Genomic DNA, 41,587 nt, shown 5'->3' on the forward strand with positions numbered 1-41,587 from the left:
CTTTCTCGTGACATCGAAACAGGTGCGCCGCGGTGGGTTGCCGTCGATGATCGCTCTCCTCATGCTCGGGCAGATGCTCGGGCATGTCGTCCTGAGTCCGGGCCACGCCGGGCACACGGGCGGGGTGTTCCCCTCGCAGGCAATGCTCGTCGCCCACCTGGCGGCCGCGGTCGTCGCTTCGCTCCTGGTGCGCTCCGTGGAACAGCTGACTCTCGTCGCGCTCGGTGTGGTCGCGACGGTGATCCGGCAGGTGAGTCCGATACCGCCCGCCGCGGATCCATCGGTTGCCGGTGACCTCAGCCCGCGCGGCATACGCCCGGTCCGGGGCGCCTGGCAGTCATACGGCGGCACTCGCGCACCGCCATCTGTGGTCTGATCCGACATCGCCGGACTCGTATCCGGACTTCCTCATCGGGACATCGGCACACGACGTGCCCGGTGCGCGCACGCGTGCCGTCCCGATCCCAGACTTCAGACGAAAGACACATGATGATCACGCATGTCCAATCCTCGCCACGTTCATTCGGCCGGCTCGCCGGCCTCGCTCTCGCGGTCGCCCTGACCACCGGCCTGACCGCATGCACCTCCGAGGACACGTCCCCGGACACCGCGACTCAGGCATCGTCGGTGACGGTGAACCGGCCGTGGGTCAAGGCCGAATCATCCGGTATGACAGCGGCATTCGCCGAGATCGCCAACGATGGGTCATCCGACGTCCGGGTGGTCTCCGCGTCCAGTCCGGCCGGCGGCCGGATGGAGATCCATGAGATGGCCGACCAGGACGGCACGATGGTGATGCGCGAGAAGGCCGATGGGTTGCCCATCCGCGCGCATGAGTCGGTGTCCCTGTCTCCGGGGCATGACCATCTGATGCTGATGGACCTTCGGGGACCGGTCGCGTCCGGTGACACGGTGACGATCACGCTGACCTTCGCCGATGCATCGACACTGACGTTCGACGCCCAGGCGCGAGACTTCCTGGGGAACAAGGAGAACTACCAGCCCTCGGGCGACTCGGGCTCACCCATGCCGTCGATGCAGCATGGGTGATATCAGCCGTCGTCGACTGATCCGCGGCGCCGGGGTCGCCGGTGTGGGCATCGCAGGCCTGGGGGCCGGACTCGCTCTGGCCCCCACCCGTGACGCGGGAAGCCAGATGATGGGTTCGGCGACGGAAGAATTTCACGGGGTCCATCAGGCGGGCGTGACGACCACTCCGCAGGCGCACGCCCAGTTCGTCGGTCTCGATCTGTCCGCCGGAATACGCGAGGTCTCGGTGCTGGCCGGGTTGCTTCGTATCTGGTCGACGGACATCGCATCGTTGATGGCCGGTCGTGCCGCTCTGGCCGACGCGGAGGAGGAGATCGCGGCCAGTCCGGCACGCCTCACCGTGACGGTCGGCCTCGGGCCGACGGTCTTCGATCGGGTCGGGTTGCCCCGGCGACGACCGTCGTGGCTACATCCGTTGCCTCCCTTCGGAATCGACCGCCTCGACGACGCGTGGGGTCAGACCGACATCCTCCTGCAGGTGTGCGCCGACGACCCCATCACGGTCGCCCATGCCGTCCGTGCGTTGACCGCGAGTGTCCGGGGCCGCACGCGAATCCGGTGGTCGCAGCGCGGATTCCGCAACTCACCGACGACCAACGCCCCCGGCACGACGATGCGCAACCTGATGGGCAGTGTCGACGGCACCGTGAATCTGCGGACTGATGACGAATTCGACACCCTTGTCTGGTGTGACGACTCGGATCAACCGTGGATGGCCGGTGGAACATCACTGGTGCTGCGGCGTATCGCGATGAACCTCGATACGTGGGAGGAACTCGATCGCGATGGACGTGAGCTCTCGGTGGGCCGCCGTATCGACACCGGGGCACCGCTCACCGGCACCGGGGAGCACGACGTGCCGGACTTCGAGGCCGCTGACGCCGGTATCCCGGTGATCCCGCAGTCCTCCCATATCGCCCGAGCCCATCAGCGTCACCCCGACGAACAGTTCCTGCGACGCGCGTACAACTACGACGATCCGCCCGCGCCCGGTCAGATCTCCAACTCGGGGCTGCTGTTCGCGGCGTATCAGCGGGACATCGACAAACAGTTTCTCCCGGTCCAGCGCCGACTGGACGAGCACGATGCGCTCAATCAGTGGACGACACCGATCGGGTCGGCGGTGTATGCGGTTCTCCCCGGCGCGCCGTCGGGTAGCTATCTGGGGCAGCGGCTGGTCGAAATGTCGTGATCTGCTGCCGGATTTGCGCGCTTGACGTGAATTGAGCTGTGTTCGATCATGTTTCGGCCTTGGCTGGGCAGATGTACAGGCCTACGCTCGAGGCGGGTCGGATCCATGAAATCGGCAGAGGGAGATGATGTCATGGTGACGCGCAAGACTCGTGTGGCAGCGGTGGGATCGGCAGTGATCGCCTGTGTCGCGCTGGGAGTGCCCATCGCCGCTAACGCTGCGCCGAGCGCACCCGCGAAGCCGGATTCGGCCATGCTCAGGATCGACGGCGACATGGTCGGACCGGGCGGAATGCACCTGCTGGCCATTCGCACTCACGGAATGCGTGTGCAGGGCAGGACCACGGGGTGGTACGACGCGACGGTCATGGACGGGCGGAACCGACTGCCCGTCCAGGTTCATGGACCGGTGACCTGTATCCATACGTCGGGGGATACAGCGTCGCTGGTCTATCCGATCACGTCGACCACACCCCAGGTGGTGCCGCCGGGCGCCTCGGGCACGTTCGCGGTGCAGATCACGGTGCGCAAGGGGCGTACCGATCGGGTCGGTGTGAACGGCCCGATGCCGACCTCGTCGTTCCACGGATGCCACCCGAAGGCCACGCCCAATCGCTTCGAGGGGACGATCGATATTCGTTGATTCACAGTCGATCTCGACGACGACATCGAGGTGATGCGCGTGTGTCAGGCGCGGCCGCGGCGGAGTGCGTCGATCACCGAGGCGTACATCGTGGATTTGATCGCGGTGAGGGTATTCGGGTCCTTGCCCGTGCGCCCGTGCACGAGACCGATCGCGGTGTCCAGCAGATCACTGTGCGGCGCAGTGGATTCCACCAGTCCTGCTTCGACCGCTTCGGGGCCACCGTACCGTCGGCCGGTGGTCATCGACTCGTGTGCGGGAGCAGGGGTGAGCTTGCTCTGGATCAGGGCCGCCATTCCCGGGGTGAACGGAATGTTGATGTCCACCTCGGGAAAACAGACGTACCCACGATCAGCGCGCATGATGCGACGATCGTGCGCGAGCGCCAGCATCGCTCCGGCTCCGAAGGCGTGCCCGTTGACCGCGGCCACGGTGGGCAGCCCGAAGGTGAGCACTCTCTCGAAGAGTTGCTGTACCCGACCGACGTACCAGTCGAGACGATCGCCGTTGGCCACCAACCATTCCAGGTCGAGTCCGTTGGAGTAGAACTTCCCGGTGCCGGTGGTCACGAGGGCCGAGGCGGTGTCCCGCACGGTCGCGAGTGCGTCCTCCACCGCGTCGAACCAGTCGAGCGAGAAGCGGTTCTCATCGTCGCCGATGGTCAGGACGGCAACCTGTGCGGCGGCGTCGGTCTCGTCGAGCGTGCGGTAGTCCAGCGTGACGGACATGGTCGGTGGTCCCTTCGTGGTGATGAGTGGCTAACGGGGAGAAGGAGGTTGGAGTGCGACGACGGCGCGCACCGCGGCGGCCAGACGGCCACGGACCGCGTCATCGGGAGTCCGCTTGCCGCGCAGCAGAAGCGCAGTCGGCAGTTCTACGACGCACTCGCGAATGACCTCGACGGCCGCGGCATCGGCTCGGTCCCAGACCATTCGGGCCAGTTCGACGAAGAGTCCGGTCAGATCGTCGTCCAGGCGGGCGAGGTCGGCGGCGAGGCCGGCCTCGAGATCGCTGTCGTCGATCAGGTCATCTCGCTTCACCGTGAGAAGAAGGCGCGCGCTGCCCGGATGCGCGTACAGGAACGCCGCGGGCGCATCGGCGGCGGCGACCACCGCCTCGGACGCGCAGCCCGGATTCTGCGCCGTGGCGTTGTCGACAGCGGCGCGCTGGAGTGCGAGGAATCGGCGCGCGGAGCGGAGCCATGCGTGGGCGAGCAGTCCCGCTCGTGATCCGAAGGCGTGATAGATCGCGCCGTTCGACATCCCGGAGGCCGCTGCGAGGGCGCGAACCGTGAGTGCCGACGCACCCGATCCGCCGACCAGATCCTCGGTCACGTCGAGAACCCGATCGATGTCATGTTCTCGCGGCCGGGGCACAGGGAAACGGTAACAGAGCACCCGCTCTAGTTCGAGATCGAGTCGTCGTCGGGCAAGGTGGTATCGGATGTCGAAATGCGCGAGCCGGCTCCGTCCCGGTAGTGAGAGCAGCCACCGGGGCTGCCTCGTCGAAGGGAGATACCGATGAAGTACCTGATGCTCAAGCACTATCGCGGCGGCCCGACACCCACGGTCGACTTTCCTCCGCTGGATCAGTGGGAACCCGCAGCCGTCGAAGCTCACATCCGCTACATGGGGGACTTCGCCGAGCGGCTCCGGCAGAGCGGAGAGTTCGTCGACGAGCAGGCGCTCTCGCCCGAGGGCGCATTCGTGCGCTATGACGGCAAGGGCAGGCCGCCGGTCACCGACGGCCCGTTCGTGGAGACCAAGGATCTCATCGCCGGGTGGATGGTCATCGACGTCGACTCGTGGGAACGAGCACTCGAGTTGGCGGCGGAGCTGTCCGCCGCGCCGGGACCGGATGGTGAGCCCATTCACGAGTGGCTCGAAGTGCGACCGTTCTACGGTTCCGCCCCGGTCATCACCGAATGACCGACACGTCGCGGTCGAACGTATCGATGGATCCGGTTCTGCTGCGCGAACTGGTACCCACCGTCATCGGCATCCTCATCCGGCGCGGAGCGGACTTCGCGTCGGCTGAGGATGCCGTGCAGGAGGCTCTGATCCGAGCCCTGGACACCTGGGACCGCGACCCGCCGCGCGATCCGCAGGGCTGGCTGGTCGCGGCCGCGTGGCACAAGTTCGTCGACTCCGTCCGCGCCGAGTCATCCCGCCGCCGAAGGGAATCCGAGATGGGCGCCGAACCGCACCACTCGGAGATCCCGTCCACCGACGACTCGCTCGAGTTGTACTTCCGTTGTGCGCACCCGGCTTTGACGCCCGCGTCGGCCGCGGCGCTCACCCTGCGGGCGGTCGGCGGGCTGACCACACGCCAGATCGCGGCGGCGTTCCTGGTCCCGGAGGCGACGATGGCCCAGCGGATCAGCCGGGCCAAGAAGCGGCTCGAAGGCCGGCCGCTCGACCGGCCGGGCGACCTCGGCACCGTGCTGAGCGTGCTGTACCTGCTGTTCAACGAGGGCTACGGGGGTGAGGTGGACCTCGCAGGCGAGGCGATCCGGCTGACCCGTCAACTCCACGCGATGACCCACGACGTCGAGGTGGCCGGACTGCTGAGCCTGATGCTGCTCCATCACGCCCGTCGGGCGTCCCGGACAGGACCGTCGGGCGACCTGATACCGCTCGCCGAGCAGGATCGGTCGTCCTGGGACACCCGTCTCATCTCCGAGGGCGTATCAATCCTGCAGTCGGCGCTGTCCCGCGACCGCCTCGGCCCCTATCAGGCGCAGGCCGCCATCGCGGCCCTCCACGCCGACGCGACGAGCGCCGACGAGACCGACTGGCCGCAGATCGTCGAGTGGTACGACGAACTGCTTCGCCTCACCGACAGCCCGATCGTCCGTCTCAATCGGGCGGTGGCCGTGGGGGAGGCCGATGGCGCCCTCGCCGGTCTGGCCGCGCTGGCGGACGTGGATCCCGAACTGCCCCGCTATGACGCGGCCGCCGCGCATCTCCACGAATGCGCCGGCGACCGGGAACGCGCCGCCGACCTTTACGCGCGGGCCGCGACGCGGGCAGGCAGCGTGGCCGAGCGCGATCACCTCACCAGGCAGTCGGCCCGTCTGCGGCATGCCGGGTCGCGCTGATCCGTGCCTGTGTGCCGACCTCAGGTTGAGGGTGAGGCCGGTGCCAACACGCACGCCACCGGCACCGTCGAGCGGCGAGGAATCGGCGTGGCAGACTACTCGGGTCCTTTGATGTACTGAACGGCTCGCGTCAACGCTGAAGCCTGGGTCAGACGATGCGAACCGGGAGGCGACGTGTGATGGGTGCGGGACAATCGACGCTCGCCGCTTCGCTGGACGCCAACCGGTCGATCCAGCAGTCGGCGGCGGTACGGCTCTTCGCGGCCGGCAACTCGGCGCTCTACATCACGCTGATGGAACGGCACCTGGACTTCGGCGTCCGGATGTCGGAGACCGAACTCGTGGTGCGGCTCGAACGCGATCTGGCCGAGCTGGACGTCCGCGATCAGTCCGGCGGACTCGACCTGGTGAAGTCCTGGGCCAAGCAGGGTTGGCTGCACCGGGTCAGTGATCCGGCGGCCTCGGGGGGACACAACGTCTGCTACCTGTCCACCGAGGCACGGTCCGTCCTCGACTACACGCGCCGCCTCCGGCGTGAGGACAGTCTCGCCACCGGCGGCTCGCTCAACGGCATCGCGGCAGGTCTTCGCCGGGTCGCCGGTCAGGTCACCAGCGATCCCGCCCAGATCCGCGTCGGCATCGAGCATCAGATCGAAGAACTCGACGCCGAGCTCGCCGATCTGGATGCCGGGGTGCGTCCGGAGCCCGACCTCCGGGTCGCCGAGGACGAGGCACGCTCGATCGCCTACCAGATGGAACAGGTGATCTCCGACATCGGCCAATACGGCAGCATGCTCGACCGGATCACCACGCGGCTGCTCGACGATCCGCACGATTCCGACCTGGCCTACCGGGACCGGCAGCGGCAGATGTTCGACGACTACGAATCGTTGCTCGACTCTCCGCAGAGCGCGTCGTATCACGCGTTCACCCAGTTGATCCAGGATCCGCAGCAACGTGCGCGGCTGGTCAGCGATCTGGCGACGGTCAGCGACAATCTGCCCGGGATCGACGCCGGGCTGCGGTCGGTCATGGACAACTTCTTCGGCCTCGTCACCCAGCAGATGGGGGAGGTGGGCCGCACCCGTCAGCGATGCGCCCGCCGGATCCGGCGGTTCGTCGCCGCCGGGACGCTGGAGCAGAGTCGCGGCATCGCGCGTCAGCTCAACGACGCGCTCGCCACCGCGAATGACCTGCTCAAGAGCTCCCTCGCGGACCGGCGACTGGGCTACGAACTGCCTCTGGCGACACCGTCGGTGACCTCCGTCGGTCGGCTGGTCTTCGAGATCCGGGATCCGGCGCCTCCGGCGACGGCTCTGCCCGCCGGTGCCGAGGCCGACCTGTCGTCGTTCGCTTCCCTTGCCGGACAAGTCGATACGGTCGCACTGACCGAGGCCGTGAACGACGCCGTCGCCGACGGGCCCATCGCGCTGTCCGATGTGGTGGCACGCCTCGACCAGGCATATCTCGCACATGTGATCGTGCTGTGGTCCTGGGCTCTCAAACAGCCGGCGACCGCGGACGCGGGTTCCACTTCCGTCCGTTTCCACTCCCTGGAGGGACAGGACCGCGTCATCGAGATACCCGCACTGATCTTCTCCGAACCGATCCCGACTGTGGAGGTCGACGCCCTGTGACCAGCGAAACCGATACCGCCACCGACGATCTCGACACAGCCGCGACCGATGCCCCGGCCGGGCAGGGCGCCGGGACCCCGATTCCGGACGAATACAAGGGTTTCGACGATCTCCCCACGGCTCCGCGCGGTCGCACGCCGCAGGATCGTCCACAGGTCCCGCGCTTCGACGGAGACGTGAGCGAGATGCCGGACCGGGCCTGCTGGGCACTGCAGAACCTCGTCACGCGCCGCTATATCAGCGCCGATCGTCAGCCACAACTGTGGGCCTGGGTCGTGGAGTTCGAGGACCTCCTACGCATCCGGCTCTCCGAACTCGACATGCGCCTGCGCGTCGTGGACGAACTCGAAGTGGCCTTCGTCGAGCAGGCGGGCTACGACTCCCGGTGGGGCCGTAGGATTCTCAAGCGCGAGACGGTCAACACCTACGACGCGATCCTGGCGCTGCATCTCGCCAAATATCTGCGCTCGTCGCGGGAGGACAGGGTCCTCATCACCCGCGAGGAGATCCACGAACTGTTCGCCGGGGTCACCAACACCATCGACCGCGATCTCGCGTTGTTCGACAAGCGCATCGAGCGGTCCGTCGACAAGCTGGAAGAACTCGAGTTCCTGCGCAGGCACCGCGACGACCCGGACACCTTCACGGTCAGTCCCGTCATCTCCGCGGTCATGACGGCATCGGTCATCACCGACCTGCAACAGCAGTTCGAGCAGTTCATCGGCTCCGGCGATCCCGGCGACGGCGAACGAGAGGCCGGGGTCATCGCCGATGACGACTCCGACGACGAGAACGACGAGGGAGACGACTGGTGAGCGGATCGGTCGACCAGTACTACCTGTCCCGGCTGCAGTTGATCAACTGGGGCGTCTTCGACGGCTACCATTCGATCCCGTTCAGTGTCGGCGGTTCCCTGATCACCGGCTCGTCCGGCAGCGGCAAATCGTCACTCCTGGACGCGATCTCGCTTGCATTCCTGCCCGACCATCGTCGGAACTTCAATGCCTCCGGCGACGCCACCGCAGCCGGATCGTCGAGCGGCAAACGCACCGTCGGCAAGTATGTGCGAGGAGCGTGGGGCGAGCGGCGCGACGGGTCAAACGCCCGAGAGATCATGTATCTACGCGGGACCGGACCCGCGTGGGCGGCAATCGCGGTCACCTACACCTCGACATCGGGCACGGCGATCACGGGTCTGGTCCTCAAGTGGCTTGCCGCGGGCAAGATGACCGATGCCCACTCGTCGTACTTCATCGCCGACGGCGACCGCGACATCGTCGACGTCTGTAATGACTGGGCGCGCAACAACTACAACGCCGCGAAGTTCCGTGAGCAGGGCTGGCGCGGCGGACCGGGTGAGGGCAAGTACCTGGCCACGCTCTATTCGCTGATCGGGATCCGTGGCTCCGATGCCGCTCAGCAGCTCCTCGGAAAGGCCAAGTCACTCAAGAGCGTCGGTGGTCTCGCACAGTTCGTCCGGGAGTTCATGCTCGACGAACCGACCAGCATCGTCGGGATCAAGGACGCGCTCGACCAGATCGATCCGCTCGTGGAGGCGCGCGAGATCCTGGACGTCGCGCGGCGCAAGCGCACCATCCTGGACAACATCGAGAACGTGCAGGAACGGTACGCCACGGAGGCCGCCACCTTCACCGTCCTCGACACCATCGACACCGACACGGTCCGGTCGTACCTCAACAATCTGCGGCGCCGCAACGCCGAACCGGAGATCGCGGACCTCGACGACCAGATCTCCCGCCTGGACGGCGATCTCGCCGCACTGACCACCCAGCACGATCAACTGCGCCAGGACCACAGCCATCTGCTGTCCCGCATCGCCACCTCGACCGGCGACCTCGCGCCGCTACAGGAGCAGCTCGGTTCCGCCCAGAAGGCCGGCAACGAGGTGGCGATGAAGCGCGCCAGCTACGAGCACAAGGTGTCCGCGCTGGGCTTCGAATTGCCCGACGACGCCGAAGAATTCTGGGCACTGCGCGAACAGTTGATGGAGGAGGCCACCCGCATCGACGGCCAACTCGAGGCGGGTAAGGCGCATTTCGCCGAGACCCTTGCCCAGGAGGTTGCGGCGCGCACCCAACGCGATGCCGCCCAGCATGAGTTGAGTCGCGTGGAGCAGGCCGGTTCGGCCCTGCCGCGAGCCGAGCACGAGATGCGCCGCATCATCGCGAACGGTCTGCAGGTCGATGAGTCCGAACTGCCGTATGTCGCCGAACTCGTCGAACTCGATCCCGACTCCGAGCGCTGGCGTCTCGCGGTGGAGAAGGTGCTGCGCAATGCGGGGCTGCGGCTTCTGGTGCCGGACAAGCATTTCGATGCCGCACTCAAATTCGTCAACAGCCACGACATGCGGGGCCGCATTCAGTTGCACCACGCGGAGAACAGGGGAGCGCCCGCGGTCGAGCCGGGCACCCTCGGCACGACGTTGCGCGCGGTGGATCCGTCGCATCCCTGCTCGAACGAGGCGCTGACCATCCTGTCCCGGCTCGGCAACTATGCCTGCGTCGACTTCCCGAGCGACTTCGCCGAGCACACCAAGGCGGTCACCCCACAGGGGCTCCGCAAGGATTCGGCGAAGCTCGCGATCAAGGACGACCGGCAGCCGTTACGCGCCTCCCAGTACATTTTCGTCGGCAACGTGAGTGCGAAAATTGCTGCGCTGCAGGAGGAGTTGGCCACCGAACAAAGCGCGTACGACGCGGCGCGCGACGCCAGCGCCGAACTGGATCGGGAGCGTACGGCGAAAGAACAGATGCGTGACGGCTACCGGCGTGTGTGTGAGCAGTTCACGCAGTGGAGCGAGATCGACACCGACTCCGCCGACGATCGTGTCGAGCAATTGACCGAGCAGTACGACCTGCTGATGGACGAGAACCCGGATGTGGAGGCGTTGCAGCGCAAGGCCGAGGACATCTGGGAGCAGGTGCGGGCGGCGATCTCCCAGGCGGCACTCGTGCGCGACAAGATCGCCACCCACGACAAACGTCGGACCCAATTGCTCGATCTGGTGGACCGGCTGAAACCGGAGGCGATCTCGGAGCAATCCGAGGCCACCCTCGACGGGTTCCGTGAAGAGTCCGCCGCGGCTCTGGATGTGCTTGCGCCCGACGCCTTCCGGCAGGAGATCCTGAAGGCCGTCGCCAAGGACCGCGACCGCATGCGCTCCGACGCCCGGCGGTCCCGTGACGAACTCGCCCGCATCCTCGACAGTTACGACGAGGAGTTCCCGGACGCGATCCCCAACGACAGTGATGATTTCGACGAGCGCATCCACGACTATGTGGCCCTGAGCCGTCGCATCGACGAACGTGAGCTGCCGACGGCCTACGAGCGCATGCGGCGGTTGATCACCGAGCAGGCCCCCGGCGCGATCCTCAACCTGCACATGGCCGCCGACGCCGAGGAGCGTCGGATCGTCGAACAGATCGAGCGGGTGAACACCGGGCTCGGCGCGGTCGCCTTCAACCGCGGGACGCGATTGCGTTTGCATCCCGGTCGCAAGAACCTCGCTGCCGCAGCAGAACTCACCGAAAAGGCACGGCAGATCTCGCAGCGCACGACTGCCGTCAGCTTCGGCGATGAACAGGCGATCCTGGAGCAGTACTCCGACATTCTGTTGCTCCGCGAACGGCTCGCCGGTTCGACACCGGAGGACCGGCAGTGGACGCGCGACGCGCTCGACGTACGTAACCGCTTCGACTTCTACTGCGAGGAACACGACGCCGAGTCCGGTGAGACCATCCGGACGTACAGCAACGCCGGCGACAACTCGGGTGGCGAACAGGAAAAGCTCATGGCGTTCTGTCTCGCGGGCGCGCTCAGCTTCAACCTGGCGAGCCCGGAGAGCGGCGACAACCGGCCGATCTTCGCGCAGCTGATGCTGGACGAGGCGTTCTCGAAGTCGGACCCGCAGTTCGCGCAGCAGGCCCTCTCGGCGTTCCGCAAGTTCGGTTTCCAGCTGATCATCGTTGCGACGGTGCAGAACACCAGCACCATCCAGCCCTACATCGACAACGTCGTGATGGTCTCCAAGACCGAAGCCGCCGGCGATGCGCACCCCGTGGCCGCAGCCCTGTCGACATCGATCGTGGAGTTCAGCGAGCTGCGGAAGTCGAGCACCGATCGGCTCCCCGTCTGAGACGGCTCGACATATCGGTGCCCTCGGTACGCTGAGAGCATGCCCTCAGCCCCGCAGTCTCCGCCGTTGCATCCACTGGTCGAGCCACTGGCTCCGCTGCTGGGAACCTGGTCGGGGCTCGGCGCCGGCGAATATCCGACCATCGAACCGTTCGGGTACCGCGAAGAGGTGACCTTCGGGCACGTCGGCAAACCGTTCCTGGTCTATGGCCAACGGACCACGGGCGTCGCCGACGGACTTCCCATGCATGCGGAATCCGGCTACCTCCGCGTCCCCGAGCCGGGCGTCGTCGAGTTGGTGCTGGCGCACCCCAGCGGTGTCACCGAGATCGAGGTCGGCACCTACGAGATCGTCGACGGCCTTCTGTGCCTGGAACTCGCCACGACATCGGTCGGGCTCACACCGACGGCGAAAGACGTTTCGGCACTGGGCCGTTCCTTCTCCCTCGACGGCGACGACCTGTCGTACTCGTTGCGTATGGCCGCGGTTGGTCAACCATTGCAGCATCACCTCTCCGCCGTTCTCCACCGCAATTCCTGAGCGATTCGGGAAGTCGTCCCCCTACACCCTTCGGACCTTTACAGTGTGACTGAAGCCACACATATATGTGATCCGATGTCCGAAGGCCTTCGACGACCAGGGGAGCGCACGCATGACCGACACCATCGAATCCAGTACCGAGCTGACCACCGAGCCGATGCGGTCGCGTCGCAATCACTGGAACAATCATGTGCGCCGGCACTCGTATATGACGCCGGACCGTGTGGCGATGAAATTCCTCGGTGCCGAGACGACGTGGCGGCAACTCGACGAACGCTCCCGGGCCTTTGCGGCTGCCCTGCACCGTCGCGGCGTCCGGTCCGGCGACCGGATTCTGATGGCGCTGCTCAACCGTCCCGAGTACATCGAAGCCGTTCTCGGTGCCAACCTGATCGGCGCCATCCCGGTGCCGGTGAACATCCGGATGAGTCCGGCGGAGGTCGGCTATCTGATCGCCGACAGCGGCGCGCGGGTCATTCTCACCGAGACATTGCTGGCGCCGCTGATGGCTGCCGCGAGCGCATCCGCCGACATCGATGCCACCATCGTCGTGAACGGTCCGAACCGCGCTGATGGCGAAACGGATTCCGCGACTCTCGATTACGCAGATCTGGTTGCCGAGGACAGTTCGGATCTGCCGGAGATCGACATCCCCGAGGACACCGTCGCGCTGATCATGTACACGTCGGGAACCACCGGCCGTCCGAAGGGCGCCATGCTGACCCACGTGAATCTGCAGGCCCAGGCCGTGACGACCATCGCGTCCACGGAAGGGCACGATGACGATGTGGTGATGGTGGTGCCACCGCTGTTCCATATCGCCGGCATCGGCGCCTTCAGCTCCTACATCTATCGCGCCGTGCGCGCGGTGATCAATCCGCTCGGCGCCTTCGACCCCGAGGCCATGCTCGACGAGATGGAGCGGGAGGCGGTGACGTCGGTCTTCATGGTGCCCGCCCAGTGGCAGGCGGTCTGTGCCGCACAGGCCAAACGTCCGCGCGACCTCAAACTCCGGGTGATGACCTGGGGTGCCGCGCCCGCCTCCGACTCGGTGCTGAACGCGATGAACGAGATGTTCCCGTCGGCCCTGAACATGACGGCGTTCGGGCAGACCGAGATGTCGCCGGTGACCTGCATTCTCGAGGGCAAGGACGCACAGCGAAAGATCGGCTCCGTCGGCAAGGTGGTCCCCGCGGTGACGGCACGCATCGTCGACCCGCTGATGAATGACGTCGCTCCCGGAGAGGTGGGCGAGATCGTGTACCGCGGAGCCAATCTCATGAAGGGCTACTGGGGAAAGCCCGAGGAGACCGCGGAGGCGTTCCGGGGCGGCTGGTTCCACTCGGGTGACCTGGTCCGTCAGGACGAGGACGGATTCCTCTACGTCGTCGACCGCGCGAAGGACATGATCATCTCCGGCGGCGAGAACATCTACTGCGCCGAAGTGGAGAACGTGCTGTTCGGGCATCCCAAGATCGTCGAGGCCGCCGTCATCGGGCGAGCCGACGAGAAGTGGGGCGAGGTCCCGGTGGCCGTCGTGGTACTCGCCGAGGGCGTGGACGACCTGACCATCGACGAATTGACGCCGTACCTCAACGAGAACCTGGCGCGATTCAAACAGCCCAAGGATCTCGTCATCATCGACGAGCTGCCACGTAACGCCGGCGGCAAGGTCGTCAAGCCGCGACTGCGAGATGCGTACGGCAGCAAGGATGCCGGGTTGCATCACTGAACTACGATCCGGGCATGACAGAACGTCGTTGTCCGGCATGGGTTCCCGCGCTGATCCTGGTTCTCACCATTGCGCAGCTCGCAGTTGCGCAATGGTGGCCGGGCATCGAACGTTTCGCGGATAAGGCCTTCGGCGCACGGCTGATCACCTATCCGCTTCTCATGCTGCTGGCGCCCGCACTCTGGTGGATCTTCGTCGGACGGAGGAGCCGCGTCCGTCCGCCGTACGGCGCGTTCGCATTGATCATGCTGGCCTTCCTGATCGATGTGACCGGCAACAGCGCGGACCTCTATGATCGTGTCGGCTGGTGGGACGACGCCAATCACTTCGTGAACTGGCTGCTGCTCCTCACCGGTATCGGGCTGCTGATCGGAGGATCCGTTCGCCCGGCATGGGCCCTGGTCCTGGTCGTCACCGGACTCGGCGCGGTCCTGGCGATCGGCTGGGAGTTGGGGGAGTGGTTCACGTTCATCCGGCACGGCACCGAGATCGAGACCGCCTACGAGGACACCCTCGGCGACGAGGCCTTCGGCACGCTCGGTGCACTCTGCGCCGGACTGATCGTGGCTCGTGCGTCGCGGCATCGGAGTAGTCCGAAGAGATGATCGGGGCCGCGATATGCGGTGTTGATCGGCGTTTCGTCCCGCGAAGGACCGCCGACCGTCTAGTGTCACAGCCGATAGTGAAGCGGGCTCATCGCAACCGGCATATCCCGGTCGCCCCGCATCAGTCGGGGCTGTCGGGTATTGAGGAACAGACACCGATGGTCTTGACACACAAAGCCACGAGCACGTCACGCCGGAGCGGGCGAGTGGCGGCGGCCGGAGCCGCCGTTGCCGCGGGAACGTTGATCGCCGGACTGGCGGTGGCGACGCCCGCCGCCGCCGCACCGACACCCGTTGCGTACTACAAGAATTGCCAAGCCGCGCGCGACGCCGGCGCGGCGCCGATCTACCAGGGTCAGGACGGTTACCGGTCCGCACTCGACCGCGATGGCGACGGCGTCGCCTGCGAGCAGTCGGGGACGTCGCGACCACCGCAGAACCGGCCCGCGCCGCCGCCGCGGTCCACGCCTGCGCCCCCGCGTCAACAGCGGCCCGCACCGGCGCCGCACCCGAAGCCCAAGCCGAAGCCGAAGAAGCACAAGCCCAAGCCGTCACCGTGGGGTTCGTTGGGGTCTCTCTCTTAGAACCGCCCCGTGGCCCCGGACGGGGCGCCATACCTGTCACCGATCGGCGAGGTGGATCACAGAGTGCGATCCACCTCGCCGACGCGTGTCAGCTGTGGACCATTCGCCGGAGAAGTCCGCGCCTTCTGGGCGCCGCGTCAACGCCTCCGTCGCGGCGGGTCAGCAGCCCGGCGGCATGGTCGTCGAGAAGAGCTCCGACGGTCTCCTGCGCACATGTGCGGTTGGTGCCGATCACCCCGGTCGGTCCACGTTTGATCCAACCGGCGGTGTAGATGCCGTGCAGCGGTCGCCCGTCCGCACCGAGCACCCGGCCCGAGTCGTGCGGGATGGTGTGGCTGCTCGCATCGAACGGCACATCCGATATCGGTTGGCCACGAAAACCGATCGCGTGCACCACGAGACCGGTCTCGATCACGTCGTCGGTGCGGCCGGTGACACGGAGGCCGCGGGCGTGATCGCCACCGACGATCTCCATGGGAGTGGTGTGGAAGCGGAGTGTGATCGTTCGGTGCGATCGATTCCGTGGACGGGCCGCGATGTCGGTGAGCAGCCGGAGTTTCGGTGACGTCGGATCGTCCGGGAGATCCGCGGGGTCGACGATCACGTCGACGCCCGGCAGATGGGTGAGTGCGAGCAGTTCGGGAAGCGTAAACGCCGCATGCTCCGGCCCGCGACGGCCGGCGACCACCACGTCATGAACGGTGCCTGCGCGAAGCGCCTCGAGAGCGTGGGGCGCGATATCGGTGCGGGCCAGAGAGTCGTGGTGGGACACCAGGATCCGGGCGATATCGATCGCCACGTTCCCGTTGCCGATCACCACCGCTCGTCGATGCCCCAGCGGTGGCGCCAGATCTCGGTGTGCCGGATGGTCGTTGTACCAGCCGACGAACGCGGCCGCGGAGACCGAACCGGCGGCCGATGATCCGGGGATGTCGACCTGTCGCTGGTGGAAAGCCCCCGGGGCGTAGATGACCGCGTGATGGTCGGCGGCCAGCTCCGAGGGCTGCACATCGACGCCCACCTCCACCCCGAGATGTAACCGGAAGCGTCGCTTCTTTTCCGGGCTGAAGTCGAACTGGTCGACCACCGACCTGGTCCGGGGATGGTCGGGGGCCACGCCGTAGCGTGCCAGCCCGAACGGCGAGTGCAGCTTCTCGAACATCTCCACCCGGATCCCCGGATGATGGAGAAGTTCTGCGGCACAGTAGAAACCGGCGGGTCCGGCGCCGACGATCGCGACGGTCAGCGGGTCCCTGCTGGTGACCAGCGGCACGGGCCTCGGTGACCGGGGGAAGATCGGGTTCAGTGTGTTGTCGGCGAAATAGTCGGCGTTGATCGCGGCATACTCGGCGGTGTCGGATCCGAGGGCGGTGCCGGGGACGATCGCATCGACCGGGCAGGCATCCGCGCACGCGCCACAATCGATGCACGTGTTCGGGTCGATGTGCAACATGTCGGCGGTGGCGAAGTCGGGATCGTCGGGGGATGGTCGAATGCATCCGACGGGACACAACGCGATGCACGACGCGTCGTTGCAGCAATTCTGGGTGATGACGTACGCCATGAAAGTCCTTGCTGTACAGGGTTGTCGACGGTCAGCGAAGTTCCGGGAGGATCACCTCGAGGTCGATCGGATACGGAGACGTACCGACGCCGGTGATATGTGCTCCGCCCCAGGGATCCATGTCCACGAGGAGGGCGGGTACCGCCTGACGTCCGGGCACCCGCAGGCTCACCGCAATATTGACCGAGACCTGCAGATCCGCCAGTGCCGGTGTCGGATCGAGTCGACCGATCCACCTCAGACTGTTGTCGACGGGCTGGTACACGGACAACAGGTGCGCGGTCACCGGATGCTCGATGCCCTCCTCGTCGATGAGGACGGCCGGACCGTGGTATTCGTCGTCGGTGTGGTCGTCGTCGAGTCGGCTGAAGGTGTAGTCACCGAGCTTCGGGTGACGCGACGACCACCAGGATCGCCATCGTGCTACCGCGTTATCACGCTGACGCCGCAACACTCTGTTGTGGTGGCGTTGCACATGCGCTTTTACTTCGATGCGGGTGGTGTCGCGTTGTTCCATCGCATGAATCAGGGCCGCGACATACCTCGCCGTCGACGTGGCCTGCACGTCACCGCGTCGGCGGCCGCGACCGGACCTCGTTTCGGGAAACAGGAAGCGATTAGGGAGGCCATGAACGGCGACACCACGATACGGCGCGTCGGCACCGTCGCCCGGTGCGGCGTGGGCGCCCACGACTTCGATCACGACGCGACCACGGACCTCGCGCCCGTCGTCGGTGGTGATCGTCCACTGATGCGAATCGTCATCGAAGGCCGAATGACGAACGCGCGCAGAGGAGATCGACGTGATGTCTCCGCGAACGGCTTTCCGGATCAGCCCGATCACCGGGCCGGTCGCGCCCACCGGACCGATGATGACCACGTCGTGCATATGACTCACAGGAAGCCGAATCGACGCCACAGCGCGCGGGACACGGGGTTCAGGAGTTTGTTCTCCTCCAGGAAGACTCGGAGGCCGTCAAAGGACTCGCGGCGGCGCAGTCGTCCCTGTTCGCTGGTGCGCGCCTGCCGCATCGCCTCGCGCACGTCGAGTCCGCACCGCCGGTAGACGCGCTTGTCGTACATGAGCCGACGGATGACGAAACCGGCTGCGCCGTTGAGAGTGGCGCTGAACTGCCGCTCCCACCAGGCCGCGTGCTGCACACGACGCCGAACACCCTCGCGTGCGTACCGAATATGCCGTGCTTCCTCGGTGACATGGATACGCATCACCTGGGCGACGAGCGGTTGCAGATCCGGGTGGTGCAGAAAATTCCGTTGGACGTCGTCGATCAGTTCTTCACCGCAGAGGGCGGCGACCCACAGGAACAGACCGCGATACGAGAACGGAAACAGTTGCACCGTCATCGCCTCGAGTCGCGAAAGGCGATAGGGCACAACACCGACTGCCGAGACGGTACGGCCGAACATCACCATGTGCCGCGTTTCGTCGCCGATCTCGGTCAACGCGTAGTGGACATTCCGGGACGTAGGGTCCTGATGCAGCATGGCCCGCAGCAGCCCCTGGTTGAGGGTGTTCTCGAACCACACCGCACGAGTGAGCGTGTTGCCGAGTTCCTGTCGGGACAGTTCGACGCGTTCCCGATGAGTCATGCTCTCCCACAGCGGGGTTCCGTAGAGCGAGATCATCTCGGGCGGCATGTAGAACAGGTCCGGGTCCTGTGGCGCGTCCCAGTCGATGTCGATCTCGGAGTTGTAGGACCGCCGCATCGAACCGCCGATCAGGCGGTCGGCCAGGGCATCCCGGTCGGCGGCGTTGGTTTCCCTCGATGAACCGAGTTCGGTCGTCATACCTCTCACACACCTTTCGCATCCGTGGCGATGGCAGTGCCCCCGGCGCCTGACGTCGCGAGCAGCTTGGGGAGAAGGTTAGACACTATTTGTCTATTCGTCTACCGTTACGATGGTGTTTGTGAGTACGGTTCGTTCCGCGGCCTCGGTCGTCAACCAGGCAGTCGCCGCCAAGGGGGCCGATACGCGTACCCGCATCCTCGACGCGGTCGTCGCACTCGCGGGACATACCGGTTTGCGGAAGCTGTCCATGGAGGAAGTCGCCCGTCGTGCCGGCGTCGGCCGCGCAACGCTCTACAAGCACTTCACCGGCCGCGACGATCTCATCGGAGCCGTGGTGCAGGCCGAACTGGCGACGTTCTTCGACACGGTGCAGTCGGTGGTCGGGGACTACGACGACATCGACGACAGGGTGATTCACGGCTTCGCGGAAGGCTATCGGCTCCTGAGTGGACATCCCGCCGTTCGCCCCGTCCTGGCGCTCAACCCGGATCTGTTCGTGCCCTATGTGATCACTCCCGACAGCTACCCGCTGGACCTCGGTCGGGGATTCGTCGAGTCGTTCGTGATCGGTGACGAGTTGCCCGAACCGGCGCGCACCCGATTCGCCGAACACGTCGCGCGGGCCTATCACACACTGATTCTCATTCCGTCGACGCGACTGGGCCTCGACGACGGCGACGGGCCGGAACAGTACGCACGGGACTTCCTGCTTCCGGTGCTGAATCACCTTCGCACGACGGCCTGACCGGCTCCACGGACATCACCGCTCAGCGAGCTCGCGTGCACCATGCGATCGAACTCGCTGAGCGGTGTCCGTTGTGGACGTTCCGAACAGCAACCCGGACGTCGTTCAGGGGCGGGTGGCCAGGTGTTTGGGCCGGGGCTCGGCTGCGGCGAACGGCTGCACGAGCGCATTGGATCGCGCGTTGAACACGACGAAGAGATTGCTGCGCGGGTACGGCGTGATGTTGCCTGAGGAAGCGTGCAGGCAATTCGAGTCGAAGAAGAGAGCGGAACCCTCGGGGCCGGTCACGATGTCGATCCCCATCTCGTCGACCATCGTCGCGACATGCTCCTCCGACGGCGTGCCGAACGGCGGGCGATACGAGGAGAGCGATTCCTCGTGATAGTCGCCCGGCGTGCTGCCGAGGCAGGGAATGAACTGCTTGTGTGAACCCGGCACGATCATCAACGGACCGTTGAACTCGTAGTTCGGCGTCAACGCGATCGAGACGCTCAGCGCACGCGGTGCCGGCATGCCGTCCTCGGCATGCCAGGTCTCGAAATCGCTGTGCCAATAGAACGGCCCGCCTGCGAAGCCCGGTTTCAGGTTGACACGACTCTGGTGAATGTAGACATCGTCATCCAGAATCTGTCGGGCGACGCCGGCGATGGAATCGCGCCGGCAGATCTCCATGATCAGATCGCTCAGCTCATGGACGGCGAACAGCGACCGAACGTCGCCGTTGGTCCGCTCCCGGATGACCCGTGGGTCATCGCCGAGATCCGCGGTGACTGTATCGACAGCGGACCGGATACCGTCGATATCCGCTGCAGTCAGCGCCTTTTCGTCGACGTGATATCCACGAGACTCGTACTCGCGAAGGCCCGCGGCATCGAGGGGACCCGAATTGCGCCCCCACACCACAGGATGTGGCCGGGGTTCGATTGCCGCGGGCTGAGACGTTCTCGTCCGGTAGACGTCGACCGTTGTACGAAATTCAGTCTGCGTAACCATAGCTCTTCCATTCGTACCAGGGGGATCGCCGCGGGTCCACCCTCCGAACGGACTGCCCGTCTCGAAAGCTATTGGCGATAGTCAACTTTCAGTTCAAACAGCACACTCGACGTGCATCGTCACCACCGCCGGGATGGGTGACGAACTGCGCAGGAGACGCATTGCCGCGCATGCGGGAGGACCTCGAGTCGCTCCGGGTCGATGACCTCACCACAGGTCTCGCATCGTCCGTACGCGCCGTCGCCGAGACGATCCAGGGCGGCGTCGATCTCCTCCAACCGCACCCGTGACCGCTCGATCTGTGCGACCAACTGTCCTCGCTCGACGGCGAGGGTGGTGCCCTCGGGATCGTGTTCGTCGTCGGCCGCCTCGTCGCCGGTGGCCTCGATGACGGAGGCGAGGCGAAGTGACAGCGAGTCGATGAGTTCGGCCGTTCGCACCCGTTCGGCGTCCAGAGCTGCGCGTGACTCGTCTTCCATCGTTTCTTTGTACGCGCGGGCACCGACAAAACGGGCGCGTTCCGGTCGAGACCGGAATCGGCCCGTCATCGACGACGTTGACGCCATCATGACCGAGAACAACTATGACCCCCGCACCCTGATCGCCGACACGTCCATCGGCGTCCTCGCGACCATCAAGGCGAGCGGTATGCCGCAACTCTCCCCGGTGACGTCGGTATACGACCGCGAGCACGACACGATCTTCGTCTCCATGACCGAGGGACGGGCGAAGACCGCGAACCTCCGCCGCGACCCGCGGGCGGCCATCGAATTCACCAGCCCGGACGGCTACACGTGGGCGACCGCCGAGGGCACCGCAACCCTCATCGGGCCGTCGACGGATCCGGCGAGCGACGAGGTCGACGCACTGGTCGAGTACTACCGCCTCGGCGCGGGCGAGCACCCGGACTGGGATGAGTACCGGGCGGTCATGGTGTCGGATCGGCGCGTGCTGATGTCGCTGAAGGTCGAGCGGGTGTACGGCGCGAAGCTTCGATGATCACGGACGACCCGCCTTCGACGATCTGAGCGCAATCCGGCGGCACGACCGCGTTCCATCGATCAGGATGAGGCGATGAGTACGACGTGGCCCGATTCGGTCATCGACCCGCACATCCATCAGTGGGACCCGTTCACGACGCCTCGACACGTGTCGGGCCGGGCGCGCCCACTCCGGGCGGTGCCACGCGTTCCGCGTGCGCTCCGGTGGGCGTTGCCCAGGCGGGACCGTGAGTTCGTCGGGAACCCGCACCACTTGCTGAAGCCCTATTTGCCGACGGACTACCAACGGGATGCCGGACCGTTGCCGGTCGACTCGGTCGTGCACATCGAGGCCGAATGGCTGGGGGAGGACCACGCCGAGTCGGTGGACGAGACCCGGTGGGTGACGTCGCTGCCGTTCGGCGTCGACGGTGCACCGCGGCTCGGTGCCGTGGTGGTGCACGCCGATCCGCGATGGCACGACATCGGTGCAGTCCTCGACGAACACCTGTCGGCCAGTGATCTCGTGCGTGGTGTTCGACTCTCGGCTGCCAATCATCCGGATCCCGATGTGCGGAACTTCGCCGACGATCCGCATCTGCTGCGGCAGAACGAGTTTCTGCGCGGCTTCGAGGCCGTCGCGTCGCGCGGCCTCGGTTTCGAGATCTGGATCTACGCCCACCAGTTGCCCGACGCCGCTGTGCTGGCGCGCGAGTACCCGGATACCACCCTGGTAGTCGACCATTACGCCACGCCGGCCGGGATCTTCGGAGCCCGCGGCACCGACACCGGCCACACCGATCGCGAGCGCGCCGAGATCACGGCCAGCTGGCGCGACGACATTGCCGCGCTTGCGGAGTTCCCGAATGTGGTCGCCAAGCACAGTGGGCTCGGTATGCCCGTACTCGGCGACGATCCGCGGCGACCGTTCGACGTGGCAGATCCCCGGGCAGCACGGGCGGCGCCGCTGATCACGCACCTGCACAACGTCTTCGGAGCCGACCGGACGATGTGGGCGTCGAATTATCCCATCGACAAACCTGTGCACACTATCCCGGCGAGCGCACAGGTGATCCTCGACGTGCTGGGCGACGCCGCCGAACCGCAGAAGTTGTTTCACGATGTCGCACAACGTGTCTATCGGATCAGCAGAGGGTGAGGTGGCGCGTCATCCGAGAAAGTCGTTGAGGGCGTCGAGGATGCCTCGTGTACCAGCCTCGCGATTCGGGCCGTCGTCCCAGAATCGGTCGAAGAAGACCCCGTGCTCGGTATGGGTGAAACGTGTGCCGCCGTTGACGGTGTCGAATTCCAGCGATGCCACCGAGGTCGACATGTGGGCGCCGTCGATCCACATGTCGTACGTCGTGACGATCCGGTTGTAGTCGACGATGTCGGTATAGGTGGCCTCGTAGCGCGAGACGGGTCCGTCGTGGAACTGTCCTTCGGCGACATCGCGGCCGCCGACGCGGAAGTCGAAGATCCACTCGCCGGGTACGACGGCATCACCCGCACCCCACCATGAACGTTTCTGATCTTCGTCGGCGAACGCGTCCCAGACGCGTTCGCACGAGACCGGGTAGTCGCGAGTCAGCGTGAATCCCGAACGCGCCATTCGTCGTTCGACGGTCATCTGTGCGCTCCTATCGCGTAAACGTGACGTGGATGGTGCCGCTCTCGGCCACCTCCGAGGTGACGGCGTGTGTGAGCTCCAGTTCACGCAGGTCATCCCAGAGCCGTGTGCCCCCGCCGAGTAACACCGGGGCGATCGCGACGTGTAGGTCGTCGACGAGACCCGCGAGCAGGAAGTCGCGCGCCGTGCGCACCCCGCCGCCCACGCGGACGTCCTGGCCATCCGCATCCGCGGTGGCCTCGGCGAGGACCTCGTCGATCGCCGTGCTGCGGAAGTGGAAGGTCGTACCGCCCTGCATCGGGATCGACGGGCGAGGTGCCGTATGCGTGAGCACATAGACCGGTACACCGAACGGTGGCGTGTCGCCCCACCAGCCCGTCCAGTCGGGGTCGTCCGGGTAGGTGTGCAAGCCGAACATCGCGGCGCCCATGATCTCCGCGCCGATGTTCTGGAAGTAGGCGGCGGCGTAACGCTCGTCGACGCCCGTGGTCCCGTCCCCACTGGTGTCACCGAGGACGCGACGGCGGAACGAGCGCGTCGCCGCGTAGGCGGAGGTGAGCTTGTCCCAGTCGGCGCCCATGGGGTTGTCGGGCGTCTGGTCGCCCGCGGCGTAGCCGTCGAGCGAAATGTTCAGGTCGATGCGAACACGGGTCATGTCAGGGTTCCTTCGGAAGAGTGCGGGTCAGGTGGATGCCGAGACGATCGGCATGGCGTTCGGGGAGGGTGCGCTGTTCGTCGAGCCAGAGATGCAGGACATCGAGCGCCCCCGGCCGGAGACTGACCGTTCGGACACGGCCTTCCTTCTCCGACAAGACAATTCCCGCGTCCTCGAGTATGCGCAGATGCTGCATGAACGAGGGCAGCGCCATCGGGAATGGCGCAGCGAGTTCGGATACGACGGCGGGCGACTTCGCCAACCGTTCGACGACGGCCCGGCGCGTCGGATCCGCGATGGCGCGCAGAACCGCGTCCAACTCGTCCGAATACTTAGGCACACGCCTAAGTATTCGCCATACTTCGGGCGCCGTCAAGCCCTCCCTCACACTCAGGCGGTTGGGCATGCGCGGACCACCCCACAGGACAGAGCCCGCGCGCTACGTTGGATCCATGGCCGATGGTGAGACAGCGAACCAATCAGGATCGTCGGGATTCCCTCCGCCCTCCGGACCCGGATGTGTGGAGTGCGAGGCCGCCCGCAGTTGGTGGTTCCACTTGCGGCGATGCGTGGAATGCGGCCACGTCGGGTGTTGTGACGACTCGCTTGGGCAACACGCCAGCCGGCACTTCGAGTCGACCGGCCACCGTTACATGCGGAGCTATGAGCCGGGGGAGGAGTGGTTCTGGGACTTCGCCGACCAACAGGTCGTCGGCGGACCGAAATTGCCTCCGCCGCTGCATCATCCACTCTCACAAGGCGTCCCGGGACCGACCGATCGGGTGCCGTCGGACTGGCAGGAAGAACTCCTCAGAGCGCGCGGCTGAGAGTCAGGCCGTGCGCCGTCCGAGCGTGAGCAGGAAGTCGCCGGCCGGATCCGTCCACGTGGTGTCGACGCCGAATCCCGCGACGGCCAGTTCGTCGGCGACCATCTCGGGGGAGAACTTGACGCTGATCTCGGTCAGGAGTTCGGCGCCGTTGCTCAGGTGCCAATCTCTCTGCAGCCCAGGGAAATCGACGTCGATGTCACGACGTGCGCGGAGCCACATCTCGATGCGGTGGCGTACCGGATTCCAGCGGGCGATGTGGTCGAAGTCGTCGGCGTAGAGCCCGGACGCATCCAGTTCGGCTCGGAGGACCTCGATCATGTTCCGGTTGAAGTCCGCGGTCACACCCGCCTTGTCGTTGTAGGCCGCGGTGAGACGTCCGGTGTCCTTGATCAGGTCGGTGCCCAGCAGTAACGCGTCACCGGGCGCCATGGCGGCGGCGAGACGCCCGTAGAACGCGGCACGATCGTCGTCGTCGAAGTTGCCGACGGTCCCGCCGAGGAAGGCCACCAACCGTGGGCCTGCCGCCTCCGGAAGGTGCAGAACGCCGGTGAAGTCCGCTTCGAGTGGGGTGATCGTCAGGTCGGGGTAGTCGGCGGCCAGGATCGCTGCCGAGGATTCGAGCATTTCGACGCTCACATCCACCGGCACGTAGGTGGCACCGGGCGGAAGTGCATCGAGCAGAAGCCTGGTCTTCGTCGATGTGCCCGACCCCAACTCGATGAGCGTCGACGCTCCGGCCCTCGCGACGATGTCGGGAGCCGATTCGCGCAGGATCGCGGTCTCCCGGCGAGTCGGGTAATACTCCGGCAGGCGGGTGATCTCGTCGAAGAGTTTGCTGCCACGCTCGTCGTACAGCCATTTGGTGGGCAGACGCGGCGGGTCGGACCACAGGCCCTCGAGGGCATCGTCGGCGAGGGCGGACGACGTCGTGGTGGTCATCGGGCCAGCCGCAATCCGCTGAACGCCCACCGCGACGCTGCGGGGAAGAAGTTCCGGTACGTGCTGCGCTCGTGACCACGGGGCGTGATGGCGGATGCGCCCCGCAGGACGTGCTGGTCGGACATGAATTTCCCGTTGTATTCGCCCACCGCGCCGTTGGCAGGCACGAACCCCGGATAAGGCAGGTACGCACTGGCCGTCCACTCCCAGACGTCGCCGATCATCGCCGAGCCTGCTCGCCGAGGATGACATCGATCCGGATCGAGCAACTCACCACGCTCTTTCGCCACGTGCGACGAGGCCGCTTCCCATTCGAACTCGGTGGGCAGCCGCCCGCCGGCCCACCGCGCGAAGGCATCCGCCTCGTAGAACGACACGTGCAACACCGGTTCGTCGGAGACGAGTTCACGCCTCCCGGACAGGGTGAACGTGGTCCAGGCGTCGTCCTCGTTGCGTCGCCAGTAACCCGGTGCTTCCCAGCCGGTTTGCTTGATCTGCGCCCAGCCGTCGGACAGCCAGAGTTCGGGGCGCCGGTATCCGTCGTCGGCCATGAAAGCCAGCCAGTCACGGTTCGTCACTGCCCGCTCGGCGATCTCGAAATCCTGGAGGTAGACCTTGTGCCGCGGGCCCTCGTTGTCGTACGCGAATCCGCTGCCGTCCGCACCGACCTCGATCACGCCACCCTCGACGGAACGCCACGTGGGCTGCGTGTTGTCGCCGACGGCATCGGGTTCGCGATCGACGTACACCGGCCCCGGCGACAGCGGGATAGTGGAGAACAGATGCTTGATGTCCATCAAGAGCAGTTCCTGATGCTGCTGTTCATGATTGAAGCCGAGTTCCATGAGCGCGAGAGCATCGTCATCGAGCGCACCCCGTGCCAGTACGTCGGTCATCGCGGCATCGACGTATTCGCGGTAGCGCGTGATGTCGTCGACGCCGGGCCGGGTCACCAGGCCGCGGTCGGGACGTGGGTGACGTTCCCCGACCGCCTCGTAGTAGCTGTTGAACAGGTACCGGTAGGTGTCGTCGTACGCCACATACGACGGATCCCTCCGCAAGATGAACTCTTCGAAGAACCAGGTCACATGGGCGCGATGCCATTTGGCCGGACTCGCCTCGGTCATCGACTGTGGCGTTTGGTCTTCGGCGGACAACCGCGACGACAGCAGATCGGTCAACCCGCGAACTGAGCGGAAGCGTTCCGCGACAGTGACATCGGTATCGGTTGCGCCACGTTCAGTGATGCTCACGGTGGATCACCTCTCGTATTCTTTCGACGAAACGGCCTCGCGTCGCACATGTCGATCCTCGGTACAGCGCCGCCGCATCATTCCAGTGAACCACTCTCCGGCTGTCCGCGCCGCCCCGTGATCCGCCGATTTGCCACATGCCGTACGTGGACATGCGAAAAGCCCTGTGTGATGTCATCTTCTGGGCCGAAAAACCGATCCGGTGGCGCGCCGCGACGTCCGGTCACGAACTCATCGAAGGGCAATCGAATGACCGAGGACACCATCACATCGTCACGCAACCTGGTGGTCTGTCTCGACGGCACCACGAATGAACCGGAGACGGGTTTCACCAATGTCGCGAGGCTGTTCGATATCTGCGTCAAGGATGAGCGGCAGCTCGTGTATTACGACCCCGGAGTCGGGACGATGGGATCGCGCGCTGCATTCACGCGCACGGGTCGGGCGGTCACACGGCTCGCCGGCACGGTGGCGGGCTTCGGCATTCGCGACAATATCGCCGAGGCCTACAGCTGGCTGTGCGAGCGTTACCAGCCCGGCGACCGGATCTTCGTGTTCGGGTTCTCCCGGGGCGCGTACACGGCGCGCGCATTGACAGGCATGATTCGAACCCTCGGGTTGCTGCACGGCGACGCACTCAATCTGGTGCCGTACGCGCTGAAGCTTTACACGCGATCGGGACCCGCACCGAGTTCGTCGACCGGACAGGACGAATCCGACAAGGACGCGCGACGGGAGTTCTGGCGCCTGCGCAGCGAATTCCGGAATACGTTCGGAAATCCGCAGTTCCCGACGCCGTTCCGCAACACGAAGCAGATCCAGTTCCTCGGTGTGTGGGACACCGTGAAATCGGTGGGCTGGCTGAATGTCCGTGGGCACATTCAGGTTGCACGCTGGCCGTTCACCGCCAATCTGGACAACGTCCGGACGGCCCGTCACGCCCTCGCTCTGGACGAACGTCGCCGACCGTTCGCCGAGTACCGCTTCTCGACCGAGGCGTGCCGACGACCGGACGTGCAGGAGGTGTGGTTCGCGGGCGTGCACGGCGACGTGGGCGGACAATGCCGAGCCGACAGCCGGCTCCCCGACATCACGCTCGCGTGGATGGCGCACGAGGCCGCAGAGGCCGGTATCCGGCTGGACGCCACAGCATTTCGCCGCGTCCTCGACATTGACATCGGCGACGAACTGCCCGAGGGAACTGCGCTGGGGGTCATAGCGGAGAACAAACGGACGTGGCGCCTGGCCGGCGGATGGCGACCACGACGGGTGCGTCCCGACGATACGGTTCACGCCAGCGTCCATGACCGCATCGAAGCCACACGTGACACCGACAACCCGTACCCGTCACCGTTCGATCGCTGACCGCCGACGATCGCCGGGAGTAGCGTGAGGTCACGGACGGAGGGAGCGCGTATGGGGCCCGCCTGGTCTTCGGACAAAGGTCGGCGATGAATCCACTCGCCGCGCTCTCCGCACATCCGTGGTGCTATCGGCTGATTCTGCGGATGCATTCTGTGGTCGAGAGGACCGAGCGAGTCATCCGCGCGCTGACGAACCAGCGCTTCGGAATCATGGATCTGGTGGGGATGGAGGCGGTCAGGGTCACCGTTCCCGGGCGCCGAACCGGACTACTGAGAACGATTACGGTGTACTCCGTCGTCGATGACGAGCGGATCCTGGTGGTCGGATCCAATTGGGGGCTACCGGAACATCCCTCGTGGTCGGCCAACCTGAAGGCCGCCACCCACGCCTACGTCGTAGTTGGCCGAGGCGAGTTCACCGCAACCGTGCGCCTCCTCTCCGGCGCCGAACGTGCGACCGCATGGTCGACGATCCTGTCCCGATGGCCGAACTATGCGATAGCCCAAGACCGTGTGCCGGAGCGGCCATTCCGCATCTTCGAACTGCAGGCCGTGAACCGTCGCCCCACGTGAGAGCCGTGACCGATGAGTGCGCGAGGTCCGCACCTGATGTTCCCGGCCGACGTCATCGGTGCGCCGACACAGACGCGGTGGACACACCGGTCAGGTGTGTCCACCGCGCGCCGTGCTGGCCCGGTCAGTTCAGGGCGTCCCGAAGGAAGTCGATGGTCACCTGGCGGGCGATGTTCGCCGCCTTGGTGTCCCGCAGACTGTCGAGCAGCAGGAAGTCGTGCACCATGCCCGCCACGCGGAGCGAGGTCACGTCGTTCCCGGCTTCGCGAAGCTTGTTCGCGTACTGCTCACCTTCGTCGCGAAGGACGTCGGCCTCGTCGGTGATGACCAGCGTGGGCGGCAGGTCCTTCAATTCATCGAGACTCGCCTGCAGTGGCGATGCGTACTTCTCGGCCCGCTGTGCCGGGTCCGTCGTGTACTGGTCCCAGAACCATTGCATACCTTCGCGAGTCAGGTAATAGCCCTCGGCGAACTGCAGGTACGACGGAGTATCGAAGTCGGCGTTGGTGACCGGGTACAGGAGCGCCTGCGCCTTGAGGTCGATGCCGCCGCGATCCTTGTTCATCAGCGCGAACACCGCGGACATGCAACCCCCGACCGACTCGCCGGTGACGGCGATCCGGCTGGTATCCATGCCGTGCTCCGCGCCGTTCTGCAGAACCCATTGCCCCACAGCATAATTCTGCTCGACCTGGGTCGGGTACTTCTTCTCCGGGGCGCGGTCGTACACCGGGAAGACGCCCACCGCACCCGCGCCGACGGTCAGCTCACGGAAGAGGCGATCATGTGTCTTGTCATCGCCGAAAACCCATCCGGCGCCGTGGATATAGAAGAGCACCGGAAGCGGGCCGGTCACTCCACGGGGCCGGATGATGCGCGTCTTGACCGTGCCCCACTCGCCGGCGTCGACGTCGACCCACTCCTCGTCGACATCAGGGCGGGGGACACTCTCGTCGCTCTGCAGATCCAACAGGATCTTGCGACCTTCCTCCGGCGGGACCTCGTAGATCCGCGGATGGGGGTCGGTGTTGTCCGCAAGTTCCTTCGCGGCAGGTTCGAGGTAGGGGGTGATGGGCGGGGGGAGTTCGGACATGTCTACTCCGTTCGACGTGAATGATCAGTTCCCGACCTGGAGTCCGCAATGTTCACATTGCTTACATGCGGACGTCCCCGACGCTACCATCACTCTTCGCGCGGCTAAGCACTTCGCCGCGCATCGGCATCGCGACCTCTACGGTGGATTCCATGGGCATACGACGTTCAGCGGTTATCGAGGCACCCATCGACGAGGTGTTCGCGTGGTTCTCCCGGCAGGGTGCGTTCGCTCGGCTCCAGGCTCCCTGGGTGCCGATGCGTCTGCACTCCCAGGCGGCGTCGCTCGAGGACGGCGTCACCGTTCTCGATCTCCCCGGTGGACTCCAGTGGTTCGCGAAGCATGATCCGAGTGGCTACGTTCCCGGTCGGCGTTTCGTCGATGAGGTCGCGGCCGACGGCATTCGCTCGCTGCCCGCAGGATTGTTCCCGTGGCGGCATGTGCACGAATTCGAACCGGTCGACGATCGGCATACCCGCGTGATCGACGAGATTCACACACCCGTGCCTGCACGGTTGCTGTCGGAGGTCATCGAATTCCGTTATCGGCAACTGGCCGGCGACCTCGCCGCGCACCGCCGTGCCGCCGATGCGGGGTTCTCGTCGTCGACGATCGCGGTCACGGGCGCGTCCGGGCTCGTCGGTACGGCGTTGACCGCTTTTCTCACAACCGGTGGGCACCAGGTCATCTCACTCGTCCGCGGCACACCGCACACAGACAATGAGCGCGCATGGGATCCCGAGAACCCGGATCCGGGCATCCTCGACGGTGTCGACGCCGTGATCCACCTGGCGGGTGCAAGCATCGCCGGCCGTTTCACGCCGAGTCACAAGAAGCAGATTGCGGACAGCCGGATCGGGCCCACTCGCCGACTCGCCGCAGCGGCGGCCGCCGCCGGGGTTCCGACGTTCGTCAGTGCATCCGCCATCGGATACTACGGCCGCGACCGAGGTGAGGAAGTGCTGGCCGAAACCTCCACGCCGCCAGCGGAACCGGACTTTCTCTCCGATGTTGTGACGCGGTGGGAGAGTGCGGCACACGACGGTGCGGGAGCCGGGACCCGTGTCGTCACGGTCCGCACGGGCATCGTGCAGTCGCCACAGGGGGGCACGCTCAAACTCCAATTGCCGCTGTTCCGAGCGGGGCTGGGCGGCCGTCTCGGCTCCGGCACGCAGTGGCAGTCCTGGATCGGCATCGACGACCTGGTCGACATCTATCACCGATCCCTGTGGGACTCAACTCTTTCCGGTCCCGTCAACGCCACGGCACCCGGCGTGGTGCGAAACGCCGCGTACACACGGGAACTCGGCGCGGCAGTCCACCGTCCGGCCGTTCTGCCCGTACCGGACTTCGGCCCCGCACTGCTTCTGGGCCGAGAGGGAGCGCAGGACCTCGCTCTCGCCAATCAGCGCGTGGAACCGGCGGTGCTGACCGCCCGGCAGCATGTTTTCCGCAACCCGGATCTCGGTGGCGCACTACGACATCTGCTCGGCGGGGCGCCGGCGATGGCCACGGGTGCCTAGCCCGCGATCACTGGACGGGGATCTCCGCCTGGACGACGCTGTCCAGCTGTCGGCCGAAAGCATCAGCCATCGCGCCCGGATCGGCATGGAGGGAGCGCATCCAGGCGATGAAGCCCGGACGGTCCGCGCCCGTCAACGGCCCCGCGGCTGCGGCCGACAACGCGATGACGTGGTCGCCTGCTCGTCGCATGGCTTCCTGATAGGAGGCAACGGCTTTCACCGGATCGTCACGCAGCGCGGCGCGAAGCAGGGACGCGTCGCGGATCGCGGCGTTGGCTCCCAACCCGGATGTGGGCGGCACGTTGTGCACCGCATCGCCCAGCAGCGTCACCGGGCCGTCCGGCAGCTCCGGGATCGGCGGCATGATGGTCAGTTCCGACACGTTCGCGGCCTCGGCCGCCGTCTCGGACAGCAGTCGCCGGGCCGGATGTGCCCAGTCGGCGATCTGCTCGGAGATGTAGTCGAGGGCCGTCGGCACGGCGACGTCCAACGGGTACGGGAATGTGTCGGCGGATTCCCACCACGCCCACACCATTCGTGAGCGCGGGTCGCCGACGCCTCCCGGGCCGGGCCACGCACACAGGAACAGCCATCCCCGTTCGGTGCCGACGACCTGGTTCACCGAGGTGTCGGTGACGCCGGCGGGGAAATCCCGATTCATCCAGTCCTGCAACGGAACCGAGCCGACGATCGACGCGATCTCCAGACGCTGCCGATGCAGGTCCGGATAGCGCAGCGACCGCACCGCCGAGTTCGCGCCGTCCGCGCCGACCACCAGGTCCGCGCTCACTGTCTCGCCGTTGTCGAACCCCAGTATGACCGAACCGTCGTCGGTGGGGGTGAGATCGGTCAGTCGATGTCCCCACCGCACCGGAGAATCGGGACCCGCGGGTCGATCGTTCACGCCGGTGAGCAGCTCGTCTCGCAGGACATCGCGGCTCACCGCCCGTCGGTACAGCTCCGGGTCGACGTCACCGGCCCACTGCCGGAAGTCGACGGTGGCGAACTCGTCGGTCATGCCGGTGTCCCAGTAGCGAATCACGTCCAGCGCGGGCACCGACGAATCGAGCAGGCGATGCCACGCCTCATCGGGCAGGCAGTCGCGGAGACCGTCGAGTCCCCACGCATTGATGTGCAGGCCATAGCTCAGTGGCCGGGTGTAGGCGTCCGCGGACCGTTCGTACACGGTGACGTCGTGCCCGTCGGCACGCAGTCCCTGGTACAGCGCGAGTCCGCCGATGCCGGCGCCCACGATGGCGATTCGAGGCATGGGTATATCAATCCTTCGTCGGTTGTCGGTGAACGATGTGCCGTCAGATCGTGGTGGGACGGTCAGGATCCGCCGGTGGCGGCGATGATCTGACCGGTGACCCAGCGGGCATCGTCGGTGAACAGCATCGCGACGACGCCGGCGATGTCGGTGGTCTCGGCGAGCCTGCGCAGGGGAGTGCTGTTCGTGGTCGCCTCGACGACCTCCGGGCTGGACTCGAGGAAGCCCCGGGTCATGTCGGTGAGTGTGAGTGACGGCGCCACGGCGTTCACGGTGATTCCCCGCGGTCCGAGAGTGCGGGCGGTCGCGACGGTGAGCGCGTCCACGGCGCGCTTGCTCATCGCATATCCGGCGAGTCCGGGAGCGGGATCGGCGGCCACCTGCGACGAGAGGTTCACGATACGTCCGCCGTCGGTGAAGCGATCCGAGGCGGCCCCGATCAGAAAGTAGGGAACCGCGGCATTCAAGTACATTTGACCCTGATAGTCGGCGAATGACATATCGCCAATTCCGCCCTGAACGGTAACTCCGGCATTATTGACGAGGCCGTAAATGCTGTTTCCGCGGTCGAATCCCGCGTTCTGTGCAGCGGAGTCGAAGGAATCCCAGAATCCCGGCCCCGGGTCGCCGTCCTCCTGGTCGAAGCGGTAGCCGAACGCGAAGGCCTTCCCGCTCTCCTGAATCACCTGTTCGACAAGGGTTTCGGCGGCATCACGACTCTGACCGTAGTGCGCGGCGATCACGAAACCGCGACTACCGAGCAACTGTCCGATCGCTTGACCGATACCACGACCGGCACCGGTGATGACAACTATCTTCTCCATATTTCTCGACGGTAGCACCGACATTGGTGGTAAAGCCGCCGGGGCGAGAATGCTAACAAATGAAAGCTGTGGCTTGATTATCAATCACGGCTGTGTACCACATCGCTTATGATCCGTCTACCGAAACCACCGCGCGGCAACCTCATGACAATGATTCGATGTCGCGGCGCAGTCGTCGGCCGACCGACCGCGCCGCGTGCAGATCGGCGATGGTGGGTCGTCCCTTTCCGATGCCACCGACCGCTTTGAACGGAAGGTAGGTGTCGAAGGCGCGACACGAAAACCCGTCCGACACCTCATACCCCTTCTGCTCGAGGAGTCGTTCGAGCGGCCGGGTGTACGGACGCATTCGGAACTCGGGCAACCCGCGCGTGGAGAAGACGAACGCCCTGCCGCCGGGGTGCACCGGTAGCGCCTGAATGAACCGCCGGAGGTCCGGATGGAATGCCATGTGGAAGATCCCGGAGCCGAATCCCACCAGGTCGTAGTCGGCGACTTCCGCGGGGTCGATGTCCTCCGGCGGCATGACGACGGCGTTCAGCGAGCCACCGATGACCTCCGCGACCTTGCGGGTGTTGCCGTGGGAAACGGATGTGCACACGATCAATGCCTTCACGATGTCCTCCTGTCGAGTCGATACCACCTTCCGTGTGGACACCGAGCGCGTCGGAAGTGTGACAGCCTCCGCGTTTGCGTCGGCCACTCGTGACCCACTCGCACATCTGTGCGAATATTGAGGCGTGAGCGCACGAAAGAGCACCGGCCTGACCTCCGACGACCTGGAAAGCCTGTCCGCGGGGCTTGCTGCGGGCAAGCGGGTGACCGTCTACCTGTGTGATCCCATGCCGTCACTTGATCTCGCCGCGGGGACGTCGGCACGTGTGGTGGCGATCGACGGTTCGACGGTCACCGTGCGGCCCAAGGGCGTCGACGATCAACTGCCGTTCGAAGCCGACGAGCTGCAGAAGTCCCGTGTGGCGACGACGCCGGCGCAGCCTCCACGCAAGGCCGCGGCACGAACAGCACCCTCCGTTCGCGAATCCGCATCCACACCGGCCGCGCCCCAAGCGAAATCCCCGATGGAACAGAAAGCGTCACCCTCACCCGAACGCCCCGGCACACAGCCCACAGTCGCCAAGGCGCCGCGACGCCCGAAGCCCCAGACCGCAGCCGTGACCGTGACGATCACCTCGGTCGGGGAGACCGCGTGGACGGTGTCGGTCGCGCACGGCAGTAAGAAGAGCAAGCCGGCGGAGGTCACCGCGGGCAGGGTCGCACGAGCAGTGCGCGAGCTGGGCGACGACACGGCGATCGCCGCCGTCGACGGTGCGATCAGTTCCGCGCGAGCAGCCGCCGAGAAGCGGATCGACGAGCTGAGCCACGAACTCGAGTCGGCACGGAATGCGTTGGCGCGCCTCGAAAGCGGATCAGCCGGCTGATAGATCGACGCCGTCGAACTGCATTCGTGTAGAGCGGAACGCTGCAGACTTGCCGTGCCCACGCCTCGCGACAGGGAGTCCGTACCAGATCGGCCGCCGCTAACTCACGGCTGACCGAAGACGGGGCAGTTCCTTCAGCGGATTGAGGCGTTCGATCTCATAACGCTGACTGCGGTTGAAGACATCACTCAACCCCGGTGCGGGGTCGCCACCGCCTTCGAGGAACACGGTTTGGCTGAACGGCCAATCGGAGCCGAAGACGATATGCGAGCGCGGCGCGACGGCCAGCACCGAGCGCATCGCGGATTCCGATGCGCTGAGTGCGGTGTCGTAGTAGAAGGTCCGGATCAGTTGCTTCACGTCGAGTGCCGAGGGGCGCGGAGCACCGGCGGGCCAGTGGTTGCCGACGGGGGTTTCGGCGAGCACACCGATGCGCCAGGCCAGAAACGGCAGCGTACCGCCGGCGTGGGACAGCTGGAACCGGATGCCCGGGTAACGGCGCAGAGTACCGCCGGCGAGCATCAGCGTCGCCGCGCGGGTGGTGTCGAAGGTGAACTCCTCGAGGAAGTCCGGCAGTGGCAGTGAGGGTTTGGCGTTGTCGGGAATGGCGGCGGGGTGGACGAACACGAATGCTTTCCGCCGGTTCAACGCCGCCATCAAGGGCTCGAAGCGCGGATCACCGAGGTACACGCCGTCGTAGGCGCTCAGCAGAACGACACCGTCGAGATGAAGGGTATCGAGTGCGTATTCGAGTTCCGCGATCGATGCCGCGATGTCCGGCATGGGTAGCACGGCGAATGCGCCGAAGCGGGTGCGATGGGCGCGAAAGAGCTTGGCGGCGTAGGTGTTGCAGTATCGGGCGAGGTCTCGCGCCTCCTTACCGCGCAGGAAGGACACGCCCGGATCGGACACCGACAGCACCTGCGACTGGATGCCCCATCGATCCATGAAGTCAATGGCCGACTCGGGTGACCACGTCGGCGTGGGGTAGCCGCCAATGGTGTAGTGGCCGTGTTCAAGAAGGGACGCACGGTATTCCGGAGGGAGGAAGTGTGCGTGCAGATCGACCCGGTAACGCCCCGATGGCGCCGGCGCCGCACTTGCGCGCGTGGACGTCGAGGCGACGGTGGCGCCGGCCGCCACCGCGCCCGCACTGATGAGCAGCGACCGGCGGCTGACACCGGTTGGCGGGTCGTCGGAGCCGTCCGGGGAGGTGGTGGAGTTGATCGTCATGGTTGTGGACCTCTCTGTGGTGAGTTGGCGTGGTTCCCCGACCGTGTCGATTTCCGTCAGTGGTGATGCTCCTCGGGTGCGAGGTCGAGCGCGATGTCGATCAGCATGTCCTCCTGGCCGCCGACCATCCCTCTGCGGCCTGCTTCCACGAGCAGCCTGCGCGCGTCGACACCGTAGTGTTCGGCGGCCTCCTCGGCATGACGCAGGAAGCTGGAATAGACCCCGGCATAGCCGAGCGTCAGGGTCTCGCGGTCGACCCGCACCGGCCGGTCCTGCAGTGGGCGGACGATGTCGTCGGCGGCGTCCTCGAGTGCGTCGAGATCACAGCCGTGTTCGATTCCCATCCGCGACGCGGCCGCGATGAAGACCTCCATCGGGGCATTTCCCGCTCCGGCGCCCATCCCGGCGAGCGACGCGTCGACGCGGCGGGCCCCATGCTCGACCGCCACCAGTGAATTGGCCACGCCCAGTGCGAGGTTGTGATGAGCGTGGATACCGATCTCGGTGTCGCTGTTCAGGAGTGCGCGTAGAGCGTCGCAACGGTCGGCGATGTCGCGCATCGTCATCGCGCCTCCCGAGTCGACGACGTAGACACAGGTGGCGCCGTAGGACTCCATCAACGCGGCTTGCCGGGTCAGTTCCTGCGGTGTCGTCATGTGGCTCATCATCAGGAAGCCGACGGTGTCCATACCGAGTTCACGGGCGGCGGCGATGTGATGGGCAGAGATGTCCGCCTCAGTACAGTGCGTCGCGATCCGCACCGTGCGCGCGCCTGCGCGGTAGGCGTCCCGAAGATTGTGCACGGTGCCGATACCGGGCAGAAGCAGAGTCGCCACGGTGGCACGCTCGACCGCTCCGGCAACGGCTTCGATCCACTCCAGGTCGGTGTGAGCACCGAACCCGTAGACGCAGCTCGACCCGGAAAGACCGTCTCCGTGCGCCACCTCGATCGAGTCCACACCCGCGGCGTCGAGCGCCGTCGCGATGCGAACGGCCTGCTCGATGCTGTATTGGTGCCGGATCGCATGCATGCCGTCCCGCAGCGTGACGTCGCTGACGTACGCGGTGGTCATGATGCAACTCCTGTCGGACGGATCGAGTGGACTGCGATGCGTTCGGCGGTCGCTTTCGCCGCCGACGTCATGATGTCGAGATTCCCGGCATAGGCGGGTAGGTAGTCGGCGGCACCGGCCACCTCGAGCATCACGGTGATCCGGGTGCCGCTGAACTTTCCGGTCTCGGGAATGTGGAGCGGATCATCGGCGGTGAACGTCTCGAACCGGATCCGTTGCTTGAGCCGGTAGCCGGGCACGTAGGCGCTCACCCGTTCGACCATGGCGGTGACCGAGGTTTCGAGGGAGGTGTGGTCGACCTCGCCATCGACCAGGCAGTACACGGTATTTCGCATGAGAATCGGGGGATCGGCGGGGTTGACGATCATCACGGCCTTGCTCCGTGTCGCCCCACCGACGACCCGCAATGCGGTCGACGTGGTTTCGACGAACTCGTCGATGTTCGCGCGCGTACCCGGTCCGGCCGACTTCGACGAGATCGACGAGATCATCTCGGCGTAGGCCACGGGCGCGACCTCGCCGACAGCGGCGACGATCGGCACCGTCGCCTGCCCGCCGCAGGTCACCATGTTCAGGTTCGGTGCGTCGAGATGCTCGTGGAGATTGACCACCGGGACGCAGAACGGGCCGATCGATGCCGGCGTGAGGTCGAGTACCCGGACACCCGTGTCCTTCAGTCTGGCCCAGTTGCCACGATGCGCGCCCGCCGATGTGGCGTCGAAAACAATTCGGGCATCAGCGAACTCGTCCATGGCGAGCAGTCCGTCGATGCCTCCGGCGGTAGTGGCCACGCCGAGCCTTTCCGCACGCGCGAGGCCGTCGGAGTCCGGGTCGATGCCCGCCATGGCCACCACTTCCAGAGGGCCGTCACTGCGCAGGATCTTGATCATCAGGTCGGTCCCGATGTTTCCCGAGCCGATGATGACAACGGGACAGCGATGCGGTGTGGTCATCGTCGGCCTTTCAGGTGAAGTCGATGGAGGCGCGGCCGAGTCCGGACAACTCCGTGGCGGCGTGATCGCCGGCACGTACGAAGACAGCGGCGGTGATCGAGCCGGACATGACGAACTCTCCTGCCTCCAGTCCGGTGTCGAAGGCGGCCAGTGCGTTGGCCAGCCACGCCACCGCCTCGGCGGGGTGTCCGAGCACCGCGGTGGCGGAGCCCTGGTCCACCTGTTCGTCGTTGACCAGCAGGGAGGCCGTGACGTCGTCGAGGTCGGGTGCCTCATTGATCGGTACCCACCGCCCGAGAACGACCGCGCCCGAACTGGCATTGTCGGCGACGGTGTCCGGCAAGGTGATTCGCCAGTCGGCGATACGGCTGTCGACCACTTCCAGGGCCGCCGCCACTGCGTCGGTGGCTGCCAGGACATCCGCCACACCGACATCCGGACCGCGCAGCGGGCGGTGGAGTCGGAAGGCGATCTCCGGTTCGATCCGCGGAGCACACATGGACGACACCGGAATCGAGCCTCCGTCGGACTGCACCATGGTGTCGAGCACGAAACCGTAGTCGGGCTCGTCCACACCGAGCAATTGCTGCATCGGCGCCGACGTGAGACCGATCTTGCGGCCCACCAGGCATGCGCCGTCCGCGAGCAGCCGGGCGAGATTCCGCTGCTGGATGGCGTACGCGCCGGCCAGATCCAGGTCCGGGACACTGTCGGTCAGCGGAGGAATCGGTGTGGCGTCGGTCAGGGCCGTGTGCAACCGGTCGGCCCAGGCGTCGATGTCGTTGGTGGACAGGGGAGTACTCATGACACCTCGTCGGTCGTTGATTCGGAGAGCCGGGCCGCGGCGTCGATGAGCATCCGGCCGTGCAGGTCGAACAGCGCCATCAAGTCCACGGAGTCACCGCCGATCTCCTTGGCGATGAACAGACCGTCGGCGCCTGCCATGGCGTAGATGGCCAGCTGGTCGAGTGCGGCGTCATCGAGATCGGGTGCCAGCGACGTTGCCGCTTCCCGAATCTGTGTCTGCGCCTGCGCACGCACCTGCACGTACATTTCTCGGGCACGCGGTTCCACCGGCCGGCGTTCCAGCGCGAGCATCAGTCCCAGGCGAAGGAAGTCAGGTGATTCCAGCAGCGCTTTGGCCACGTGCATTGCCATGTCGGCCACGCGCTCGCGGTCCGATCCGTCCTCTGGCATCGACCAGGCCGACAGCCAGCGGTCGAAGCTGCGTTCGATCACGGCTGCGATGAGGTCGTCCTTGTCGGCGAAGTGCCAGTAGATCGAACTGGCCGGTAACCCGCATCGTTTGCTGACCAGGGCGATGCTGGTGCCCTCGTATCCTCGCTCGCTGGCGATTTCGGTTGCCGCATCAAGGATCTTGGCTCTCGACGCCTCGCCGTTGGCGCGCCGTCGCCGCGATGTTTCTGCCATTGGGTTCACCCTTCACAAGCAGTTCGGAAGTGCGTGAAATTACTGTAGTGGTCACTACGGTAAAACCTTGACGCGCCTCGGTCAAGCCCTTACCGTAGTGATCACTACAGATCGGTTGTGGCGTCTGCCCGGCGGCGCGGCCTGATTAGAGGAGATCCCAGTGTCCGATATTCCGCACTATGACGTGGCGATCATCGGTTACGGCCCTACCGGCGCCACCGCCGCGAACCTTTTGGGTCAGCAGGGCTTGAATGTTCTTGTTCTCGAACGAGATTCGGATGTCTACGCTCGTGCGCGCGCAATCTCCACGGACGAAGAGGTGATGCGCATCTGGCAGCGAGCCGGCCTCGCCGACCGCCTGCAGCAGGACATGCTGCCCGGTGGCGTCATCGCCTTCGTCGACGCGCAGGGCACACCGTTCGCTGAAGTTCAGCCGTCGGCCCGCGGATCAGGCCATCCCCCGCAGCAGTTCATCTATCAGCCCGCCGTCGACATGACATTGCGTGCCGGGGTGGAGCGGTACCCGAACGTCACCGTGCTCACCGGCCACGAATGCCTCAAGGTCGTCAGTGGTGCGGCCGATGTGGAGATCCTCGCCGCCGATCTGACGGACGACAGCTTCGTCCGTCTGCGGGCGTCATATGTGATCGCCGCCGACGGCGGTTCGTCGGCGACACGGGGGCAGCTCGGAATCGGATACCAGGGCACCACGTACACGGAACGTTGGGTCGTCATCGACACGAAGGTGCTCACGGATTGGGATGGCAGCTCGCGTCTCCGCTTTCACTGCGATCCGGAACGCCCAACGGTGGATTGCCCGACGCCACTGGGCCATCATCGCTGGGAGTTCCCGGTTCGCGACGGCGAGGACGAGACATATCTGGTGACGCACGACGCCATCTGGTCGATATTGCGCGGTCAGGGAATCACCGAGGAGAACGTGGAGATCCTGCGCGCGGTGGTGTACAGCCACCACGTGCGGGTCGCCGATCGCTGGCGGGCAGGACGGATATTCCTGGCAGGCGATGCCGCGCACGCGATGCCACCGTGGATCGGGCAGGGGATGGCTTCCGGGGTGCGTGACGCCGCCAACCTGTGCTGGAAACTTGCTGCGGTCATCGACGGAAGTCTCCCGGAGTCCGCGCTCGACAGCTATCAGGTGGAGCGCGAACCACACGTCCGGGAAACGACCGCGCACGCCGTGTTCGCGGGCAAGATCATCACCGAACGTCGTCCGCGGGCCGCACGGATGCGCGATCACATCTTCCGGCTGGTGTCGAAATTCCCGAAGGTTTCGCGATGGATCGTGGACACCAAGTGGATCCCCGACGCCCATTACGCCGACGGCTTGTTCGCCGATCAGTCCCATCCCGCGCGTGGACGTCAGATACCGCAACCGTGGGTGCTCGACGCAGGTGGAACCCGCACCCGTCTCGATGATGTGCTGCAGGGGCAGTGGCAGGTCGTCGGCCTCGACGGTCACGACCATCCCGAGTGGAACATCCGCGGTGTCGGCCGGTTGCGTGTGTTACCCGCCGGAACGGCCCCGGCGGTCGGCGCCGTCGTCGACTCCGAGGGCGAATTGACCGCGTGGTTCACCGACCAGCACGCGACTGCGGTTGTGCTCCGGCCGGACGGATTCGTCTACGGGGCCGCCGATGCCGGGGACCCGCTGCCGGCTCCGCCCGTGGAACTGCGCGCGGAAACCTCACCCCAACGATGAAGGAGCACCTGGTGCAACTCTCTGAAAACTCTTCGCACACAATCACAGTCAATGGCGAGACCGAGATCTTCTACACCGATGTCGGGGCAGGCGACCCGGTGGTTCTGCTGCACGGCGGCGGGCCCGGGGCCGCCGGTTTGTCGAACTACAGTCGCAACATCGAGGCGCTGGCCGATCGATTCCGGGTGATCGTGCCTGACATGCCCGGCTATGGGCGAAGCAGCAAGAACCTTGAGCAGAGTGACCCGTTCGGCGCTCTGGCCGATGCTATCCGCGCCCTTCTCGATCACCTCGGACTGGACACCGCCCATCTGGTCGGCAACTCCTATGGCGGTGCATGCGCACTGCGGCTGGCGCTCGACACCCCGCACCGCGTGGACAAGTTGAATCGCCCCGGGTTTGCTGGAGGCTCGGTTAGTTGGTTCCAGCGTTTGCGGGGACCGGGTTCT

The 41,587-nt window shown here is 65.8% G+C and carries 44 protein-coding genes (1 of these 44 running past the window's edge); 23 read left to right on the forward strand and 21 right to left on the reverse strand.

The features are described from left to right. From AC4JJG_RS19690 to AC4JJG_RS19705, 4 genes are all read left to right on the forward strand, one after another. Positions 1–376, forward strand: partial view of a hypothetical protein gene (locus tag AC4JJG_RS19690; RefSeq protein ID WP_495400570.1) — the 3' portion only. It extends 158 nt beyond the left edge of the window; only the last 376 of its 534 coding nucleotides appear in the window; its start codon lies off the left edge, out of view; its stop codon occupies positions 374–376. Between the two features lie 110 nt (positions 377–486). Continuing rightward, the gene (locus AC4JJG_RS19695) at positions 487–1,050 is read left to right on the forward strand and encodes a copper chaperone PCu(A)C (RefSeq protein ID WP_495400569.1); all 564 of its coding nucleotides are present in this window, start codon (positions 487–489) and stop codon (positions 1,048–1,050) included. After that, a complete protein-coding gene (locus tag AC4JJG_RS19700; RefSeq protein ID WP_495400568.1) occupies positions 1,043–2,242 on the forward strand; it encodes a Dyp-type peroxidase in 1,200 nt (399 codons plus the stop codon). The genes AC4JJG_RS19695 and AC4JJG_RS19700 overlap by 8 nt, the downstream gene beginning before the upstream one ends. 132 nt (positions 2,243–2,374) lie before the next feature. Then, a complete protein-coding gene (locus AC4JJG_RS19705; RefSeq protein WP_495400567.1) occupies positions 2,375–2,884 on the forward strand; it encodes a hypothetical protein in 510 nt (169 codons plus the stop codon). A 44-nt stretch (positions 2,885–2,928) separates the two neighbouring features. Here the strand turns inward: AC4JJG_RS19705 and AC4JJG_RS19710 are convergent, their stop codons facing one another. Both AC4JJG_RS19710 and AC4JJG_RS19715 read right to left on the reverse strand, forming a co-directional pair. Beyond that, the gene (locus AC4JJG_RS19710) at positions 2,929–3,612 is read right to left on the reverse strand and encodes an enoyl-CoA hydratase/isomerase family protein (RefSeq protein WP_495400566.1); all 684 of its coding nucleotides are present in this window, start codon (positions 3,610–3,612) and stop codon (positions 2,929–2,931) included. A 30-nt stretch (positions 3,613–3,642) separates the two neighbouring features. Beyond that, positions 3,643–4,260, reverse strand: coding sequence for a TetR/AcrR family transcriptional regulator (locus tag AC4JJG_RS19715; RefSeq protein ID WP_495400565.1), 618 nt, complete (start codon positions 4,258–4,260; stop codon positions 3,643–3,645). A gap of 144 nt (positions 4,261–4,404) precedes the next feature. Between AC4JJG_RS19715 and AC4JJG_RS19720 the strand changes: the two genes are divergently transcribed. From AC4JJG_RS19720 to AC4JJG_RS19760, 9 genes are all read left to right on the forward strand, one after another. Beyond that, positions 4,405–4,812 carry a YciI family protein gene (locus tag AC4JJG_RS19720; protein WP_495400564.1) on the forward strand — a complete coding sequence of 136 codons (408 nt, stop codon included), beginning with the start codon at positions 4,405–4,407 and terminating at the stop codon, positions 4,810–4,812. A gap of 26 nt (positions 4,813–4,838) precedes the next feature. Continuing rightward, positions 4,839–5,984 (forward strand): RNA polymerase sigma factor, encoded by a 1,146-nt coding sequence (locus AC4JJG_RS19725; protein ID WP_495401006.1) that lies wholly within the window; start codon positions 4,839–4,841, stop codon positions 5,982–5,984. Between the two features lie 179 nt (positions 5,985–6,163). Then, on the forward strand, positions 6,164–7,621 hold the full coding sequence (locus AC4JJG_RS19730) for a DUF3375 domain-containing protein (RefSeq protein ID WP_495400563.1): 1,458 nt from the start codon (positions 6,164–6,166) through the stop codon (positions 7,619–7,621). Beyond that, positions 7,618–8,436, forward strand: coding sequence for a DUF4194 domain-containing protein (locus tag AC4JJG_RS19735; RefSeq protein ID WP_495400562.1), 819 nt, complete (start codon positions 7,618–7,620; stop codon positions 8,434–8,436). The genes AC4JJG_RS19730 and AC4JJG_RS19735 overlap by 4 nt, the downstream gene beginning before the upstream one ends. Continuing rightward, a complete protein-coding gene (locus tag AC4JJG_RS19740; protein WP_495400561.1) occupies positions 8,433–11,777 on the forward strand; it encodes an ATP-binding protein in 3,345 nt (1,114 codons plus the stop codon). The genes AC4JJG_RS19735 and AC4JJG_RS19740 overlap by 4 nt, the downstream gene beginning before the upstream one ends. 39 nt (positions 11,778–11,816) lie before the next feature. Beyond that, positions 11,817–12,317: a peroxynitrite isomerase gene (locus AC4JJG_RS19745; protein WP_495400560.1), complete on the forward strand. Its 501-nt coding sequence runs from the start codon at positions 11,817–11,819 to the stop codon at positions 12,315–12,317. A 112-nt stretch (positions 12,318–12,429) separates the two neighbouring features. Next, entirely contained in the window at positions 12,430–14,049 is a 1,620-nt protein-coding gene (fadD5, locus tag AC4JJG_RS19750; protein ID WP_495400559.1) for a fatty-acid--CoA ligase FadD5, read from the forward strand. Positions 14,050–14,063: 14 nt separating this feature from the next. After that, a complete protein-coding gene (locus tag AC4JJG_RS19755) occupies positions 14,064–14,654 on the forward strand; it encodes a DUF2238 domain-containing protein (RefSeq protein WP_495400558.1) in 591 nt (196 codons plus the stop codon). 206 nt (positions 14,655–14,860) lie between these two features. Beyond that, complete coding sequence (locus AC4JJG_RS19760) at positions 14,861–15,238, forward strand: excalibur calcium-binding domain-containing protein (protein WP_495400557.1); 378 nt, start codon at positions 14,861–14,863, stop codon at positions 15,236–15,238. Positions 15,239–15,326: 88 nt separating this feature from the next. On the opposite strand, the gene AC4JJG_RS19765 is transcribed toward AC4JJG_RS19760, so the two are convergent. The 3 genes from AC4JJG_RS19765 to AC4JJG_RS19775 are packed head-to-tail and all read right to left on the reverse strand — an operon-like array spanning position 15,327 to position 18,611. Beyond that, positions 15,327–16,802 carry an FAD-dependent oxidoreductase gene (locus AC4JJG_RS19765; RefSeq protein WP_495400556.1) on the reverse strand — a complete coding sequence of 492 codons (1,476 nt, stop codon included), beginning with the start codon at positions 16,800–16,802 and terminating at the stop codon, positions 15,327–15,329. Between the two features lie 31 nt (positions 16,803–16,833). Then, on the reverse strand, positions 16,834–17,691 hold the full coding sequence (locus AC4JJG_RS19770; protein ID WP_495400555.1) for a DUF4873 domain-containing protein: 858 nt from the start codon (positions 17,689–17,691) through the stop codon (positions 16,834–16,836). Between the two features lie 5 nt (positions 17,692–17,696). Beyond that, positions 17,697–18,611, reverse strand: coding sequence for an AurF N-oxygenase family protein (locus AC4JJG_RS19775; protein WP_495400554.1), 915 nt, complete (start codon positions 18,609–18,611; stop codon positions 17,697–17,699). Between the two features lie 121 nt (positions 18,612–18,732). On the opposite strand from AC4JJG_RS19775, the gene AC4JJG_RS19780 reads away from it, so the two are divergent. Next, positions 18,733–19,359 carry a TetR/AcrR family transcriptional regulator gene (locus AC4JJG_RS19780; protein ID WP_495400553.1) on the forward strand — a complete coding sequence of 209 codons (627 nt, stop codon included), beginning with the start codon at positions 18,733–18,735 and terminating at the stop codon, positions 19,357–19,359. Between the two features lie 105 nt (positions 19,360–19,464). Here the strand turns inward: AC4JJG_RS19780 and thpD are convergent, their stop codons facing one another. Further along, the gene (thpD, locus tag AC4JJG_RS19785; protein ID WP_495400552.1) at positions 19,465–20,352 is read right to left on the reverse strand and encodes an ectoine hydroxylase; all 888 of its coding nucleotides are present in this window, start codon (positions 20,350–20,352) and stop codon (positions 19,465–19,467) included. A gap of 119 nt (positions 20,353–20,471) precedes the next feature. Further along, positions 20,472–20,831, reverse strand: coding sequence for a TraR/DksA family transcriptional regulator (locus AC4JJG_RS19790; RefSeq protein ID WP_495400551.1), 360 nt, complete (start codon positions 20,829–20,831; stop codon positions 20,472–20,474). An 88-nt stretch (positions 20,832–20,919) separates the two neighbouring features. Between AC4JJG_RS19790 and AC4JJG_RS19795 the strand changes: the two genes are divergently transcribed. Both AC4JJG_RS19795 and AC4JJG_RS19800 read left to right on the forward strand, forming a co-directional pair. Continuing rightward, complete coding sequence (locus tag AC4JJG_RS19795; RefSeq protein WP_495400550.1) at positions 20,920–21,351, forward strand: PPOX class F420-dependent oxidoreductase; 432 nt, start codon at positions 20,920–20,922, stop codon at positions 21,349–21,351. A 75-nt stretch (positions 21,352–21,426) separates the two neighbouring features. Then, positions 21,427–22,491, forward strand: coding sequence for an amidohydrolase family protein (locus tag AC4JJG_RS19800; protein WP_495400549.1), 1,065 nt, complete (start codon positions 21,427–21,429; stop codon positions 22,489–22,491). A gap of 9 nt (positions 22,492–22,500) precedes the next feature. Here AC4JJG_RS19800 and AC4JJG_RS19805 read toward each other — a convergent pair whose 3' ends face one another. From AC4JJG_RS19805 to AC4JJG_RS19815, 3 genes are read right to left on the reverse strand one after another with little or no spacing between them, the layout of a single operon-like run. After that, a complete protein-coding gene (locus tag AC4JJG_RS19805) occupies positions 22,501–22,962 on the reverse strand; it encodes an SRPBCC domain-containing protein (protein WP_495400548.1) in 462 nt (153 codons plus the stop codon). A gap of 10 nt (positions 22,963–22,972) precedes the next feature. Continuing rightward, the gene (locus AC4JJG_RS19810) at positions 22,973–23,617 is read right to left on the reverse strand and encodes a dihydrofolate reductase family protein (RefSeq protein ID WP_495400547.1); all 645 of its coding nucleotides are present in this window, start codon (positions 23,615–23,617) and stop codon (positions 22,973–22,975) included. A gap of 1 nt (position 23,618) precedes the next feature. Next, the gene (locus AC4JJG_RS19815) at positions 23,619–23,957 is read right to left on the reverse strand and encodes an ArsR/SmtB family transcription factor (protein WP_495400546.1); all 339 of its coding nucleotides are present in this window, start codon (positions 23,955–23,957) and stop codon (positions 23,619–23,621) included. Positions 23,958–24,069: 112 nt separating this feature from the next. Here AC4JJG_RS19815 and AC4JJG_RS19820 point away from each other — a divergent pair, with 112 nt between their 5' ends. Beyond that, positions 24,070–24,444: a UBP-type zinc finger domain-containing protein gene (locus tag AC4JJG_RS19820; protein ID WP_495400545.1), complete on the forward strand. Its 375-nt coding sequence runs from the start codon at positions 24,070–24,072 to the stop codon at positions 24,442–24,444. Between the two features lie 3 nt (positions 24,445–24,447). On the opposite strand, the gene egtD is transcribed toward AC4JJG_RS19820, so the two are convergent. Together egtD and egtB are read right to left on the reverse strand one after the other, a co-directional pair. Continuing rightward, entirely contained in the window at positions 24,448–25,386 is a 939-nt protein-coding gene (gene egtD / locus AC4JJG_RS19825) for an L-histidine N(alpha)-methyltransferase (protein WP_495400544.1), read from the reverse strand. Then, positions 25,383–26,639: an ergothioneine biosynthesis protein EgtB gene (gene egtB / locus AC4JJG_RS19830; RefSeq protein ID WP_495400543.1), complete on the reverse strand. Its 1,257-nt coding sequence runs from the start codon at positions 26,637–26,639 to the stop codon at positions 25,383–25,385. The genes egtD and egtB overlap by 4 nt, the downstream gene beginning before the upstream one ends. A gap of 249 nt (positions 26,640–26,888) precedes the next feature. On the opposite strand from egtB, the gene AC4JJG_RS19835 reads away from it, so the two are divergent. After that, positions 26,889–28,004 carry a T6SS phospholipase effector Tle1-like catalytic domain-containing protein gene (locus AC4JJG_RS19835; protein ID WP_495400542.1) on the forward strand — a complete coding sequence of 372 codons (1,116 nt, stop codon included), beginning with the start codon at positions 26,889–26,891 and terminating at the stop codon, positions 28,002–28,004. A gap of 86 nt (positions 28,005–28,090) precedes the next feature. Then, on the forward strand, positions 28,091–28,576 hold the full coding sequence (locus tag AC4JJG_RS19840) for a nitroreductase family deazaflavin-dependent oxidoreductase (RefSeq protein ID WP_495400541.1): 486 nt from the start codon (positions 28,091–28,093) through the stop codon (positions 28,574–28,576). A 124-nt stretch (positions 28,577–28,700) separates the two neighbouring features. Here AC4JJG_RS19840 and AC4JJG_RS19845 read toward each other — a convergent pair whose 3' ends face one another. Further along, positions 28,701–29,669 (reverse strand): alpha/beta hydrolase, encoded by a 969-nt coding sequence (locus AC4JJG_RS19845; protein WP_495400540.1) that lies wholly within the window; start codon positions 29,667–29,669, stop codon positions 28,701–28,703. 152 nt (positions 29,670–29,821) lie between these two features. On the opposite strand from AC4JJG_RS19845, the gene AC4JJG_RS19850 reads away from it, so the two are divergent. Continuing rightward, on the forward strand, positions 29,822–31,192 hold the full coding sequence (locus AC4JJG_RS19850; RefSeq protein WP_495400539.1) for a TIGR01777 family oxidoreductase: 1,371 nt from the start codon (positions 29,822–29,824) through the stop codon (positions 31,190–31,192). Positions 31,193–31,199: 7 nt separating this feature from the next. Here the strand turns inward: AC4JJG_RS19850 and AC4JJG_RS19855 are convergent, their stop codons facing one another. From AC4JJG_RS19855 to AC4JJG_RS19865, 3 genes are all read right to left on the reverse strand, one after another. Next, positions 31,200–32,462 carry an FAD-dependent oxidoreductase gene (locus AC4JJG_RS19855; RefSeq protein ID WP_495400538.1) on the reverse strand — a complete coding sequence of 421 codons (1,263 nt, stop codon included), beginning with the start codon at positions 32,460–32,462 and terminating at the stop codon, positions 31,200–31,202. Positions 32,463–32,524: 62 nt separating this feature from the next. Further along, on the reverse strand, positions 32,525–33,286 hold the full coding sequence (locus tag AC4JJG_RS19860; protein ID WP_495400537.1) for an SDR family NAD(P)-dependent oxidoreductase: 762 nt from the start codon (positions 33,284–33,286) through the stop codon (positions 32,525–32,527). A 142-nt stretch (positions 33,287–33,428) separates the two neighbouring features. After that, a complete protein-coding gene (locus tag AC4JJG_RS19865; protein WP_495400536.1) occupies positions 33,429–33,902 on the reverse strand; it encodes a flavodoxin family protein in 474 nt (157 codons plus the stop codon). 124 nt (positions 33,903–34,026) lie between these two features. Between AC4JJG_RS19865 and AC4JJG_RS19870 the strand changes: the two genes are divergently transcribed. Then, a complete protein-coding gene (locus AC4JJG_RS19870) occupies positions 34,027–34,725 on the forward strand; it encodes a DUF6319 family protein (RefSeq protein WP_495400535.1) in 699 nt (232 codons plus the stop codon). 99 nt (positions 34,726–34,824) lie between these two features. Here the strand turns inward: AC4JJG_RS19870 and AC4JJG_RS19875 are convergent, their stop codons facing one another. Genes AC4JJG_RS19875 through AC4JJG_RS19895 form a run of 5 tightly spaced genes read right to left on the reverse strand, consistent with a single transcriptional unit; the run spans position 34,825 to position 39,415 of the window. Continuing rightward, complete coding sequence (locus tag AC4JJG_RS19875) at positions 34,825–35,958, reverse strand: amidohydrolase family protein (protein ID WP_495400534.1); 1,134 nt, start codon at positions 35,956–35,958, stop codon at positions 34,825–34,827. A gap of 56 nt (positions 35,959–36,014) precedes the next feature. Then, on the reverse strand, positions 36,015–37,031 hold the full coding sequence (gene dmpG / locus AC4JJG_RS19880) for a 4-hydroxy-2-oxovalerate aldolase (RefSeq protein ID WP_495400533.1): 1,017 nt from the start codon (positions 37,029–37,031) through the stop codon (positions 36,015–36,017). Continuing rightward, positions 37,028–37,984: an acetaldehyde dehydrogenase (acetylating) gene (locus AC4JJG_RS19885; RefSeq protein WP_495400532.1), complete on the reverse strand. Its 957-nt coding sequence runs from the start codon at positions 37,982–37,984 to the stop codon at positions 37,028–37,030. Before AC4JJG_RS19885 ends, dmpG begins: the two co-directional genes overlap by 4 nt. A 10-nt stretch (positions 37,985–37,994) precedes the next feature. Beyond that, complete coding sequence (locus tag AC4JJG_RS19890) at positions 37,995–38,789, reverse strand: 2-keto-4-pentenoate hydratase (protein ID WP_495400531.1); 795 nt, start codon at positions 38,787–38,789, stop codon at positions 37,995–37,997. After that, entirely contained in the window at positions 38,786–39,415 is a 630-nt protein-coding gene (locus AC4JJG_RS19895) for a TetR family transcriptional regulator (RefSeq protein WP_495400530.1), read from the reverse strand. Before AC4JJG_RS19895 ends, AC4JJG_RS19890 begins: the two co-directional genes overlap by 4 nt. A gap of 160 nt (positions 39,416–39,575) precedes the next feature. Here AC4JJG_RS19895 and AC4JJG_RS19900 point away from each other — a divergent pair, with 160 nt between their 5' ends. After that, positions 39,576–41,138, forward strand: a complete 1,563-nt coding sequence (locus tag AC4JJG_RS19900; RefSeq protein ID WP_495400529.1) for a bifunctional 3-(3-hydroxy-phenyl)propionate/3-hydroxycinnamic acid hydroxylase — start codon at positions 39,576–39,578, stop codon at positions 41,136–41,138. An 11-nt stretch (positions 41,139–41,149) separates the two neighbouring features. Beyond that, positions 41,150–41,587, forward strand: a 438-nt coding sequence (locus AC4JJG_RS19905; protein ID WP_495405802.1) for an alpha/beta fold hydrolase, incomplete at its 3' end; no start/stop codon positions are given.

Source organism: Gordonia sp. B8661-1, from assembly GCF_059427765.1.

Excerpts from the sequence above, each read along its gene's own strand:
- AC4JJG_RS19695 (WP_495400569.1), top strand. The coding sequence starts at position 487 with ATGATGATCACGCATGTCCAATCCTCGCCACGTTCATTCGGCCGGCTC.
- AC4JJG_RS19700 (WP_495400568.1), top strand. The coding sequence starts at position 1,043 with ATGGGTGATATCAGCCGTCGTCGACTGATCCGCGGCGCCGGGGTCGCC.
- AC4JJG_RS19705 (WP_495400567.1), top strand. The coding sequence starts at position 2,375 with ATGGTGACGCGCAAGACTCGTGTGGCAGCGGTGGGATCGGCAGTGATC.
- AC4JJG_RS19710 (WP_495400566.1), bottom strand. The coding sequence starts at position 3,612 with ATGTCCGTCACGCTGGACTACCGCACGCTCGACGAGACCGACGCCGCC.
- AC4JJG_RS19720 (WP_495400564.1), top strand. The coding sequence starts at position 4,405 with ATGAAGTACCTGATGCTCAAGCACTATCGCGGCGGCCCGACACCCACG.
- AC4JJG_RS19725 (WP_495401006.1), top strand. The coding sequence starts at position 4,839 with ATGGATCCGGTTCTGCTGCGCGAACTGGTACCCACCGTCATCGGCATC.
- AC4JJG_RS19730 (WP_495400563.1), top strand. The coding sequence starts at position 6,164 with ATGGGTGCGGGACAATCGACGCTCGCCGCTTCGCTGGACGCCAACCGG.
- AC4JJG_RS19745 (WP_495400560.1), top strand. The coding sequence starts at position 11,817 with ATGCCCTCAGCCCCGCAGTCTCCGCCGTTGCATCCACTGGTCGAGCCA.
- fadD5 (WP_495400559.1), top strand. The coding sequence starts at position 12,430 with ATGACCGACACCATCGAATCCAGTACCGAGCTGACCACCGAGCCGATG.
- AC4JJG_RS19755 (WP_495400558.1), top strand. The coding sequence starts at position 14,064 with ATGACAGAACGTCGTTGTCCGGCATGGGTTCCCGCGCTGATCCTGGTT.
- AC4JJG_RS19765 (WP_495400556.1), bottom strand. The coding sequence starts at position 16,802 with ATGGCGTACGTCATCACCCAGAATTGCTGCAACGACGCGTCGTGCATC.
- AC4JJG_RS19770 (WP_495400555.1), bottom strand. The coding sequence starts at position 17,691 with ATGCACGACGTGGTCATCATCGGTCCGGTGGGCGCGACCGGCCCGGTG.
- AC4JJG_RS19775 (WP_495400554.1), bottom strand. The coding sequence starts at position 18,611 with ATGACGACCGAACTCGGTTCATCGAGGGAAACCAACGCCGCCGACCGG.
- thpD (WP_495400552.1), bottom strand. The coding sequence starts at position 20,352 with ATGGTTACGCAGACTGAATTTCGTACAACGGTCGACGTCTACCGGACG.
- AC4JJG_RS19790 (WP_495400551.1), bottom strand. The coding sequence starts at position 20,831 with ATGGAAGACGAGTCACGCGCAGCTCTGGACGCCGAACGGGTGCGAACG.
- AC4JJG_RS19795 (WP_495400550.1), top strand. The coding sequence starts at position 20,920 with ATGACCGAGAACAACTATGACCCCCGCACCCTGATCGCCGACACGTCC.
- AC4JJG_RS19800 (WP_495400549.1), top strand. The coding sequence starts at position 21,427 with ATGAGTACGACGTGGCCCGATTCGGTCATCGACCCGCACATCCATCAG.
- AC4JJG_RS19805 (WP_495400548.1), bottom strand. The coding sequence starts at position 22,962 with ATGACCGTCGAACGACGAATGGCGCGTTCGGGATTCACGCTGACTCGC.
- AC4JJG_RS19810 (WP_495400547.1), bottom strand. The coding sequence starts at position 23,617 with ATGACCCGTGTTCGCATCGACCTGAACATTTCGCTCGACGGCTACGCC.
- AC4JJG_RS19820 (WP_495400545.1), top strand. The coding sequence starts at position 24,070 with ATGGCCGATGGTGAGACAGCGAACCAATCAGGATCGTCGGGATTCCCT.
- egtD (WP_495400544.1), bottom strand. The coding sequence starts at position 25,386 with ATGACCACCACGACGTCGTCCGCCCTCGCCGACGATGCCCTCGAGGGC.
- AC4JJG_RS19835 (WP_495400542.1), top strand. The coding sequence starts at position 26,889 with ATGACCGAGGACACCATCACATCGTCACGCAACCTGGTGGTCTGTCTC.
- AC4JJG_RS19840 (WP_495400541.1), top strand. The coding sequence starts at position 28,091 with ATGAATCCACTCGCCGCGCTCTCCGCACATCCGTGGTGCTATCGGCTG.
- AC4JJG_RS19845 (WP_495400540.1), bottom strand. The coding sequence starts at position 29,669 with ATGTCCGAACTCCCCCCGCCCATCACCCCCTACCTCGAACCTGCCGCG.
- AC4JJG_RS19850 (WP_495400539.1), top strand. The coding sequence starts at position 29,822 with ATGGGCATACGACGTTCAGCGGTTATCGAGGCACCCATCGACGAGGTG.
- AC4JJG_RS19855 (WP_495400538.1), bottom strand. The coding sequence starts at position 32,462 with ATGCCTCGAATCGCCATCGTGGGCGCCGGCATCGGCGGACTCGCGCTG.
- AC4JJG_RS19860 (WP_495400537.1), bottom strand. The coding sequence starts at position 33,286 with ATGGAGAAGATAGTTGTCATCACCGGTGCCGGTCGTGGTATCGGTCAA.
- AC4JJG_RS19875 (WP_495400534.1), bottom strand. The coding sequence starts at position 35,958 with ATGACGATCAACTCCACCACCTCCCCGGACGGCTCCGACGACCCGCCA.
- dmpG (WP_495400533.1), bottom strand. The coding sequence starts at position 37,031 with ATGACCACCGCGTACGTCAGCGACGTCACGCTGCGGGACGGCATGCAT.
- AC4JJG_RS19885 (WP_495400532.1), bottom strand. The coding sequence starts at position 37,984 with ATGACCACACCGCATCGCTGTCCCGTTGTCATCATCGGCTCGGGAAAC.
- AC4JJG_RS19890 (WP_495400531.1), bottom strand. The coding sequence starts at position 38,789 with ATGAGTACTCCCCTGTCCACCAACGACATCGACGCCTGGGCCGACCGG.
- AC4JJG_RS19895 (WP_495400530.1), bottom strand. The coding sequence starts at position 39,415 with ATGGCAGAAACATCGCGGCGACGGCGCGCCAACGGCGAGGCGTCGAGA.